Consider the following 57,671-nt stretch of genomic DNA (forward strand, 5'->3'; position numbering starts at 1 on the left):
TTCTTCTATACTCCAAAATTTGATATTAGGCTTCCTAATTGGTAATTTTCTCAGATTCTCAACAGGATTTTTATCAATAAGGGATTTTCTTATACCAGTGTCAAAAATTTTTTTAAGTAGAATTAGAACTTTATTAATTGTATTATAACTTAAAGTTTCATTTTCATTTTGTTTTTTAGGTTTTGTTTTTAGGTATTCACGAAATTCGAATATATGGTCATACGTTAATTTATTTAAATTTGTATTTTTAAAATATGGTTTAATATGACGCTCATAATTGTTTCTTTGTGTACTTGTATAGCTTATTTTTCTGCCATTTTTCAAATCGTCTTCTTCAAGCAACTGGAATAACATATCTGTTGTTACTACAAAGTCAAATTGTTTTTCTTTTAATTCTACAACTCGAATATGTTGTTCTAGTTCTAGTGCTTCCTTTTTAGATTTTAATCCTTTTCGAATGATACGTATTCTTTTTTGTGTGACTGGGTGGAAACCATTAGAAACATCAACGGTCCATTTACCACTTTTAGTTTTACGAATAGTCATTCATTATGCTTCTTTCTGGAGTTCAATTCCTAGTAGTTCTTCAGCGACACTGGCTGGAATTGTACCAATCCGTTTGTTATCGTAGATATTAAAACCACGATTCACTAATAGTAATTTGCCAGTATGGATAATCTTTCTTGCAGTTCCTGGAGCAAATCCAAGTTCGATAAGGTCATCTTTTGTTACAGTTTTAATCATGTGATCTCCTTTTCTGATTAGATTAAGTAAGGGGAGGATTAACTCCCCTTGTCTAATACTTATTTTTGTTTTACATCTACTAAATGGATAGCATCCGCCTTGTAATACATTGTCGAACTAATCATAGTAGCTTGTAAATTGTCAAATGTTACTGGTACTTCATCCATTGCTTGGATATAGTCATTATCAACTAATGCTTCTGGATTGTCTACAGAGACTTGGGTTGATTTCTTTTTGAATTGTCCATCCTTGATTGTTACATTGTATTTCCAACCAATGATTTTATCGGTATTAAAACGTCTTTCGCTACCATCTCGGTTTTTGATAATTTCTCCGTTTGCATCTGCTCGGACTTCTGTTTCAAATTTTGGAATAACTTCATCCAATTCAAATTTTGTTCCAATGTTATTAAAATTCCAGTCATTTTGTGAAAGCATTTTAGCCATAGTTAATTTCTCCTTTTGATATTTTCTTTGATTGTAGGGATTAAATCCTCTCTTTTAAAGAGAATTGCCCTTTCTATTAATCCACTTGCTAAATCTGGTGGATATTCCATATTGTTGAGTGCGAGATAGTTAGATTTCTCATACTCATGCAGTAAATTATTGTCGTATAGAAATTTATACGCTTTTAGAATAGCCCCTGAACCTTTATAGGTAAACCATTCTAATTTTTGTTCTAGTTCTGTTTTTGATTTTGAAATAATGATAGAGACAGGTTTTGAGTGACCTAAAAACTTTTCCCAAGATCTCAAAGGTTTTGAGAAATGGCTATCACTATAGAATCTCACTTTTTCTTTGAGATATCCCTTGGTAAAGTTGAGAAGGTCTATTTCTGAATGCAACCATTCTTGAATGAAGTAGTGAGCTTTTTCTTTCCTAAGTTCTAACTCAGTTCTTATCCAATTTTCTATAAAATGCTTGCTGATACCGAGCTTCTCAGCTCGTTCTAAACGTTTATCGTAAATTCTAAGTCTTTCATCATCATTGGGTTTTCTCAAATATAAGGTCTGGCCGATTGTTTCATCTCCGTAGGTATTGTAGTAGGTGCTTTTTCCATATAGAAAGCGTTTCTTCTGACAAATCTTTAGAAGCTGATTAGGAGTGAAATAGGGTGTTTCATTAAAATCATCTATTGCAATATCAATTCGTCTTACTGAAAATTGATTGTAATTGTAGTAGAGGTTATTCAGAAACTGTCTTTCGGACAGACTATTTGGATCTAATACCATATCTCTATAGAACTCGAGTGCCTGTCCTGACATGACAAGCATGTAGGACGACTCTTTCGCTCCATAGTAAATACGGATATTCCCATAATGAAGCTGGCTATCATAGTTATAGTATTTAAGGCTCCCTTTATTCTCAATAAATAGGTCAGAGTCAAGAAATAGGATGTCTTCGATTATTTCTCTTGGCGAAAATTCAGTCTTATCAAACTGAATTTGAATCCAGTCAAATACAGAACGTAAATGTTCATTTTTTGCCATAGATTTTGATTCAACTTTTTGCCTAATTTTGCCACCCATAAAATCTCTAAAACCCTTGATAATACTGAATTCTTTCGATGATACACCTAACTTGCAGAGGGTGGTGTTACTACACACCCTATCGGTCAAAAATGGTCCGTCCGCATCTACGCTCATTTTCGGCTTTCTGCCTCATGGCTCAGCCGAAAACTCGCTATTAGCCGAACCTATTTTTTGACCTCTTGTTAACAAACCCTAGTAAGCCGGTTTGCATCGACTCTTCAATATCTTGGATTTTCTTTTTTAGGTTGGAATTCTCAATTTTTATCAGTCGCATTTCTCGCTTAAATTCCTGTTTTAAGGCGCTCAGTTCATCGTAGAGCTCATCTATTACTTGGTTTAGGGATTCATGCTCATTGTCTGCTAGACTCCCAAATACGGCTTGTATAGCCTCTTTTAGACCTATTTCAAGTTTTAGTTTAGCTAACTTTTGAAATTGTCTAAGGTCTTCGTCTGTAAAATCATAGGCAACTGTATAACTTAATTGATGAGTTCTGGGATTTCTACTGATAGGAACTTTAATTTTCTTAAATTCCTTGCCACTTATCTCTTTAATCAGTTGAATCCAATTTTTAAGAGTAGAGGTAGAGTTTAGGCCAGAAATTTGATTGACTAACTCTTTATTGGTCATCTTTTTGTGAAACCTCCGAAATTTTCTTGTGCAACTGAAGAGTTTTCTGTGGTATAATTGTTACATAATATGTTTTGATCTTGGAACGAACGGCACATTTGTTTCAAGATTTTTTATTTTGTCGAATCTTACCTCCTTTATTAAAATTTTTTAAATCGACTACTAGTTACATACGCTTTTACCTCCTTTTATGCTATAATATTCTCAATGGAATATTCAATCTCAAAATAAATATTCCTTATGGAATAATTCCATTTTATACCGTTTAGAATATTTTGTCAAGACAAAATATACAGAATCGAATATTAAAGAGGAAACAATGTTTAATAATAATTCTTTTGGAGATCGTCTTAAGGAACTGAGAAAGGGTAAGAAATTAACTCAGGTACAAGTTTCCGAGATGATTGATGTACAACAAGGTACTTATTCTCGTTGGGAAAACGGAACTTTAGAGCCTAGTTTAGAAGCCGTTGTCAAATTAGCAAAATTATTTGATACCACGACAGATTATTTATTAGGAAAAACGATTTACATTACTCTAGATGTTGTCCCACATCCAATCACTAGAATTGATTTGAAGAAGCTAAAAGAGTTTAATAAAACTGAACTAGATGATCTGAAATTTGCAATTGTCATGAATGGAATTAAAAACCATTCTACTCTACCTAAGTATTTGGATGAGCTAGTCTCTGAAAATAATTTAGATGAAGAAGAGCAAGAAATATTGCAGACTCTTTTTAAAGAGGTTTCTGATTATTTTAATGCAGATTGATGGTTTGTTATATTTTTAGTTTCACTTATGGAACTATGTTAGTCTAAGTTGCTAGTATTTTAAAAAGACAAGGTGCTTCATCCTTGTCTTTTTCATTTTAGTATTGCTTTTGTTTCAATGTCAATAAGTGTGTTCTTTTTGAATCAGTAACTATTTCAATTTATCTATCTCGAAATATATAAAATCCCTTTGTAATACTATAAAAAATAACTAACAAAGAAATAACTATAAGACTCGGTTGCCAAAAACCCGATATATCTACTACATTTTGGCCTAAAAGTTGGCCAATAAAGCTAACTAAAATTAAAATAATTAAATTGAAAATTACTGATACTAATAAAATTAACACCGAATGTATTATTGCCTCGCCTATACGTATTTTAAAAAGTTGTGATCTTGACACTCCCAGTGTCTTTAACTGTTTAATGTCTTCAATATCTTTATTAGAAGATAAAATTGTAAGAGAAATAGAACTAGTAATAATCAGAATAATTGGAGCAGACAGATAAGCAATAAAGGAAGCTCTTGCTTCGAGTACACCGTTTGCTTTATTCATGAATGAATACATATTTTGGGTGTAAAGAATAAACCCAGAAATGAGAGTTACTCCCATGCTCATTGAAGTTTGTATACTTTTCAAATAACTAGGATTGGATAGTAGATTCCAAAAGCCTGTATTGATTACATAATTTTCAGTTGGAAATATCCTCATTAAAAATTTTATTAGAAACACTTGAATTGATGGAGATAGTGATTGAATAATAAGGATGTGAATAATTAATAAAAATAATATTATGCTTGACTGTGTTGAAATTATTTCTTTATTTCTGCTAAAACTTGCTGAAACAATCAAACCTATACATAGTAACCATAGGATTAAACGAACAGAGATGTTAACAAAACCAGTTACTGTAACTTTTCTTTTTTTCTTTTTTGGTTTTAATATTGATGATATTTTAAGTATACGACTTGAATAAAAGTAAGCCCCTATCCCGACAATTGTTGGGACTATGAAAACACTCAATAAAATTGATTGAATGTTGGCTGTAATAACTAAATCAGGTAACTCATCTCTTCCTAATAAATTTTGTAAAAATTTGTAGTAACTATCCGCCATGATAAATGAAAGTATTGTACCAATACTACTAACAATCACTGCCATTAAATAAAACTGTCCAGATACTAATAAAGATAGCTGAGTTCTGCTTGCGCCTAGGGTAGCCCATAATTGGTAATCCTTTTTAAAGATATCTATTAGCAGTCTTATATTATTTGAAATAAGGAAAAATAGAGTAGTCCCGCCAAAAACTATTAGCATTTGAAAAAGTTGTGAAGCGTTAATATTAGCAGTCTTTATTGCACTAGCAATACCAAATAAAGATGTTCCAACAATCAGGCTAGATACAAATAGTAATGGTATTGTTCCTAACCATTGTCTTTTTGAGTACTGAAATTGGTAAATGATTAATTTTAGCATAATAAATCCTCCTCAAATTAATCTTTACTAGTTTCAAGTGCTTGGTAGAGCTCATCAGCTGAAGGTTTAATAATTTGTCGAGATATTTTTCCGTCTTTTAAAATGAGTGCTCTGTCAGTTTTTGAAGCCAACTCAATATCATGAGTGACCATAAGAACACATTTTCCTTGACTCGCTAAATTACGAAGTGTTTCAAAAATAAGTTTTCTTGAGACGCTGTCCAGAGCTCCTGTTGGCTCATCAGCAAAAATAATTTTACTATCAGCTATTATTGCACGAGTAATAGCCACTTTTTGCTGTTCTCCACCTGATAAGGTAGCAACTAATGATGATAGTTCTGCTTTAAAATTCAAACTATCCAACATTTTTTTAACTTTATTGCTATCAACACTCTTTCCTGAAAGTCTCAGAGGAAGTGTAACATTTTCTAGAACAGGTAGAGCGGGTACCAGATTATAATTTTGAAAAATAATTGCAATATCTTGCCTTCTAAATTTAGCAAGTTTCCCTTCTTTTAAAGTGTATGGATTCACACCATTGATAACAACTTCGCCACTTGTTGGTTCAGATAAACTTGATAAACAACTTAATAAAGTAGACTTTCCAGAACCACTGACACCAAGGATTGATACAAATTCCCCATAATTGACAGATAAAGAAACATCTTTCAAAATAGAGACAGTTTTATCTTGTCCTAGTAAAAATTCTTTTGAAAGATTTGAGACTTTAACAGCTACATTATTAACCATAATAAATCCTCCTGATTCCAGTGTCATCTTTGATTTAATTATATAAATTGGAATTCTATTAATATCAAGTAAGTAACTTATGAAACGTATTTTTAATGGATAAAATTTCTTTTTTATCTGGATCTCGAATAAAGGCCTTTAGCGAACTAAGGATTTTTTCTATTACTATAATAGTATCATAAACGAGGCTCAGTTGAAAGCGTAATCACAACTCTATTAAGAGGTACAGCTATTCTATACAAAATTTAAACATAAAACTTAGGTATACTTAATAAATGAGAATTAAAGTTAGCTATAACGAAGATAGTAGCATATGTAAAAACTTTTTGATACAATAGAGTTACCAAAAAGTTACAAAAATTTGAAAAATGAGTCTATTTTGCAAGATTCAAAAGTCCTAAAACGCTATTAAATCAAGGTTGTAAGATTTAAATAATGTAGTGATGTAACTCAAAATCCAGTGTCCGCAAGGACGTGCCGGTTCGACCCCGGCCGCCGGTATAAGTTACACTCCTTAAGGAGTGTTTTTTTGTCTATAGGAGTTTATTTTTTATGTCTGATAAATTTCAGCTTCTCTTAAAACAAATTCGTTTTCCTGAGGATCACGATGCTTTTAAAGAAATTAAAGATGGTTCTATCGAAACAGTAAAGCTATTTAAATCAAAACGCCAATGGTTCTTTGTTTTTTCTTTTCCTAGTGTTCTGTCTTATGAGTCTTTTGCTCTTTTTGATAGTTTACTTCACTCTTCTTTTAATTCTTTAGGTGCTAAAGCTTCTTTTGAGATTCGTTTAGTTTCTACTGCTTGCGATGATTCTTTACTTGGAGATTATTTTTCATATGCTTTAGATAGTTTAAAAGTGTCACACTTTTCTACTTATTCTTTATTCTCAAATCTAAAGGTTGAGATTTCGAATAATAGTATTTTTGTTAAAGCTCCAGAGCATATTATAAAGGAAAATGTACAGGATAGATTTATTTCTTTGATATCTAAATCTCTTTCTCAAGTTGGTTTATCTGATGTATCCATTTCTGTTGTCGAAGATAAGGAAGCTTCATCTTCTTTAGAAGAGGCTTACCAAACAAATAAGGTTTCTTTACAAGAACAAGCCGAGTCTCAAGCAAGACAAGCGCTTCAATCTATTCTTGAAAGTGCCCCAGCACCGAAACCTGTGACCGAACCATCACAAAATTTTGCTGAGAAACAAAGTCAACGTCAAGCTAGTTTTGATAAGGCTGAAATAACGCCAATGGTTGATATTAATTCTGAAGAAAATCGTGTTGTTTTTGAAGGATATATTTTTGATGTAGAGCAACGTGAAACAAAGACGGGTAGAATTATTATTAATTTTAAGGTAACTGATTATACCTCTAGTTTTGCTATGCAACGATGGGTCAAAGATAGTGATGAGCTCGCTAAGTTCGATATGATAAAAAAGGGGAACTGGGTTAGGGTTCGTGGCCGTATCGAGAATAATCCTTTCACTCATAGTCTGACTATGAATGTGCAAGATATTAAAGAGATTTCTCATACTCCTCGTAAGGATTTGATGCCTGAGGGACAAAAGCGTGTGGAATTTCATGCGCATACCAACATGTCGACTATGGATGCAATGCCAACTGTTGAAAATCTTATTGATACAGCGGCTTCTTGGGGACATCCAGCAGTTGCCATTACTGACCATGCTAATGTTCAGAGTTTTCCTCATGGCTACCATAGGGCTAAGAAAGCTGGGATTAAGGCTATTTTTGGTCTTGAAGCCAATCTTGTTGAGGATAAAGTTCCTATTGTTTATAATTCCCAGAATTTGGAATTAAAAGAAGCAACTTATGTTGTATTTGACGTTGAGACAACGGGCTTGTCTGCTGTTCATAATGATTTGATTCAGATTGCGGCATCAAAAATGCATAAAGGTAATATTATTGAGCAATTTGATGAATTCATAGATCCAGGACATCCTCTTTCTGCATTTACTACTGAGTTGACCGGTATTACTGATAATCATGTTAAAGGTGCTAAACCTTTAGTGCAAGTTTTACAGGAATTTCAAGAATTCTGTCAAGGAACTGTGCTAGTGGCCCATAATGCGACCTTTGACGTTGGTTTTATGAATGCCAATTACGAAAGACATCAGTTACCAACAATTTCACAACCGGTTATTGATACTTTAGAATTTGCACGAAATCTTTATCCTGAGTATAAGCGTCATGGTTTGGGGCCTTTGACGAAGCGGTTTGGTGTGGCTTTGGATCATCACCATATGGCCAATTATGATGCGGAAGCTACTGGTCGTTTGTTGTTTATCTTCATAAAAGATGTGTTTGATAAGCACGGTTTGACTAATCTGGAACAGTTGAATACGGATTTGGTTTCCGAAGATTCGTATAAAAAGTCTCGTGTCAAACATGCGACGCTGTATGTTCAGAATCAAACTGGCTTGAAGAATATCTTTAAGTTGGTAAGTTTATCAAATGTCTCATACTTTGAGGGAGTAGCACGTATTCCTCGTACGGTCTTAGATGAGTATCGTGAGGGAATCATTGTAGGTTCTGCTTGTGCTGATGGTGAGGTTTTTGATACGCTTCTGTCTCACGGTATTGACAAGGCGGTTGAAGTTGCTAAATATTATGACTTTATTGAAGTTATGCCACCGGCAATTTATGCGCCCTTGATTGCAAAGGATTTAATCAAGGATGAGGCGGCTATAGAACAACTGATTCGGGATTTAATTGAAGTCGCTAATCGTCTGGACAAACCTGTGCTGGCTACAGGAAATGTACACTATATCAACCCTGAGGATGCCATTTATCGTGAAATCATTGTTCGTGCTTTGGGACAAGGAGCCATGATTAATAGGCCAATTGGTAAGGGAGAAAATGCGAAACCTGCTCCTTTACCTGAAGCTCATTTTAGGACAACTAACGAGATGCTAGACGACTTTGCCTTTTTAGGAAAAGACTTAGCCTATGAAATTGTTGTAACTAATACGCAGGCTATGGCAGATCAAATTGAAGAGGTTGAGGTTGTCAAAAAAGACTTGTACACACCTTTCATTGATCGTGCGGAAGAACAGGTTGCGGAGATGACATATGCTAGAGCGTTTGAGCTCTATGGTAATCCTTTGCCTGATATTATTGACCTGCGAATTGAGAAAGAGTTGTCTTCAATTCTTGGTAATGGTTTTGCCGTAATCTACCTGGCTTCGCAGATGCTAGTTAACCGTTCAAATGAACGTGGCTACCTAGTTGGTTCGCGTGGATCTGTCGGTTCTAGTTTTGTTGCGACGATGATTGGAATTACTGAGGTCAATCCGATGCCGCCACATTATCTCTGTCCTAATTGTCAACACTCAGAGTTCATTACAGATGGATCTTATGGATCTGGCTTCGATTTGCCTGATAAGGAATGTTCAGAATGTGGAACGGAATATAAAAAAGATGGTCAGGATATTCCTTTCGAGACCTTCCTAGGTTTTGATGGGGATAAGGTTCCTGATATCGATTTGAACTTCTCCGGTGATGATCAACCATCAGCCCACTTGGACGTTCGTGATATTTTTGGAGAGCAATATGCTTTTCGTGCCGGAACAGTAGGAACTGTTGCAGATCGGACGGCTTATGGTTTTGTTAAAGGTTACGAACGTGATTACAATAAGTTTTACCGTGATGCCGAGGTCGATCGTTTAGCCATGGGGGCTGCGGGTGTTAAGCGAAACACAGGTCAGCACCCGGGTGGTATTGTTGTTATTCCAAATTATATGGATGTCTATGATTTCACACCTGTTCAATATCCGGCAGATGATGTAACGGCTGCCTGGCAGACGACTCACTTTAACTTCCACGATATTGATGAGAACGTGTTGAAGCTTGATATTCTGGGACATGATGATCCGACTATGATTCGTAAGTTGCAGGATTTATCAGGAATCGATCCAAAAGATATTCGAGCAGATGATCCAGATGTAATGAAACTTTTTTCAGGGACTGATATTTTAGGGGTAACACCTGAACAGATTGGGACACCAACGGGAATGTTGGGAATCCCTGAGTTTGGGACTAACTTTGTTCGTGGTATGGTCGACGAGACGCATCCGACGACCTTTGCGGAACTCTTACAGTTATCTGGTTTGTCCCACGGAACAGACGTTTGGTTAGGTAATGCACAAGATTTGATTAAGGAAGGTATCGCCACTCTGAAAACAGTTATCGGTTGTCGTGATGATATCATGGTATACCTAATGCATGCGGGATTAGATCCTAAGATGGCCTTCACAATCATGGAACGTGTGCGTAAGGGGATGTGGTTGAAGATTTCCGAAGAAGAGCGTAATTGCTATATTCAAGCTATGCGTGAAAATAATGTTCCAGACTGGTACATTGAATCTTGTGGTAAAATCAAGTACATGTTCCCTAAAGCCCATGCGGCAGCCTACGTTATGATGGCCCTACGTGTAGCTTATTTCAAAGTGCACCATCCTATTTATTACTATTGTGCCTACTTCTCGATTCGAGCTAAAGCATTTGAGCTTAAGACGATGTCTGCGGGTCTTGATGCTGTTAAAGCTCGAATGGAAGATATTAAGGAGAAGCGCCAACGAAATGAAGCGACTAATGTTGAAAATGACTTATTTACGACGCTTGAAATTGTCAATGAAATGTTAGAACGTGGCTTTACCTTTGGTCAGTTGGATCTTTATAAGAGTCAGGCAACTGAATTTTTGATTGAAGGAGATACCTTGATTCCACCGTTTATTGCACTTGAAGGTTTGGGTGAGAATGTTGCTAAGCAAGTGGTTGCTGCGCGTGAAGAAGGGGAGTTCCTTTCCAAGACAGAATTGCGTAAACGAGGAGGCCTATCATCAACCTTGGTTGAAAAATTGGATGAAATGGGAATCCTAGGAAATATGCCAGAAGATAATCAATTAAGTCTTTTTGATGATTTCTTTTAATGGCTGAAGAGAATTGTCATCAACTTTGAGAGAATGGAGTCAGTCTCCGTTCTCTTTTTGTTTAGGGGGCTGCATGTGATGCTAAAAAGCCAAAGCTGAGAGGAAACCTTTTTCTTCGTCTTATGGTATACTGATAGAAAATTATAGTTTCAAGGAGTTAATCATGGTTTTACCAAATTTTAAAGAAAATCTTGAGAAATATGCTAAATTACTGGTTGCTAATGGGATTAATGTGCAACCTGGTCATACAGTGGCCTTGAGCATTGATGTAGAACAAGCAGAGCTAGCACACCTCTTAGTTAAAGAAGCCTATGCTTTAGGAGCAGCTGAGGTAATCGTTCAATGGTCAGATGATATTATTAATCGCGAGCGCTTCTTGCATGCTGATATGGACCGCATCGAAGAGGTTCCTGCCTATAAAAAAGCTGAGATGGAATATTTGTTGGCCAAGAAGGCAAGTCGCTTAGGTGTTCGTTCATCAGATCCAGGTGCCCTTAATGGTGTAGCTCCTGAACGTTTATCTGCTCATGCTAAAGCTACTGGAGTGGCTTTTAAACCTATGCAGGTGGTAACTCAGTCTAATAAGGTTAGTTGGACTGTAGCTGCTGCAGCTGGTAAGGAATGGGCTAAGAAGGTCTTTCCCGATGCTTCGAGTGATGAGGAAGCTGTAGATTTACTTTGGGACCAAATTTTCAAGACTTGTCGTGTCTATGAAGAGGACCCTGTACGTGCTTGGAAGGAACATGCTGACCGCTTGGATGCTAAAGCACGCCTACTCAATGAAGCACAATTCTCAGCCTTACACTACCAAGCACCTGGAACAGATTTGACTCTAGGATTGCCTAAAAACCATGTTTGGGAGTCTGCAGGTGCCATTAATGCGCAAGGTGAAGGTTTCCTTCCTAATATGCCAACAGAAGAGGTCTTTACGGCACCAGATTTTCGTCGTGCAGATGGTTATGTCTCAAGCACAAAGCCTCTAAGCTACAATGGTAATATTATTGAGGGAATCAAGGTAACCTTCAAAGATGGTGAAATTGTAGATATCACAGCGGACCAAGGTGATGAAGTGATGAAGAATCTCGTCTTCAACAATAATGGGGCGCGTGCTCTAGGTGAATGTGCTTTGGTACCAGATCCAAGTCCTATTTCACAGTCAGGTATCACTTTCTTTAACACTCTTTTTGATGAGAATGCATCCAACCACCTAGCTATTGGAGCAGCCTATGCTACCAGTGTTAAGGGAGGGGCAGACATGACAGAAGAGGAGCTTAAGGAAGCTGGTCTTAATCGTTCTGATGTACACGTAGACTTTATGATTGGTTCAAATCAAATGGATATTGATGGTATCCGCCAAGATGGTAGTCGTGTACCGATCTTCCGAAATGGGGATTGGGTAATCTAAGTATGATGGAGAATTTATCATGATTGGAAGTATGATAGTTGGTTTTCTAATTGGCCTTATTGCCTCTGCTATATCAAATAGGGGTGAACATATGGGCTGTATTGGTAAGACCTTTGTTGGATGGCTAGGTGCTTTTGTTGGTCAGCTTCTTTTTGGAAATTGGGGACCGATGCTAGCAGATACTGCTATCGTTCCTTCAGTACTAGGTGCTGTTATCTTATTAGCCCTTTTTTGGAATCGTAATAGTTAGAAATGAAAGAGTTCTGAGGTATTGGTTAGATATCTAAGGACTCTTTTTTCTTATTTTTTCATTTTCATATACCACTTTTAGAAAAACTGTGGTAGAGTAATAAAAACAGCATCTATTTGGAAAGGACTAGAAATGAGTGACTTAGATAAAAACATGGCTGTAAAAAGTATGGTAGTTATGCGTAAGGCTTTTCGTACCATCGATGCCAAGGTTTCTGAGACCTTTAAAGAATTTAATTTGACACCAACTCAATTTGGAGTCATGGACGTGCTTAATGCCAAAGGACGTATGAAGATTGGCGAATTAATTGACCGCATGCTTGCCACCTCCGGGAATATGACTGTTGTCATTAAAAATATGGAGAAAAAAGGTTGGTTGACGCGAGAAGCCTGCCAAACAGATAAGCGTGCTTTCGAGGTTGATTTGACGGATGAGGGCCGTCGTATTATTCAAGCAGCAATCCCGCCACATCAGCGAGCTATTGAGGAGACTTTTTCCGTTCTGACACCTGAAGAGCAGGCACAGTTGGTAGAGCTCCTGAAAAAATTTAAGAATGTCTGAGCATATTTCTTTATATTTCTAATGGAATTATATATATTACTATGTAGTAGTAAATATTAATTATTAGAAATACAAAGGAAACGTATTATGAAAAACATTCTATTTATCGTTGGGTCTCTTCGTAAGGGATCATTTAACCACCAACTAGCAGAAGAAGCTGAGAAAATGCTAGCTGGTAAAGCTAATATTTCTTATCTTGACTATAGTCAAGTACCTGTTTTTAATCAGGATTTAGAAAGTCCAGTTCTTCCTGTTTTGGCAGAAGTTCGAGAGCAGGTCTTGGCAGCAGACGCAATTTGGATTTTCTCACCGGTTTATAATTTCTCAATTCCTGGGCCAGTGAAAAATTTGCTTGACTGGTTGAGCCGTGCCCTTGACCTATCAGATCCTTCAGGGCCATCAGCTCTTCAAGATAAGATTGTAACCGTGTCATCAGTTGCTAATGGTGGTCACAATCAACTTTTTGATGCCTACAAAGACTTGTTACCATTTATCCGTACCCAAGTGGTTGGTGATTTTACAGCGACACGTGTAAATGATACAGCCTGGGCAGATGGGAAATTCCTAGCAACTGAAGAAGTTCTTGAAAGCCTTCAGAATCAAGCGGAAGCTTTGATTGAAGCGATTAAATAAGAATAATGAATACCCGAGGTTTCTAGCTTCGGGTATTTTTATATGCAATAATGAAAAAAAGACACCCTAAGGTGTCTTCGTATTATGAAGGCGGTAGACGGATTTGAACCGACGATCAAGCTTTTGCAGAGCCGTGCCTTACCACTTGGCTATACCGCCATAACAGATACCATTCTATCGAAAAAAAAAAGATTCGTCAAGTCTCTTTCATCAAATTGACTGGTTGATTATTCAAACTGCCTATTTACAAGAAACATAAAGAGGTTGAAAGACATTCAACCTCTTCATATTAATTATAACTGTTGAAGATAGATTACTAACACGCAAGTGTTGATTATTGTCTAATCAAGTAATCAAAGGCTCCAATAGCAGCTGTAGCACCAGAACCCATGGAGATAATGATTTGCTTGTAGGCGCTATCTGTACAGTCACCTGCAGCAAAAATACCAGGGATATTTGTTGAACCAAATTTATCAACGATAATTTCTTGGCGCTCATTGAGTTCAATACCACTATCTTTGAGCCAAGCAGTACTTGGTACAAGACCAATTTGAACAAAGACACCTTCAAGATCAAGATGTTTTTCTTCGTTTGTATCACGCTCAACGTAATTCAAACCAGTTACATGATCTTGACCAACAATTTCTTTGGTTGCAACGTTCTTAAGAATGGTGAGATTATCAGTTTTAGCAGCTCGTTCTTGTAAGACTTGATCTGCCTTTAATTCAGGTAAGAACTCTAAGACCGTAACATGTTTAGTAATGCCTGCTAAATCTAAAGCCGCTTCCAAACCTGAGTTACCACCACCGATAACTGCAACATTCTTTCCTTCAAATAGTGGTCCATCACAGTGTGGGCAGTAAGTAACCCCTTTATTGCGGAATTCTTCCTCGCCAGGAACGTTGATATTACGCCATTTGGCTCCGAGAGCTAGGATAGCAGTTTTGGATTTTAAAACGGCACCGTTAGCCAATGTCACTTCAATAAGTTCTTTCTTTTCGATGCCAGTAGCTAATTGACTTTTGATGATATCAACATCATAAGATTTCGTATGCTCTTCAACTTGGGCCATTAACTTAGGACCTTCTGTATATAGCGTACCAATCATATTCTCAATGCCGACTGTCTCGATAACTTGTCCACCAAAGGTTTCTGCTAAAAGACCAGTTTTTAAACCTTTACGGGCAGCATAGATGGCAGCACTGTTTCCAGCAGGACCACCACCAATAACCAAAACATCATAGACACCTTTATCAGCGAAAGCATCAGCATCAAGTGGTCCGTCCAATTTTTCTACAAGCTGTTCAATGGTTGCACGACCAGATGTAAATTCTTCTTGGTCTTTGTAAACCGTAGGAACAGACATGATACCTTTGGCTTTGACCTCATCCTGATACATACCACCTTCAATCATGGTGTGAGTGATATTTGGGTTCAAAACAGCCATTATATTAAAAGCTTGAACAACGTCCGGACAATTGTGACAAGTTAATGAAACATAAGTCTCTAAATCGATGGGTTTATCAATCTTCTTGATACGTTCGATAGTGTCCTCATCAACTTTAGGTGGACGACCAGAAACTTGCAAGAGAGCTAAAATGAAAGATGTGAATTCGTGGCCCATTGGTAAGCCTGAGAAAATAACACGACTTTTTTGCCCTTTTTGTGCAATACCAAAACTAGGTTGACGTTTTAAATGTGTTGATTCAAGACTAATGCGGTCAGACATAGCGGCAATCTCGTCTAGAAATTCTTTTACTTTTCGAGAATTATCGTCATCCCCTAAGTCTGTTTGTAATACAATATCAGATTCTAGTAAATTTAAATATTGTGCTAATTGCGTCTTGATTTCTTTATCTAAGACCATGGATACCCCCTGGTTGTTAAATTTTACCTACAAGATCTAAGCTAGGAGTAAGTGTTTCAGCTCCTTCTTTCCATTTGGCTGGACAAACTTCACCTGGATGTTGACGAATATATTGAGCAGCACGAACTTTATCAATAAGAGTGCTTGCATCACGTCCGATACCATCAGCGTTAATTTCCATCATTTGGATAACGCCATCTGGATCAATGATGAATGTACCACGTTGTGCGAGACCATCTTGCCCAAGAACATCAAAGCCTTGTGAGATGTGGTGTGAAGGATCTCCAATCATAGGATAAGTAATAGTTCCAACAACATCTGAGTCATCATGCCAAGCTTTGTGAACAAAGTGAGTGTCAGTAGAGACAGAGTAAACCTCTACACCAAGAGATTTAAGAGCTTCATATTGTTCTTGAAGGTCACCGAGTTCAGTTGGGCAGACAAATGAAAAATCTGCAGGGTAGAAGCAGAAAACAGCCCATTTTCCCTTAATATCTTCATCTGTAACAGTAATGAATTCCCCGTTGTGGTAAGCTTGTGCTGAAAATTCAATAATTTCTTTTCCGACTAATGACAAAATAATGTCCTCCTCTATTTTTGATAGCCTAATTATAAACAAAATACTTATCAACCTCAAAGAAAACGATTGCAATTTTAATACGGGTGAATTTTTTCTAATGGTCAGACTGATTTTAGAGCTTGTCAAATGTCACTTTTTTTGATAAACTACTATAGTTGCGTAAAGTGACAAATACTCATTCTAAGCCGATTGTGGTCTTGTTGCCGCAGGGTGGGACTGCAAGTCTAAAGCTTAGAAGAGGAAAAAACAATTTTTAAGGAGAAATACTCATGGCAGTAATTTCAATGAAACAACTTCTTGAGGCTGGTGTTCACTTCGGTCACCAAACTCGTCGCTGGAATCCTAAGATGGCTAAGTACATCTTCACAGAACGTAACGGGATCCACGTTATCGACTTGCAACAAACTGTAAAAATGGCTGATACAGCTTACGAATTCGTTCGTGAAGCAGCAGCTAACGATGCAGTAATCTTGTTCGTTGGTACTAAAAAACAAGCAGCTGAAGCAGTAGCTGAAGAAGCAACTCGTGCTGGTCAATACTACATCAACCACCGTTGGTTGGGTGGTACTCTTACAAACTGGGATACTATCCAAAAACGTATCGCTCGTTTGAAAGAAATCAAACAAATGGAAGCTGATGGAACTTTCGAAGTTCTTCCTAAGAAAGAAGTTGCACTTCTTAACAAACAACGTGCACGTCTTGAAAAATTCTTGGGTGGTATCGAAGATATGCCTCGCATTCCAGATGTAATCTACATCGTTGACCCACACAAAGAACAAATCGCTGTTAAAGAAGCTAAAAAACTTGGTATCCCAGTTGTAGCGATGGTTGATACAAACGCTGATCCAGATGAGATTGATGTAATCATCCCAGCTAACGATGACGCTATCCGTGCCGTTAAATTGATCACTTCAAAAATGGCTGATGCTATCATCGAAGGTAACCAAGGTGAAGATGCTTCTGCAGATTTCCAAGAAGCAGCTGCAGCTGATTCAATCGAAGAAATCGTTGAAGTTGTCGAAGGTGACAACAACTAATCTTTAAGATTGGTTTGGGCTCAATGCCCACTAAAGATACGACAAACACCTAAGGGGCGGGGCTCAGCCCTGCCCCTTAGTTTGATAAAATAAATTTGGAGAAAAACAAAATGGCAGAAATTACAGCTAAACTTGTTAAAGAATTGCGTGAAAAATCTGGTGCTGGTGTCATGGACGCTAAAAAAGCATTGGTTGAAGTTGAAGGTGATATCGAAAAAGCAATTGAATTGCTTCGCGAAAAAGGTATGGCTAAAGCAGCTAAGAAAGCTGACCGTGTTGCAGCTGAAGGTTTGACTGGTGTTTACGTTAACGGTAACGTTGCAGCAGTTGTTGAAGTTAACGCTGAAACTGACTTCGTTGCGAAGAACGCTCAATTCGTTGAGTTGGTAAACGAAACAGCTAAAGTAATTGCTGAAGGTAAACCAGCTAACAACGAAGAAGCACTTGCATTGACTATGCCTTCAGGTGAAACTCTTGAAGCTGCATACGTAACTGCTACAGCTACTATCGGTGAAAAGATTTCATTCCGTCGTTTTGCAGTTGTTGAGAAAACTGATGCACAACACTTCGGAGCTTACCAACACAACGGTGGACGTATCGGTGTTGTTTCAGTTATCGAAGGTGGAGATGATGCTCTTGCAAAACAAATCTCAATGCACATCGCAGCGATGAAACCAACTGTTCTTTCATACACTGAATTGGACGAACAATTTGTTAAAGATGAATTGGCACAACTTAACCACGCTATCGATCAAGATAACGAAAGCCGTGCTATGGTTAACAAACCAGCTCTTCCACACCTTAAATATGGTTCTAAAGCTCAATTGACTGATGCTGTTCTTGCTCAAGCTGAAGAAGATATCAAAGCTGAGTTGGCTGCTGAAGGTAAACCAGAAAAAATCTGGGATAAAATCATCCCAGGTAAAATGGACCGCTTCTTGCTTGACAACACTAAAGTTGACCAAGCATACACACTTCTTGCTCAAGTTTACATCATGGACGACAGCAAAACAGTTGAAGCTTACCTTGAATCAGTAAACGCTTCAGTAGTAGAATTCGTTCGCTTTGAAGTTGGTGAAGGTATCGAAAAAGCATCTAACGACTTTGAATCAGAAGTTGCAGCTACAATGGCAGCAGCTCTTAACAACTAATTCTAGTTGCTAGATAAAAAGAAAAGAAGTTACGTGAATGAATCGTAACTTCTTTTTTGTTGCTATTAAAAAAACGTCTGAGCATGCCCCAGACGTTGAAAAAAGTAATTAATGAGCGAAGGTATTTACACCAAGTAGAAGAGAGAGTGTTCCCATGATGATACCTGCAAGGATAACCCCAAGCATAACAGCAATAACACTACGTTTAAAGTCCCAATCTAGGATAGATGCTGCTAGGGTACCAGTCCAAGCTCCTGTTCCTGGAAGCGGAATTCCCACAAAAAGTAGAAGGGCCCAGAAGACACCCTTATCTCCAGCAGCTTTTTCAAGTTTTTGGCCACCACTGTGACCTTTTTTAAGACACCAGGTAAAGAAGCCACCAATTAGAGGTTTATCTGCCCCCCATTCGAGGACACGGCGGGCGAAGAAGAAGATAATTGGAACTGGAATCATGTTCCCAATGACACAAAGAATTAGGGCTTGCCACCAAGGGATACCTGAGGCGATAGCAACAGGAACGGCTCCACGGAGCTCAACCAAAGGAATCATAGAGATTAAGAGTGCAATGATGTATTTCATGAGTAACCTTTCATAGGGGAATAAAATAAGAGATAAGACTCAAAATGACATGAGCTTTATCGAGAGTGATAAGACTAATACTACTGCGAAAGTGCTAAAAAGTACTTGTTGGATTAGGTGGGTCTCAGCCTATCAAAGTAGATAGAAAATTTGAATCAAACACCTTAAGTTACCTAATATTTCAGTCTTATTTATTGTATCTTATATGGTCTCTAATGACAACTTTAAAAAGCTTTTTGAGGGTATAGTTTCCCATGAGCTGACATTTTTGGTATAATAATAGTCAGTTATAGTCAAATTAGACTGGAGGAATTAAGATGGCAAGAAATACATCAGATAGTATAGAAGAATATATTAAAGAATTGCTGGGCCAGTCTGGAATTGCTGAGATTCAACGCTCGAACTTAGCAGATACTTTTCAAGTTGTACCGAGTCAGATTAACTATGTTATTAAGACTCGTTTTACAGAAAGTCGTGGTTATATTGTTGAGAGTAAACGTGGAGGTGGCGGTTATATTCGTATCGTCAAGGTCAGATTCTCCGACAAGCACCACATGATTAATGATTTGCTTCAGAACTTGGCGGATCAGCTCAGCGAGCAGGTATTTACAGACTTGATTCAGTTGCTTTTTGATGAAAAAATCATCACTGAACGTGAGGGAAATTTGATTTTAGCAACTGCTAGTGATGATGTTTTAGGCGAAGATGCGGCTGCTATTCGTTCGCGTATTCTACGCTCGCTATTACTTAGATTGGATAGAAAAGGAAATTAGATGACGACATATTCAAGAAAAATGCAGGCCATTTTCCATCGTGCTCAGCTTGAGGCAGAGCGTTTTGGAAGTCCTTTCTTGGAGACTTGGCATGTGCTTCTGGCTATGGTTGAGGTTCCAGGATCTGTAGCCTACCTAACATTTACTGATTTTGAGGACCGTATTCGTGCGGAAGAGATTGAGACCGCTGCTGTACTAGCGATGGAGAAAAGTCCAAAAGACTTGTCTGAATCAGATATTATCGATTTACGTGCACAGTCACATGCTTTAGGGGCTATGTTGCAAGAGGCAGAGGGAATTGCTAGTGTAACTGGTGCTGTAGAGGTAGGGTCTGAACATGTATTGATGGCCTTTCTCCTTCATAAGGATTTGATGGTTTGTCGTCTCCTTGAAGTTGCTGGTTTTCAATATAAGGATGACAGCGATAAGCCTCGCATTATCGATTTACGACGTTCTTTGGAGCGTTACGCAGGTCTTAGTAAGCAAGATTTGAAGGCCATTCACGACCTTCGTAAGCCTAAAAAGTCAAAGGCATCAGGTAATTTTGCTAATATGATGCAGCCTCCTCAATCTTCTACTGGGGAACTGTCAGATTACACAAAAGACTTAACGGCAGTAGCCGAGTCAGGTGCTCTTGATCCTGTTATTGGACGTGAGAAAGAAATTTCACGCATGATTCAGGTTTTGAGTCGTAAAACGAAGAATAACCCAGTTCTTGTGGGTGAAGCAGGTGTTGGTAAGACGGCACTTGCGCTTGGCTTAGCACAGCGTATTGCTTCAGGCGAAGTACCTTTTGAGTTGGCTGATATGCGTATCTTAGAGCTTGATATGATGAGTGTGGTTGCAGGAACACGTTTCCGTGGCGATTTCGAAGAACGTATGAATCAGATCATTGATGAGATTGAAGCTGATGGAAAAATCATTCTCTTTATTGACGAATTGCATACGATTATCGGTTCTGGTTCAGGTATTGATAGTACCTTAGATGCGGCGAATATTTTGAAACCCGCTCTAGCACGTGGAACCCTTCATATGGTTGGAGCAACTACTCAAGCTGAGTACCAGAAGCATATTGAGAAAGATGCAGCTCTTTCTCGCCGTTTTGCTAAGATTACAATCGAGGAGCCAAGTGTAGCTGAGGCGATTGATATTCTAAAAGGCCTACGGTCGTCTTATGAAGACTATCATCGTGTAACGATTACTGATGAGGCGGTTGAGACAGCAGTCAAGGCAGCCCACCGTTATTTGACGAGTAAAAACTTACCTGACTCTGCCATTGACCTTTTAGATGAAGCGAGTGCAACTGTTCAAGGTCGTATCAAAAAAGAAGCCAAACTTGAAATAACGCCTTTGGACGAAGCGCTTCTATCTGGTGATATGAAGGCTGCTGTTAAACAATATAAGGCTAGCCAAAAAGCAAAATTACCAAAACCTGCCTTGGTAGATGCAGATCAGATTATGCAAACCCTTAGTCGTCTATCAGGTATTCCTGTTGAGAAGATGACTCAGGCAGATAGCAAGCGTTACTTGAATCTGGAAGCAGAGCTTCACAAACGTGTTATTGGTCAAGACGAAGCAGTTTCAGCGATTAGTCGTGCTATTCGTCGTAACCAGTCAGGTATTCGTACTGGCAAACGTCCGATTGGTTCCTTCATGTTCCTTGGACCTACTGGTGTTGGTAAGACAGAATTGGCCAAGGCTTTGGCGGAGGTTCTCTTTGATGATGAGTCAGCTTTGCTTCGCTTTGACATGTCAGAATACATGGAAAAATTTGCGGCTAGCCGCCTTAACGGTGCTCCTCCAGGTTATGTTGGATATGATGAGGGTGGTGAGTTAACAGAAAAAGTTCGTAACAAGCCTTACTCAGTTCTTCTTTTTGACGAGGTAGAAAAGGCTCACCCAGACATTTTCAACATTCTCTTACAGGTTTTGGATGATGGTGTCTTGACGGATAGTCGAGGTCGTAAAGTCGACTTCTCAAATACCATTATCATAATGACTTCGAACTTGGGGGCGACTGCTCTTCGCGATGATAAGACTGTTGGTTTTGGTGCTCGAGACATTTCTCATAATCATCAAGCTATGCAGTCACGTATCATGGAAGAGCTTAAGAAGGCCTACCGTCCAGAGTTTATCAACCGTATTGATGAGAAGGTTGTCTTCCATAGCTTAGAGGAAGAACAGCTTCGTGAGATTGTCAAAATTATGGTAAAACCGTTGGTTTCAGCTTTGGCTGAAAAAGGGATTGACTTGAAATTCCAACCAGCTGCCCTCAAGCATTTGGCTAAAGATGGCTATGATGTTGAGATGGGTGCTCGTCCATTACGTCGCACGATTCAAACTCAGGTTGAGGATAAGTTATCTGAGCTCTTACTAGGCGGCCAAGTAGTGAGTGGACAAACCCTTAAGATTGGTTGTTCGAAAGATAAATTAACCTTTACAGTAGTGTAAAGATTAAACAAAAAGACAGATTACAGGTGTAGTTTGTCTTTTTGTTTGTGTCAACAGGAGTCAAGGTAGAGTCAATCTTTCTGTAAAGTTGGGTAAAAGAAAAAGCCGAGCAAGGCTCGACTATAAGGTTTAGAGTTTTTCGTTGACAAAGGTGACAAAGTGATTCCACCAGACCTTGAGGAAGAAGCTTTTCTTAACTTCTTTACCAGCAACCAGTTCCATGCTAGGCATACCTTGGTTAGGTAGGTAACCTTCTCCGACAAGTGACTTATCTTCAAAGGTAGCAGTTCCAACCTTGTCTCCTGGTTTGACAGGAGCTTGGACTTGATTTGTAGTAACTTTAATATGTTTACTATTGTTAGCATCTATTTTTTGGATGATATTAAAGTCAGACTTAGCGACGGCAGTGACTTGCTTAGATTTACCATCAATAACATGGGCTTGACTTTTACCGATAGCTTGTCCTTTTTTGGCAATGGTCTTGCTTTCCCAATGATAGACTACGTAGTTAAGTAGGTCATTGGTTGCAGTGAAACGGGCGTAGTCATCAGTATCGGTATTATCAGCATTCATAATGACTGTGATAATGCTCATGCCACTTTCATTTGAGTGGGCCACGAAGGAAGCACCGGCCAAATCGGTGGTACCTGTTTTTAGACCATCAACTCCCTTGCGGTAACTAGGTTGTCCCTTAAGCATGTAGTTGAAGGTTTTAAGTTTGTTGACACCATCAAAATCAGCCTCGGTTTTTTTAGTGATATCGAGAATTTCAGGATATTCTTTCACCACGTGTTGCGCAATGATAGCAACGTCCTTAGCACTCATGGTGTTTTCTTCGTCAGATTTAGAGCCTGGATAGATATTGTCACCTAAGTAGGAATTATTAAGACCAGAGGCATTGACAATCTTGGCATCAGTGATACCCCAATCTTTAAGTTGGGCTTTCATCATATCGACAAACTTGCTTTCGGTTCCACCGATTTCCTCAGCTAGAGCAATGGATGCACTATTGGCACTGGAAATAAGGGTTGCGTCAAGGAGCTGTTTAACAGTGTACTTACGGGCATCTAGTGGAATATTGGATACTCCGGCACTGACAGTTAGTTCAAAGGGATAGTCAGAAATCTCAACTTTGCTATTCCATTTGAGGTCTCCCTGATCTACCGCTTTATACACCATGTAGGCCGTTAGGAGCTTGGTAATAGAGCCAATCCCTGTAGAGGTAGTGGCATCTTTTTCGTATAAAATTTTGCCAGTAGTCGCTTCGACAGCGATGGCATGTTTGGCTGCGGCATCATATCCTTTTTTCTTATCTGCTGCAAAAGCAGGGGCTACGCTTCCCAGACAGAGTAAGAAGGTCATCATAAGCGTAATCAGTTTTTTCATGGTTTGTTCCTTCATGTGTTTTGGATATTTATTATACCACATTTTGAGAGGAACTTAAGGTGTTGAGAAGGGGCTTTTACTTACAAGACCAATTTTGAAGGCAAGATAAAACTACCTTTTGATAGCTAAAAGGTAGTTTTGTGTTTACTTGTTTCCTGTAAAGAAATTAACGATATGATTCCACCAAACTTTTAAGAAGAAACTTTTCTTGATAGATTGGTTGGCTGTTACAGAAACTTGAGGTGGCTCAGAGATGTAACCTGTCCCTACGAGATCCTTATCATCAAAAGTTGCAGTTCCGATAGTATCCCCTTTTTTGATAGGTGCCGTTATGGTTTTTGCTTTGATTTTAACAGCATCATTTTTACTATTTATTTTTTGAACGACCGTAAGGTCTGACTCGAGTTTAGCAGAGATGGTTTGGCTATCTCCGTCAGCCACCTTGATATCATTTTTCTTGACGATTTGTCCTTTGGTGTTGAGGGTTTTGATTTCCCAGTTTTGTGTCACATAATCTAGCAACTCATTTGTGGCTGTGAATCTGGCAGCTTCATCTTCTCCGCCATTATCCGCATTCATAACAACGGTAATCAAGCTCATGCCATTTTCATTGGAGTGGGCTACGAAGGAAGCCCCTGCAAGTTCAGTTGTTCCAGTCTTGAGTCCATCAACGCCTTCACGGTAGTTGTCTTGACCTTCTAACATGTAGTTGTGCGTCGTTAATTTGTTGTCACCTTCGAAATCAGTTTCGGTTTGCTTGGTGATTTCAAGTACCTGAGGATAGTCTTTGATGAGGTGGTCTGCAATAATGGCAACATCTAGAGCACTCATAGTATTTTCGTCATCTGCTTTAGAGCCAGGATAGCGGTTATCGCCTAGGTATTTATTATTTAGTCCTGAAGCGTTGTATAATTTAGCATCTGTAATGCCCCACTCTTTAAGTTGGGCTGTCATAGTGTCAACAAATGCACTCTCTGATCCTGAGATTTTTTCAGCTAGAGCAATAGCAGTACTGTTAGCGCTGGAAATGAGGGTGGCATCTAGGAGCTGTTTAACAGTGTATTTTCGGGAATCTAGTGGGACATTTGAAACTTCTGAATCAACGGTTAAGTTGAAAGGATAGTCTGAGATATCGACGTCAGTGTCCCAGGTAATTTTTCCTTGGTCAACTGCTTTATAGACCATGTAGGCTGTTAGGATTTTAGTCATTGAAGCCACACCGTCAGGAGTAGTGGCGTCCTTTTCATAGAGGACTTTCCCTGTAGTTGCTTCGACAGCAATCGCATGTTTAGCGGAAACATTGAAGTCATCTGTCTGTTCTTGTGCTAGAGCAGGTGTTACTAGGCCTAGTAAGATTAAGGCAATCATAATGATGTGTTGTAATTTTTTCATAGTCATTCCTTTGTCTCTCATAAGTGTTTATTATATCACAAAACGACTTAAATATCTGAGAGAAAGGGAGACTTGGGTGCTAACTTATGCCGGAGCTCTGCCATTTTTGACTATATTATGGTAAAATGAAAGTTATATCAAATGAATGACATAAAGTTGACCGGTTCGTTTTTGTAAGGGCTGGTCATGGATAAAAAGAGGGATCAAACATGGCTAAACAAACTTTTGAGATGACCTTTGCAGGACGCCCGCTTGTCGTTGAAGTTGGGCAGGTAGCCAAGCAGGCTAATGGTGCTGTCGTCGTGCGTTATGGAGATACAACGGTATTATCAACAGCTGTTATGTCTAAAAAGATGGCAACGGCAGATTTCTTTCCTTTACAGGTTAATTATGAGGAAAAAATGTATGCAGCTGGCAAGTTCCCGGGGGGCTTTAACAAGCGTGAGGGTCGCCCTTCAACAGATGCCACGTTGACTGCTCGCCTCATTGATCGTCCTATTCGTCCTATGTTTGCGGAGGGCTTTCGTAACGAAGTTCAGGTCATTAACACGGTTCTCTCTTATGATGAGAATGCTAGTGCTCCGATGGCGGCTATGTTTGGGAGTTCTTTAGCTCTTTCTATCTCTGATATTCCTTTCAATGGTCCAATTGCTGGGGTTCAAGTAGCCTATGCTGCAGAAGATTTCATCATCAATCCAAGTGCAGCGGATAAGGAAGTTTCACTTTTAGATTTGACAGTGGCAGGTACCAAGGAAGCTATCAATATGGTAGAGTCAGGTGCCCAGGAATTGTCTGAGGATATTATGTTGCAAGCACTCTTGAAGGGGCATGAGGCCATTCAAGAGTTGGTTGATTTCCAAAATTATATCGTTGCAGCTGTTGGTAAGGAAAAGGCTGAGGTTGAACTTCTACAAGTTGATGCTGATTTGAAAGTCGAAATCGAAACAGCTTATTATGATCAGTTAGCGAAGGCTGTTCAGGTGGAAGAAAAACTGGCGCGTGAAGCAGCAACTCAGGCTGTAAAAGAAGAAGTCCTCGCTTCTTATCAAGAACGCTTTGCAGAAGATGAAGATAAGGAAACCATTCTGCGTGATGTGGCAGAAATTCTTGAGCAGATGGAACATGCTGAGGTGCGCCGTCTCATTACCGAGGATAAGGTTCGTCCAGATGGCCGTCGTGTGGATGAAATCCGTCCTTTGGACGCAGAGATTGACTTTCTTCCTAAGGTTCATGGTTCAGGTCTCTTTACACGTGGTCAAACTCAAGCCTTGTCAGTTTTGACTTTGGCACCTATGAGTGATACACAGCTTGTTGATGGTTTGGATCCAGAGTATAAGAAACGTTTCCTTCACCACTATAATTTCCCTCAGTATTCAGTGGGTGAGACAGGGCGTTACGGTGCACCAGGTCGACGTGAGATTGGTCACGGAGCCTTGGGTGAACGTGCCCTTGCTCAGGTTCTCCCAAGTGTTGAAGAGTTCCCTTATGCTATCCGTTTGGTAGCAGAAGTCTTGGAGTCAAATGGTTCTTCCTCACAAGCTTCTATTTGTGCAGGAACCTTGGCTCTTATGGCTGGTGGTGTACCGATTAAGGCACCTGTTGCAGGTATTGCCATGGGACTTATCTCAGATGGTACTAACTACACTGTCCTAACTGATATTCAAGGTTTGGAAGATCATTTTGGAGATATGGACTTTAAGGTGGCTGGGACACGTCAAGGAATTACAGCTCTTCAGATGGATATTAAGATTTCGGGTATTACACCGGCCATTCTCGAAGAGGCTTTGGCTCAGGCAAAGGTAGCTCGTTTTGAAATTCTTGATGTTATTGAGTCAGCAATCGCTGAGCCACGTCCAGAATTGGCACCAACAGCACCTAAGATTGATAGCATTCAGATTCCTGTTGACAAGATCAAGGTTGTCATCGGTAAAGGTGGCGAAACTATTGATAAGATTATCGCTGAAACTGGTGTCACTATTGATATCGATGAAGAAGGTCTTGTTCAGATTTTCTCTAGCGATCAGGATGCTATTAACCGTGCTAAAACTATCATCTCCGATCTTGTACGTGAAGCTAAGGTTGGAGAGGTTTACACTGTACCCGTTGTCCGTATTGAAAAGTTCGGTGCCTTCGTCCACCTTTTCAATAAGACAGATGCTCTCATCCACATCTCAGAACTAGCTTGGGAACGTACTGAGCATGTCGAAGATGTGGTTAAAGTTGGGGGTACGGTAACTGTTAAAATTATCAAAATCGATGAAAAAGGACGTATCGATGCCTCAATCAAGGCCTTGCTTCCTAAGCCTGAAAAACTTGATGATGGGGAAAATGGAGGAGAGCATCGTCACCGCCGTCGTTCTCATCATAAACCACGCCACCATAATGAAAGTGGTGAAGCACCGAAAAATCCTGATAAATCAGAAACGAAAGAACAGACAGAAGAATGACAGAAAATCAAGAATTGCAAGCTTTTGATGAAACTCTAAAAGAATTTTTAAAGGAACCAGACCACTTTTTAACCAGTCTGGCTTTGGTTAATCACCTACAACGTACTCCCGTCTTGGCTGCTCAAGACCTCTACGCAGTTGAAGTGGAAGGAAAGAAGGTTGTTCCTGTCTTCACCAATGAACAGGACCTACAATCTTTCAAAGCTACTCAGGAGAGTGCTCGAGAACAAATTTGGATAGAACGTTCGAGCTTAGATGTTTTAACACAACTTGTTCAGGCAGAGCTTTTTGGTCTTGCTTTCAATTTAAAAGAGGATGGTGATTTCTCGAATACCACTCTTTTTGCAAGCAGTGAACTCATCCAGTTTATCAACTATTTCACTCAGACCCTTAATAATCTTTTGGGTGAGGAAAATCAAAAGGCAGCTCCTAAAGATAAGATTTATCTTGTGCCAGCCTTCATTCACAAACGCGAGGAAGATGGCCAGGATGACCGTTTCTTTGCGACCATGTCGAATGCAGAGGGACAGAGTTATGTGCCTGTGTTTACGAACTTAACGAGCTTTACAAAATGGTACGGTAACGAGACTTTTGGCCTACCTTTCCGTAAGGCTAAAGGGACGATTTTGCAATGGCCACTGTCAGAAATTTACCAGCCTTCAACAGGTGAAAATGAGTTGGATAAGGTTCAAGGTATTGTCATCAATCCGTTTGATGAGCAGCCTGAGTTAGTCGACTGGTCTTATTTTGAAGGGGATAGCGAGTAGACCTAGTGTTGGTAGCTTTCCACTTTAAAATAATAATAGGGCCACAGCAAACAATAATAACAATAATGATGTAAGGAGTGACCTAAATGGGTTGGTGGAAAGAAAGTATTGATATAGTAAAGAAAAATGACCCGGCAGCTCGGACGAGTCTAGAGGTTCTTTTAACCTACCCTGGATTAAAAGCCTTGGCTGCCCATCGTATCTCACATTTTCTCTGGCGCCACCATTGTCGACTCTTAGCGCGTATGCATAGTCAGTTTTGGCGCTTTTGGACTCAGATTGAGATTCACCCAGGGGCTCAGATTGCTGAAGGTGTCTTTATTGACCATGGCTCTGGCCTTGTCATTGGTGAGACAGCTGTTGTGGAGAAGGGCGCTATGCTTTACCACGGTGTCACTTTAGGTGGTACTGGTAAAGATGTCGGAAAACGTCACCCAACCGTTCGTGAGGGTGCCCTGGTTTCAGCCCATGCTCAGGTCATAGGCCCTATTGAGATTGGAAAGAATGCTAAGGTGGGGGCGGCAGCCGTGGTTGTTGCAGATGTCCCAGAAGATGTTACAGTCGTTGGTGTTCCTGCTAAGGTTGTGCGTGTTCATGGTCAAAAGGATGAAGAAGTTATCCACGATATTGAAGAAGGACGTGAATACTATAGCGAAAAGCTAGAAGATCTTCTAAAAGCAGCTAGCTTCCACTCATCACGTCTATAAGGAAAGGAAACGATGAAACTCTTTAGTTCAAAGGTGACTCGATTGACGGTCGTGGGTCCTCTTGCTCTTGTTTACATTGCTTTACATAGAGCAGACTATAGCATGGCCGCCTTATGGTTTTGCATTGCTCTGTTATGGGCCGGTCTTGTTTTTAAGCAACGACACAAGTGAGATTTGAGTAATGAAAAAATTCTTCAAGGACAATCCTTTTTTGGTCTTCTATATAGTTGGGAGTTTTCTTTCAGCTATGTCTCTCTTGGCTCAAGGTCAGCTAGTTGCGGCTATTTGGATTATCATTCTCGTTATACTCTTGTGTTTGTACCTAAACCATATCAAGGATAAAAAATAGTTTCCAGTTAATTGAAAGGAATCTCAAGTGATTAAAATTTATGATACGATGACACGTTCGCTCCGTGATTTTGTACCTTTGACAGAAAATGTTGTCAATATGTATGTCTGCGGACCAACAGTTTACAATTATATTCATATCGGAAATGCCCGTTCAGCGGTAGCTTTTGATACTATTCGTCGTTATTTTGAGTATTGTGGCTATACAGTCAACTATATTTCCAACTTTACGGATGTAGATGATAAGATTATCAAGGCAGCTAATGAAGCTGGTATTTCAACTAAGGAATTGTCGGACAAGTTTATCGCGGCCTTTATGGAAGATACCGGACAACTTGGCATCAAACCAGCGACACAAAATCCACGTGTTATTAACTACATGGATGAAATCATTACATTCGTGTCAACCTTGGTTGACAAAGGATTTGCCTATGTCTCTGAAGGAGATGTTTACTTCCGAGTAGCTAAGTCAAACAACTATGCTAAATTGGCTAACAAGACCTTGGAAGATCTTGAAATTGGTGCAAGCGGACGTACGGATGCTGAAACAGAACGTAAGGAAAATCCTCTGGATTTTGCCCTTTGGAAAGCTGCCAAAGAGGGAGAAGTTTCTTGGGACAGCCCATGGGGACCTGGTCGTCCTGGTTGGCACATCGAATGTTCTGTAATGGCGACTGAAATCCTTGGAGATACTATCGATATTCATGGTGGAGGGGCAGACCTTGAGTTTCCACATCATACCAATGAAATTGCCCAATCAGAAGCCAAAACTGGCAAGACCTTCGCTAACTACTGGATGCATAATGGTTTTGTCAATGTGGATAATGAAAAAATGTCAAAATCCTTGGGTAACTTCGTGACCGTTCACGATATGCTTCAAACGGTTGATGGTCAAGTGCTTCGCTTCTTCCTAGCGACACAACAGTACCGTAAGCCAATTAACTTTACAGAAAAAGCTATCCATGATGCTGAAGTTAATCTTAAGTATTTGAAAAATACCCACAGTCTTCCGTTGACAGAACAGGTGAATCAAGCTGAGTTGCAAACTTATCTTGACGCCTTCCAAGAAGCTATGGATGATGACTTTAATACGGCAAATGGAGTGACTGTTTTGTTTGACATGGCCAAATGGATTAATTCAGGCAATTATGATCAAACCGTTAAGGATGCTTTTGAAAAAATGCTCCAAGTCTTCGGTATTGTTTTCGAAGAAGAAGTCCTTGATGAAGACATCGAAAAACTCATTGAAGAGCGTCAAGCGGCGCGTGCTAACAAGGACTTTGCGACAGCAGACCGTATTCGCGATGAGTTGGCTGCTCAAGGTATCAAACTTCTTGATACCAAGGAGGGCGTGAGGTGGACACGTGACTAAACATCTTGATGTCAACCTTATTAACGGCATTGCTCTTGCCTTTGAGGGAGATGCTGTTTATTCCTTGTACATTCGTCGTCACCTGATTTTTCAAGGTCAGACCAAGCCAAACCAACTGCACCGTCTAGCTACACGTTATGTTTCAGCTAAGGCTCAGGCTAGTCTCATTGAAAAAATGCTAGAGCAAGAGCTTTTGACTGAAAAAGAGCTAGACATCTATAAAAGAGGTCGTAATGCGAATAGCCATACCAAGGCTAAAAATACCGATGTTATTACCTATAAGATGTCAACAGGCTTCGAAGCAGTCATGGGCTATCTTCATATGACCGAGGATATCGCTCGCTTAGAGGAACTGATTGCTTGGTGTATTGACGAAGTTGAAAAAGAAATCTAAAAATTCTGCCGAGAGCAGGATTTTTTGTTATTTAAAGGCTATAAAAATTGTAACAGTTAGCCAGAGTTTCAAAATTTAGATTATTTGAAAATCAAAGTAATTCAGCTTCTTGACAATGAAAAATAAGATGAAACTAATATTTAGCACCTTAAAAATGAGAAAGTTAAGGGGTGTCTGACACGTGTAAAACCCCGATATAATAGCGTTTTTTAATAAAACTAATTTGACAGAAAGTAAAAAAAAAAGTCTATAATATTAGTAAATGAGGCCGTCTAAAAAATGAGGAGGTGAATGGAAATAGCTAAGAAAAAAGTTTTCTATACAACTTTTGCTGCTTTGATTTTATCTAGCTTTACGCTTCAAACAGGTAAAGCAGATGAGGTTCAGGTAAAACCTGATGAAGCTAAAATAGATTATGTTAATAGTGAGGCACCGGCTCCAGTTGCTCCTCAGGCTGATTTTTCTTCAGTAGGAGCTAAGGCAGAGCCAGCGAGTCAAGTAAGTTCAGTAGTGACCTCAACGTCACTGATGGTTGTCTCTTCAAGTGAGACAGATGAGGGGCTTCTTGAGGTACATTCTCAAGTTGATATCGTGGAGACTAGCGTTTCTACGACGACACCTCATTCAGAAGAGGCTCGTGCCCAGGCTTTTGGTGAGGATCGATCAGTAGCGGCATCTGAACGAGGAGATGCAAACCCAACATCTGATTCTGAACAAGCTAAACCAAATATTGTGCTTACTTATGATAAGTCTCGTGAGGCTACAGCGACTGCAGAGTCTCAAGCTGTAACTTCAATGTATAAGAGTGAAAGCACACTATATACATCTGAACTTGCTGGAAATACACATGCAGTTATTGAAAAATCAGAGTATTCTTCACTGAATTCTCATACGACATCTGTAAGTGCGACTCCTACTAGTCAAGCTATTGCAACTTCTGAAGTCGCTTCTGAGTCTGCAAGCACTGCTAGCTCTCTTGCATCTACGGCTCCAGAAACGAGTCAGTTAAATAATAATTCAGAAGATAGCTTAACTGTCCTTACGGTTGGCTGGAAAGATTCATCATCAACTTCTGAGGTCTTTAAAACTTCTGAAGTGGTTTCTATGTTGCAAAGTGAGAGTTTGACCTATTCGTCAGAGGTAACCTTTACGGATGGACTCATCTCAGAAATCTTAGCAACTCCAATCACTTCTGAAGTATACACCGTTGTTCCAAAACGAGATAGTACTGGAGCGCTTCTTGAAGATCAACCTGCTGTTACAGGGAATACAGACATTCTTTATTTAGCACGTGGTGAAATCTTTAACGTCAACTTTGATGTTAACAAGATGGAAGGTAAGAAGATTAAGGGCCTTAATCTAGTCCTTGATGGCAAACAAATTCATCATAGCTACTTTGTTGAAGGAACTTTGGATGAGGTCAATGCTGGTTTGAGTGCCTACCATTTGGCAGAGCAAACGACTGGTATTCATAAAATGACCTTTGAGTTGATTGATACGAATAACAATATTCATTATCTGACACAGACTTTTAGCGTCTTCAATGAAGGCGAGCGTCCAGTGACACCGGATAGTTACCGTAGGAATCAGTATTCATCAACAACGACAACAACGACTGTACCGGTTACTTATAATACCAGTGCAAATAGCTACACTGAAACCGCCAATCATATACAAGCTACGGCTGTTAATGAGTTGGCTGAGACAACTAGAGCGCTAACACAGCAATTGGCAGAACAAATTGCTGAGGTTTTGAGTGGTTGGTCTTCAGCAATTTCTGGAAATAGTTCAACAAGCACAGGTTCAATTGATATCTTCCAAGCAGCAGGTAAAACCATTACTCAAGCTGCGAGAAAGATTGCAGAATCAATCTCAGATCCAGATACAATTGGTAAGCAAGCTTTGGCTGCTGCAACTGTTGTTCTCGTTCTTCTAGTGCTTTACCTAGCAGCAATTACATTTATTTAACATGCTTTGCCCTCGTAAGAGGGCTTTTTTTATGATAGAATATCCACACCTTCCCCAGCAGTCCAATCCGTTAAATTGTGGAGCGAACTTTTTGGGTTCGCTCCGTTTATATTTCGCCGATAAAACGGTAGTGCAGCTCAATCCGAACTTGTCGAGATTTTCCGCGACCAGTCGGCTGGTGGACGACAATTTTATCGATTAGCTCGTTCAAGATTTGCGGTGTGAGTTTTTCGAGTTTAGTGTAGTTTCGAATGGTTCGCAAGAACTTTTCGATATTGCCAGCCGACTCAATCTCGCTATCCAGCACCTCTCGACTTTCTTGGATTTGCTGGGTCAATTGTGCCTGTTCATCTTCATAGCCATCCGCTAACTTTCGAAATCGTTCATCTCTAATATCTCCCAGAAGTTGCTTTTCATAAAGCCTTTGGATAATGGTGTCCAATTCTTCAGCTCGCTTTTCAGCCTTGAGAAGTGTCTTTCGAAGGCTGTTTTGTTTCTTACTTTCCTGAATATTGAACTTAGCCTTCAGTTTTTCGAGCAAACTTTCTTCGCTTAACTCAAGCGTCGAAATTATCTGGTTGAAGTCGTCGAGAATCAATTCCTCCAAAATTTCTTTGCGAAGATAGTGCGAACCCGAACAGGTCTTGCCCACACGCTCGTAGTAAGAACACTTGTAATGGTCGAGATTAACATCGACTTTTTGTTGTGGGCAAAATGTCAATTTGTGTCCATTCTCGCAAAAAACCAATCCTGCGAAAATATTTTCATGTCCAGGCTTGTCCTTCCAATTGTTTCGCCTGACAACTCGCTTATGTCCAAGCATTTTTCGAGCCAAGGCAAAATCTTCTTTCGAAATAATCGCCTCGTGCGTGTCGGGGAAAATCAGCCAATCTTCTCGAGGTCGCAGGCGACAATTTCGCTGTTTGTAAGAAACCTTGGCAGTCTTGAGATTGATAGTTGCGCCTGTATATTCCTCCTTTTCGAGCATCTGGCAAATCATTTGGCTTTTCCAGTGATAAGGGTCGCTTTCTAAAACTCGATAATTCGAAACACCCAACTTTTTCTTATAATTAGCTGGCGTTAGAATTTTATCTCTTCGAAGTCCGTTCGCAATCGAGGCGATTGGCTTTCCTGAAAGATACTCCTTAAAAACTCGCTTCACAATTTGGCTGGCGTAGTCGTCAACCAGCCATTCCTTGGGATTTTCTGGATTTTTGAGATAACCGTATGGCGCAACCCAGCCAATTTTCTCGCCCGTTTTTGCCTTAGTATGCTTGGATAGTTTAATCTTCTCGCTACACTGCAAGCTATACCAGTTGTTGAAAAGTGAAACTAGTGGCGCAAGATAAGCGTCCTGACTGCTGCGTTTGGAGCTATCCAGATTTTCATTCAAGGAAATAAAGCGGATATTTTTCGAAGGGAAAGTAATCTCAGTCAGCTGTCCAGACAAGAGGTAATCTCGGCTAAGACGGCTCAAATCTTTCACTACAAAATTCGAAACTCTGCCAGCTTGAACTAAGTTCATCGCCTGTTGGAAAGCTGGACGCTGGGCGTTTGAACCCGAAAATCCGTCGTCGACAAAGAACACAGGATTTGTCAAACCCTCACGCTGGGAAACTTGGGTGAGAATCTGCTTTTGGTTCGAAATCGAATTGCTTTCGCCTTCCTTGGCGTCTTCGGCGGACAAACGGCAATAGAGGACTGTGATGTTAGTTAAGTTTTCGAAATTTAGGCTTGTCCATTCTTCAATTGTCAAAGTACTTTTATTCATAAGTGTCTCCTTTCGATTACACCTATAACCCACTGACATGATAGCTTTCTTGGCGCGAAAAGTCCAGTCATTCCTCCCTCAAAATCAACCTCTCCAAAATCTGCCTCAGAGTCTTATTTCCGCTGAACTTTCGGTGGATAATAAAGGTGGCGCGCCCGATTTTCTTGTGTTGTTCTTTGAGTTCTTGCTCGTTTTTATTCATCGCTGTCTCCTATCACAAAATCTGGAAATTCTTCTAAAGTTATCACTTCAAAAAGCGTCCAATAACTGTTTAATTCCTCTTGAATACGGTTTTCAATGGCGGTCTGTCGCTTGTGGTCTGGTACTACCCACACGACTTGCGGAAAAATTCCAGTTTCGCGTTGTTCGATTCCCGTGTTGAAATATTGAATGTATTTCTTGCATTGGTTAACAATCCGATTCAAACTTTCCGTGTCTTTATCTAACTCCAAAAAGAAGCTGAATTCTTCTTCATTGCCGACAACCAGCTTAGCGTAAGCGTCGGGCTTGAGCGCCACATTCTGCGTGAATTTGGCAAAACTTCGATGCGAGACAGGTTCGAAAGAGAATGTTTCGAGTTCGATTTTTCCAAGACGCTCCAACTTTTTGAGCTCGACATAGACTTGCGTAATTCCCAAGGTGTGTTCCAAATGGTGGGCGGTTGGTTCATATCGGTTGCGAAATCTCACTTGAATTTGCGGATCGTTCAAGCGCAAGTGTTTCAAACCTGTTTTGGTAATAGACCAAACATAGGAACCGCTCCCAGCTCGCCTGCCACCAATTCGACGCTTGAGATGTGCGATAAATCCTGCTTCGAATAGGGTTTTGGTCGCAAGATTGGCTCGCCGTGTGGCAGTTCGAGGCGAGAAACTATCCGCAAAATAGTCTGCCAGCTGGCGAGTGGAGACATAGCGACAGTCTTTTAACAATTTGAGAATGGACAATTGAACATCGCTGAACTTCATTATTCTACCTCCTTTTTGCGTTTTTGCCTGCCGACTTTGTCTGGTGGCGGTGTAGAATTGGTGGTCTTTTCACTGAAAAGTTGCACGAATCCTTCCTCAATATCGCTAGTGTTGGCTCCATATTTCGCTAGGCTTTTGGCATACAGAGCGGTCAAATCTCTAAACTTTGCAGGTGGTGGAAGCGTCGAGCCTGACACCCAGCGAAATTCCTTGCCGATAAGTGGCAATTTGGTATAAACCTGAAAAGTCGGCAAGGAGTGAAAATCTTCTGGCCTTAATTCAATCGTTTCGCTGGCTATATCTTTGGCTTCACTCATACTCAAACCAAATACAAGTCGATTTTTGCAGTTGGTTTTAATACTTTGTCTGAGATCAAGAGGTAGTTGCTTCAAAAACTGGTTGGCTAAAATCCAGCCTACACCAAGACTTCTCGACATCGAAAGAGCGTCGTCGATAGAGGTCGGGAGTTTGATAAATTCCGCCAGCTCATCTAAAAAAAAGTACATGAAGTGGCGTTTTTCGGGCGGAATACTGGCCCTTCGAAGCGTCAGTTGCCAGAGACAGCCAATCACAAGCGCCGTGATAAACTTGGCATTTTCTGCTCCAATCAGTCCACGGTTTAAGGGAATGAGCAGAACTTTTCGATTTGTGAAGAGCTCCATTAGTGAAAAGCTGGTCTGGCTTTGTCCAAAAATCGCTCGAAGTTCTGGTCGAAGGAGAATTTGACGCATTTTATTCAAGACGGGCGAGATAAGCAAGTTTCGCTCGCTTTGACTCATTGTTTCGAAACTTTGCCAAAAACTCTGCAAGAACGGGTCAGAAATTCTACCGACCATTTTCTGTCGAAAGGCTTTGTTGGTCAAAAGCGGAACTAGCATCACGAGGTTGGCTTCTTCGGATTTTGCCAAAGTCAGAAAGCTGTGGCTCAGTACATCAAGCGTTCGAATCCCAAAATGGTCTGGGAATAACTCCTTGAAAACAGTCAGAAGCATATCTGCCACCAATTCTTCGCTGACACCGAATTTGGTCAGCTCAAATGGATTAATGCCAATAACTCGCTCATTCATACTTGGGTCAAGCAGAACCAAATCTTCGTCGCATCCTTCTGGAAACCTCTCCAAGACATCTCGAATCAAGTCGCCTTTTGGGTCGATGACCACCGCCGAATATCCATTTTTGATGACCTGTAAAATCAGATTGAGCATCACGGTCGACTTGCCAGCGCCAGTTCCACCGAGTAGATGAAGATGGCTAAGCAAGTCCAGTGGGCGGATATTTAATGGCGTTTTCTTTACACCCAAACTCTCCGCCAAGCAAAAGCCGTTCTGGCGTTTCATTCCGATTGGTGGTAAAATAGTTTTAGGTGCTAATGACGGCACACCTGCAAGTTCGTTCTCGCCAGCTGGAAGTAGAAGGAGGCTGGCGAGCTCACTTGCGGAAAGTATGGTCGGAAAGTGCCAAGGGACTTTGCGGCGATGAAAATCATAGGCAGAAGAATGATGCAGTTCGACACTTGCGCCGTTCGAATCTAACATTCGAAGACTGCTTAACAATGTTTTGCGAATGAGATTTTCTCGAACACTATCTTTTGCGCTAATTCCAACACGCACAATGGTTTGAAACTGGGCTTGCCTCAGTTTTTCTTTTACCAATTTTTCAGAATCGGAAGAGAGCTTTGGGATATTGCCCGAAATACACTGCCACCAAGTTGGGTTAATAGTGAGCTCTTTTGGGATTGGCTTTGGTGAGCGAGACTTGCCGACAATGATTTGAATTGTTAAGTTTTCTTCTGGCTTGAGAATTTTGCAAAGCGCCAAGGTCGAGCGGGTCATATTTTCGGTCGCACTTAGTTTGAGTGAAAAGCAGGAATGCTTCACGCCAAGATTAAAGGCGGAACTTGGCTTTTTGTGCTTGAAGCGTTTGGCATCTTCGAATTGAACTTGGTGATGTTGGCTCATCATCTTTTTGAGGTATTTGTTGTCTCCGACTTCTGTTCCCAAATAATATTTGATACTATTCGGCTTGATATGAATTTCCCATATAAACGGCTGACGGCGTGTAAAGCCTGAAAGCTGATTCATAAAGTTCTCCACAACACCAAAGTCGAAAGGACGAAACCACTCCACTTCTTGCCAGTGAAATTGTTTGGGTCGTTTCATGTTATCTCCAATCTTTTTTATATCTGATAATCCTAACCATCAGCCAACCACCAACTATTGCGCCGAAGATAAGGACTAAATATCCCCAAACTTCAAGTAAGAGATGAACAGATAGATTGATAAGGTAGGCTAGCAGAAAGAATATCAGAATGTATTTAATTAGTTTCATCATTTGACGGTTCTTGTTCGGAAATTTGCGTAAAATCTCGAGGATTTTGGGAATACTCTGGCACAGGATAACCTGGAATCACCACATTGCTCTCGATTTCATTTCCCCAGACGCTCCAGTTTTTGTCTGACGGAACTGGACGGCGGGCAAACAATTCCAAGTAGTCGCCATCTGAGCATCGTTCGATGATGGCATATTGTTCTTCGGGTTTGTGGCTATGGTCTTGAAGTGGAAAGAATCCCCAGTTCATTTGTCCTTTAAACTTTATCGGTGCTTTGCCTCTGGTGCAAAAGAAGACTTGTTCGGTGCAATTTCGAAGATAATTACCCAAACCAAGGCGTGGTTTAACCCAAGTAAAGAGAGATTTTGGCTCGAAACCCCAAGCTCGGATAACTTCATAAGTTTGTTCGAGAACGGCTGGATATGTCCAAATCCAGAGGTGGGCGTTTTCTTCGACTAAGTCCTGGATGGGCATCTTTTTGATGTCTTCGACACTCATCAGGTCGTAGTGTGCGACTGCACCGTATTTGCCTTTTTGTGCGACTTCCCAAGGTGGATCTGCCAGCACAGTTTTGAACTTCTTTAACTGGTGCTTCGCCCGATAACTTGAAATAATATCTTTTAGCTTTTCTTCTTGTTGGTTTGTCATAAAGCATTTTCCTTTCTGTCTTGAAAGACGCTCTCAGAATAACGCAAAGTGGCGAAAAGGCGAACCATAAGCGTCATCTATTTTTGGAGCGATGCGAATGGATGAAACAGAGGTCAATTGGGTGATTTTTGCCTCATTTGTTGGCTGTTGTAGAAAAGGCAACACCCCCTTCCTTTCGATGGGATTTTAGGACTTTCGAAGCTGTTTCAAAAGTTGGGTTTGGGCGGACAAATAGGCTTCGTTGACGGCTTGCTTGTCTTGGAGGAAGTTTGCTAGAGCAATGTCTTCTTCTGAATAAATAGGTTCTGCTTCAACTTCTTCAGTCTTTTGGTCTTTATCCGTAAATTCCAGATAAATCCCCAAAAGGCAGAGAGCGAGGATACTCGCTCCAACGCCGAGAAGAAAATAGAACAATGGTTGTGTCATGGTAGCCCCTCCTTATCTCAATCTCTGAACAGCCTTGTAGGCGAACGATTGAAGAACTGCGTGGCAGAACGGCTTGGCGTCTGGCGTTTGGCTCAATATTTGGTCTTCTAGCTTTGCCAGCTCGCCGATTTTGTTCAGAATATCTGCGGTAAGGAGTTGGTTCGCTTGAACTACTGCCATATCCTTCGACAAGTCCTGCGCCAGCTTGAGCTGATATGGACTTACCAAAGTTTGGAGTGGCTGGGTGTTGTTGGTTTGAGGTGTTAGGGTCATAATATCTTTCCTTTCATTCGCAGGAACATAAGCATGTTCCTATTCCAAGTTTACAACGATTTATTTGTTTTGTGAATACGATAAAGCTGATAGAATGCGTACGCACAGACTAGGAAATATGGCGTGAAGAGCAATACCTTGAGCATCTTACTGTTCTCCTTTCTTTTTAGTTGGTTTTTCTGAAATTTCCTCCTTCCCATCACACCGTACTCGAGTTGGGGGTGATATAATGGTATTAGCTACGTTGCCTATCTTAGATGTGTGCTATATTACTAATATCTATCTGAAATCCCCAAAGAACTCTATCGGATTTGTTCTTCGGTAATTTAAGTATAGAGTAGGAATAGATTTCCCGCTAGGTATCAAAAAAATCTCCAAATTTCATTAGATAGATTAAGGATTTCAATAGATTTCAATCAGACTTAGGTTTGGAATTTATTGATTATTTACGCAATAAACGTTAAAAGGGAGGTCACAATACATGAGAGTTATTACTTTTGGATGGTTCTGTAAGTTATTTAAAGCTAAGGAGTTGAGTGGTTATCCATGTAATCAACTTAATTTTCTAAACGACATAATTGAAGAAATAATTATTTTTGGAGATAACTCCACATATATAAAAAGAGTAAGAAGTGAAGCTACGGCCAATAGAATTTTTAACAGTAAAAAGGATATTTCTGATAACTATTCTAATGCTATTACTATTTCCAATGTAGAGGAAGAAATTGCCAGGCTGGCAGGTGGTTTTATAGAAGTTATTACTTCAAACAGTAATTATGATATTGATTTGAGAGGTTTTTACGATGAGGCTAAAGAGCAAATAAAGGGCGTAAACTCTTTCCGAAAGGCTCTTGGGGTAGAAAGATATGAATCTCTTATAGATAAAGAGAGTGAATATTTTTTAGCGGAGTTATTGATTTATTTAATAAAACTTATTCCAAACAATAAAGAGTATATTCAAGAAGTTCAGAAATTGCCAGACTCCGTTTATGATAAAAACGGAATGTATGAGGTTCAGCATAGAGCATTAAATATGCTAAAAGATTACATAATACTATCCGACTATCAACAGATTATTGAACTAGGAATACACAGAGAACTTTCAAACCCTGTAAATGTAAATAGACAATTAGTCTTTACTGTAGACAACCTGTTTCCTTATTTGAATGGTTTTGTAGGGTTATATCTAGTGAGTCCTGATAAATTAACTTTTAATGAAACTTTTAGCTCATTAGAGGCTGATTTTGCCACCAATTGGTCAATTCCTCTGGTAGGGTTATTAAATTTTAATGAAAATATTTTCGATCTTAAATTTATTTATGAATCTTTTGTAGTGAACGGCGATACGATAATGGAACAAAATGTAGAGCCATTAGAAAGATTCTTTATAAATGAAAGACAAGGAGAGATAATGTATGCTTTTGGTTGGTTTGATGATTTTCGAAAAACATATAAATTTCTAGACAGAATAATGGAGATGGGTGCTCATATGGTGTATATGACAGTTGAGATGCCTAACGGAATTATTAACTATGAGAAATTCGTATTTACAAAATTAGCAGTGGAATTTTGGGAAAGATATAATTCGTTCAATAGAGAGAGTGGAGAGTGTAAACAAAAGATAATTCTAGATGGGCGAGGAAATAGATTTATTAGAAGTGGTTTTATGGTTCATTTGCTAATAGATTATACTCCAGTTTTGGATATTGCTGGCTCAGATAATTATAAAAAAGTCTTAACCAAATATATGTCGCACGCAAGCTATATTGACAAATATGAATAAATATGCTAAAATAGTAATGTTTCTCTATATATTATAGAGTCTGCTTACTTGTCGGGTAAAATGCAAATTTTAGCCCACTAGACAAGGAGTGGGCTATAGAATATGAGGAGATGTAATTTATGACTCTAGACAGATTCAAGAAAGTAGTTTGGCTTGATACTGCTACTGAGCCTTTTGCGACTCGAAGCATAGCAAGGCGTATGTTGTGCTATGACTTCGACTACTCATTTATAAATAGGGTTACAGGGTTGTCAACAGATGAAATTGCCGACTTGGATGATAAAAATAAAAAATTGTTTTTATCAATAGAAGAAATGTACTGCAATCTATCACTTCTAGTAGAAGCCGAAGAAGATCCTGCTTATATTTGTTCTGGCGAACATCCTATTGAAGCATTTTCAACTATAATAGGAATAACATCAGAGCAATGGAGGTTATTCTATGGTGATTATCTTAAAAATAAAAGGTAATACACTTAGTCCACCTTGAGTGGGCTTTTTCTTGTCTCAAAAAATCGCTTTCAATATGCTATAATATAGTTAAAACATAAATCCGAAGAGAGCTCTCTTCCTTAGTTATATTCATAACTAAGGAATCTTAATAGCTCCTTTGATGAAAAAAATGAGAGGAAACCTAAGGTTATGAAGCAAGAACTAGAGCGACTACTATTGCAGAAGGAAGAATTTTTAGTAGAGGGCGCGCTAAACAAGAATAAACTGGCAGAACTGGCAAGACAATATGATTCTATGTTACTCAATCTTTTGATGAGTGAGCCTACTATTTCAAACCACTTTTTCAGCACACTTGAAGAAGGCATCTTGGTTTTCAAAAAGGATACTTTTCTGCAGTTCCTCAATAATAAGGAGTTCTTGCCTGATAGCTTTACGGCATACAAGACCAAGATTGGGCTTGCGACTAGCGATAATCGCTACTTGTCAGAAAATAACGAAGTTGTCCTCAATTTCCCTTATAAAGACTGTGTATTAGAAGGCGGGCAGACCAAGGACGACGCCAAACGTCAGGAGATTTTCTTTAACGAAACCCTTGCGCCAACGGAAATCAACCGCCTTTTGGATGATAAAGTACTGACTAATTTCAAACGATTTGACTCTGATGGCGAGCATGAGGTGACAGAACTGAGCGATACGGATAACCTTATCATCAAGGGGAATAACCTCGTTGCTTTACATAGTTTGAAAAAACGCTTTGCAGGGAAAGTGAAGTTGATTTATCTTGACCCACCTTACAATACAGGCGCAGAAGACACATTTGATTATAATGATAGCTTTACTCGCTCTACTTGGTTGACTTTTATGAAAAATCGTTTAGAAGTAGCAAAAGAACTCTTGTCAGAAGACGGTTTGATTTTTGTCCACATTGATGTGAGTCGTGCTAATTCAAGTAGAGTTGTAGGGACTGGTATGCAACCGTATTTGCATATACTGTTAGATGAGATTTTCGGAGAAAAGAATTATATAGGTACTCTACACTGGAAAAAGAAAAAGCAACCATCGTTTTTGAGCAGAATTGCTGGAGTTATGGAGACTATTTTAGTTTTTGCTAAAAATGAAAATCGAATTAAAAAATTGTCAATTTCAGGGTCTACTGATACTACAAAGCGTGTTGATAATGTAAGTAATCCAGAAAGCGAAAGGGTAATTTTGGCTGGAATTGCATATAAAGGAAAAGAACAGAATACTATAATAAAAGCTGGAATCTATAAAAATAAGACCATGTCAGTTACTTTTATGCAAGATGTTGTCGTAAAAGATGGAATAACTCAAAATGAATTTTCTGCGAGAGCTCAATGGAGAACTTCTCAAGAAAATATTACAAAATTTGCAGAAGATGGGTTGTTATACATAACATCAGCTAATACATTTAGGAGATATGCTTCAGAGGAGGAGTTAGGAAAAGAGAAGTCGATAACAGACTTGTTGTTAGATTGGGGGCAAAATCAAGATGCTACCGATGAGATGAAGGCTTTGTTTGAGGATAAAGTTTTTAGCACTCCAAAACCTGAAACACTTTTGATGAATATTATTAAGTCTCATACAAACGAAGGTGACTTAATCCTCGACTTCTTCATGGGTTCGGCAACTACTCAAGCCGTCGCCCACAAGATGAACCGCCAGTATATTGGCATTGAGCAGATGGATTATATTGAGACCGTTTCTGTGGAACGCTTGAAAAAGGTTATTAATGGAGAACAGGGCGGTATTTCCAAAGATGTCAACTGGCAAGGTGGTGGTTCATTTGTCTATTGTGAGTTGAAAAATGATGCTCAAGATTTTAAAGAGTCGATTTTGAAAGCAACCACGACCGAGGAATTGCTTGAATTATTCAACACAGCAAAAACGTCATCCTTCTTGTCTTACCGCATTGACCCTAAAAAATTGAAAGCAAGCGAATTTGAAAAACTATCTTTGGCGGAACAGAAACAAATTTTGTCGGAGATTATCGACCACAATAATCTCTATGTCAATTATAGCGATATAGATGATCAAACATATAATATCTCTGAACAAGATAAACGTTTGAATCGTGCCTTTTATGGGGAGGAGTAAGTATGGAGTTTCTATATGAAATCTATAACATGGCAAGTGCCAATGGTTTTATTGACTTCAAGGAAAATGTTCCAACCAAACTTGAGAAAAACCTCAAATACCCTCTTCGTGCCTACCAGAAGGAAGCCTTGGGGCGGTATTTATATTACAAGGAAGATACCAAAAATCGATTAACCCCAGAGCATGTCCTCTTTAATATGGCGACGGGCTCGGGTAAAACGCTACTTATGGCAAGCCTTATCCTTGAAAAATACCAACAAGGGGAGCGTAACTTCATCTTCTTTGTCAATAATGACAATATCTTGACTAAAACCCGTGATAATTTTTTGACGGTAGGAGCTGGCAAATATCTCTTTGCGGAAAAAATCGAGCTCAACAATCAAGTTGTGCCTGTGCGAGAAGTCACGGATTTTTCAGACAGTAATCCGAATGCGATTAACATTGTCTTTACAACGATTCAAAAGCTCCATCAAGATTTGAATACACCAAGAGAAAATCGACTTTCTTACGAACAGTTCGAAGATATTTCGGTGGTGCTTTTAGCCGACGAAGCTCACCATCTCAATGCAGGGCTGAATGCTGGCGAGAAGAAAGATAACACCAGCTGGACGTCAACCATCGAAAATATTCAAAAGACTGCTAAAAAGTCTAGCCTCTTAGAATTTACAGCGACCATTGACTTAAACAACAAGGATATTGCCCAGAAGTACGAAAAGCACTTGATTTACAAGTACGACCTGAAAGAGTTTCGTTTGGATAAATATTCCAAGGATGTTCTCTTTCATCTGGTGGATAGCGACGTGTCGGCACGTATGCTTCAAGCCATTCTCATCAGCCAGTTCCGCAAGAAAATAGCACTCAAAAACGGTATCAACTTGAAACCTCTAGTCATGTTCAAATCACAGAAAATTGCAGAGAGCAAGGGCAATCTGGATAGTTTTTTGGATTTGTTGACAAATCTAAGTGTGCAACAAATTGTCGCTCAGCGTGAGTTAGCCCAAGATGGCATTTTGAAACAAGCTTTTGACTTTTTTGATCAATCAGGGTTATCAGACCAAGATTTGATAGCAGAGCTACAAGAAGATTTTCGTCTCGAACGCCTGCTCTTGATTGATGGGAAAAATAAAACTAGCAATAGCTTGGTGGAATTGAATACACTTGAAAATCCTGAAAATGAGATTCGAGCGATTTTTGCTGTAGATATGCTCAACGAGGGCTGGGACGTACTGAATCTCTTCGATATTGTCCGTCTCTATGACACTCGTGATGGAAAAGTAACCAAGAATGGCTTTGTGGCGGGTTCAACGACTAACGCCGAAAAGCAGTTGATAGGACGTGGTGCTCGTTATTATCCATTCGTCTTTGATGGATATCCGGACGAGAAATTCACTCGAAAATTCGATGAAAATGAACTCCATGAATTGCGTGTTATTGAGCAACTTCATTATCACTCTGCTAACAATCCACGCTACATTTCCGAACTCAAGCAAGTCCTGCGTGAGTCTGGTATTTATGATGACCAAAATTTGGTAGAGCGTGAACTGCGACTGAAAGACAGTTTTAAGAAAACTCGCACTTATACGGACGGGCTTGTTTGGATGAATAAGCGTTTAAGTAGAAAAGAGCTGGTTGAAAAGCAGCAGCTATCTCTCTTGGATGATTCCATCATTCCGACTCGTTTTAAGTTAAGCCTGCCAACGCAGTCCAGCCGTGATATTGGTGCTTTTGAGGGAGATGATTTTGCTTTAGTGTCAGAAAATATCGTTAGCTTGCCGTACAAGTTTGGCAAGAAGATTGAACCACATATTGTTCGAGCTGCCATCAATCGAAATAAAGCCTATACCTTCGAAAACCTCATAAAGGCATTTCCTGGTTTGGTAAGCCTTGATGGTTTTATCACGATGTTACAAAACATTGACTTGACTATCGAGGGAGACAAAAAGGCGGTTGATAAACTTAGCCAAGAACACAAACTTTTTATCGTTGAAAAACTCTTACACTATATCGAAAAAGACTTGGTGGCACTTGAAGAACGATTTTATGGCTCAAATGAGTTTACGGCTTATAAGATTCAAGATTTGTTTGAAGCCAATATCAAGCGGAAATTCACAGTTAATCAGCAAAGCGATGCAGAGTTCGGATTATCTCAGAAAAACCGCACAGAAACCCAGTATTTCGAGGATTTGGACGCTTTTGATTGGTATGCTTATGACGACAACTTTGGAACTGACGAAGAAAAAATGCTGGTTCGAGTAATTAAAGAATTGATGGCAGACCTAGAAGAAAAGTGGACGGATATTTATTTGCTTCGCAATGAAAAAGCCGTTAAGATTTATAGCTTCGAAGACGGACGTGCTTTCGAACCTGATTTTCTGATGTTTGCGAACGATAAGAAAACGGGGAATGTCTCGTGGCAGATTTTCATCGAACCAAAGGGTGGCCAGTTCTTAGATAGCGACAATACTTTTGAAAATAGCAAGGAAGGTTGGAAACAGAAATTCCTTCTACAAATATCTGAACGAGATGAAGCTAGAACGCTGGTGGATGATGATCGCTATCGCATTATTGGCTTGCCGTTTTATAACCATACTGTGAGTGAAGAGTTAGTGAAGGAAGAGTTGAGAGGATTGTAAATAATGGGTGAGATAGTTATATGATTTCAAGGATTGTTCTACAAAATTTCAAACGATTTCCTTCTACGGAAATTTTATGCAATGGCGGTAAAAATATTTTTATCGGCGAAAATGGCGCAGGAAAATCAACGCTTCTCCAAGCCATAGGACTAGTGTTAAGCGGTAGTCATTCTCAAATTGAAAAAGTTAGCCTTGCTAGTCTAATGAACTCAACATCTGTTTCGAAATTTTTAGCCGAAAAAGGGAATTTTAGACAACTTCCAGAGACCTTTATTGAGTTATATTTTGATGAGAATAATCCAGAAATAGCAGCAAATTACAAAATTGAAGGCGTTCATAATTCAAAAAAGATAAAGGCGTATGGAATTTGTCTGAAAATCACTCCCAATTCTGATTACCGTCAAGAAATTCAGGAAATTCTAACGGGCAACGCTTGGAACGTCTTTCCGTATGAATTTTACAAAGTTGAGTTTTTGACGTTTGCTGGGGAATCGTACTTTTCTCACTCTAAGCCGTTCAAATTTTTGTATAATACCGTTAACACAAGCTTGATAGATACAAATCAAGAAACTCGGAAAAGAATTGATGAGGTCTATTTGAGCTCTATTAATGAAATGAATCGAGCTAAGGTTAATAATAAATATAGAGAATCCTCACTTTCATTTATAAACGCTCTACGAGATGATAATTTAATAGAGTCAGTGGATTCGGAATTTATGCTACACTTCGAAGAATCTGAGAGAACTTTCAGAGACACTATTTCTGCTGCAAAAAACGGAGTGGATATTAAAAATCTCGGTCAAGGCGAAAAGGTGCTATTGGGTGTAGAAAACTCTTATAAATCTTTAAAAGATAGGGTTAAAATATTATTGATTGAAGAACCTGAAAATCATTTGAGCTACCTAAATTTACAAAAACTAGTAAATACACTAAGCGAGGATACGAATGTTCAGGTATTTATCGGTACACACTCAAATATGATAACCTCAAGACTTGGCGTTGACAATTTAATATTTGTTAACGAGGGTCAGACTTCGAAAGTTACTGATTTAAGCCCTGATACAGTTAAATTTTTCAAAAAATCAACAAACCAAAATCTTTTGAATTTTATTCTGTCTAAAAAAGTTATCTTAGTAGAAGGAAACGCTGAGTATATTTTGATGGAAAAGTTTTTCGAAATTATTCACTCTGAGGATGCGTCGAATTGCGGTGTAGCTATTATCTCTGTCGACGGCCTAAGCTTTAAGAGATATTTAGAAATCGCAAAAGGTTTTAGTGATAAAAAAGTTGCAGTAATTACAGATAATGATGGTGACTATAAATCGAAAGTGCTGGATAGGTATTCGGAGTATGATAGTTATGACAACATTAAGGTGTTCTCTGACAGCATCGACACCAATCGTACGTTTGAGGTGTGTCTATATAATAAAAATTCAGATTTAATAGATTCTTTAAGCATCGCCCTTACTGATAACATTCAAGAATTTATGCTTCGAGAAAAAGCAGAGTTTGCGCTCAGACTATTAACAAAATTTAATGATAATGATTCATTACAGGAATCATTCAATATTCCAGATTATATTAAAGAGGCTATAGAATGGGTGAAAAACGATTAATTCATGCAGTTGCTGGAAGCGGAAAAACAAGAACGATAATTGAAAAAGTACAACCTGAAAAACGGAATCTGATTATAACATATACAGAAAATAATCAGGAAGTTCTAAAAGATAGGCTTTGTGAGAAGTATGGGAACATTCCAGAAAATACTCATATTTTTGGAGTATTCGAATTTCTCTATAATTTTTGTCTAGTTCCTTACTTAGGTAGACGACCAAAGGGGATCATTTTTGATTACCAAAAAACGGACCAATATGATAATAGTTCTGTAAGCAAAGATGGACGAATTATTCACAATCAACTCTCAAACTCTCTACTAAAGGGAGAGTTGACTATAAACAGAAAGAATATTGCATTCGATAATAGTTATCTGGATAGAATTGATAAATTTTTTGATTATGTATTTATCGATGAATGTCAAGATTTTGAGTCTGACGACTTCAAATGGATGCTTAGTTTGTCGGATCTAAAAGCCGATGTATTTCTTTTAGGGGATTTTTATCAAAAAACATTCAGTACATCAAAAAGAGGTAACACAGGAAAAGGAATTCATTCAGATATAGACAGGTGGCTAGGAGAGATTTCTAAGGCTGGATTCGAAATTGATACAGATACTTTATCTCACAGCCATAGATGTCCAATTGTTGTCTGTGACTTTATCTCGTCAAGATTAAGGGTATCTATCCACTCTTGTTCGGAAGAGGTGGGTAGCATTGTGGAGTGTTTTGATGATAATGCTGCTATCAAAGAAATTATGGAGAATGACGGCATTTTAAAGTTATTTTACCAAAATTCCTCCACTTATAAATGCTTCAGTCAGAATTGGGGAGAGAGTAAAGGAGGAGAATTTTTAGATGTGTGCGTTGTTTTAAATAAAAAAACACTTGACTCTTTTCAAAAGCAACCCCTTTTAGAGCTAGCACCTTCTACTAAATCAAAATTCTATGTTGCGTGTACTCGAGCTAAAAGAACCCTATATTTCATACCTGAAGCTAGTGTCTCAGATTACAAAAAATAACTTTCGCACCGCCATTCGCTCCGAGTGATTTGAGAATGAGCGACTACGCCCGACACAACGCCATCTTTCAAGCAAACCATCAGGTGACTTACTGCGTATTCTCCTTTTTTTTCGTCAGCTTTGGACTGATTCAATAATCGAAGTCGGCCGAGAGGACTCTCATAAATTTAAGCAGGAACCACATTAAGGTTTCTGCTTTTTCTTCATGCCGAACATTCGTCGACTTTTGACACCCTTTGACAAGCTAACAGATTTCTATTGTAGAGCTTGTTGAGCTAAACAAAATCTATTCTAAAATTCCTGAAACTGATGTAAATTTTACTCAAAAATCTCTTCAAAAATACTAGACTTTTTTACCCAAACAGAATTATGATGTGACTGTCAAAATAAGAGAAAGGATTTTACGGAAATTTACAAGATCCAAAAACAACTGGAAAAACTCGCCGAAGCTATTCATAGGAACTTATACTGGGAAAGCCTCAGCTTTATCAACCAATACGAAAATGAAAATCTTTCAGAGGGCAAAATTATCGAATGGAGTGAAGTCGCCAAGTTGATGGAATTGCCACGCCTTCTAAAAGAAAACACTTTTACAGAAAACTGCAGAATTGGTTTTCGCAAAAGCTACCGAGTTAAAATTTGGAATACGCGGGAACTGTTTTTCGAATTCAAAACACCTCTACCCAATATGTTAAACCTTTTCGAAGCCATAGCAAGTGCCAAAAGCGAGGACGCAATGGAAATGTTGGCGGACGAATTGATGGTTCAAAAGTTGAAAATTGCCAGTGAGATTTTGGAATAAGATAACTGTTGTAAATAAATTAAAGGAGACAATGTTATGGAAAAGTTCAACCAAAACAAGAATTTCGAAAATGAAATCCGGCCAAACCTCCCCGAACTCGAACAGCGAACGGTGACGCCGTTTCGAGGGATGGCGGATTATGTTCAAGATATGGCGGAATTATTCAATCAAGAGCGTTTCGAAATTTTGGTGCCACTCGCGCCAGAAGACAACATATTTTATGAATGTTCCTTTGCGGATGCAAAACAGGCAGAGCTGTATTTCGAAAATTCCTGCCGTGCGGAAAAGCCAGATGATTTTTATTTCTGGGTCAATCTGTTAAACTGTGAAATGTTGTATGTTTGGAATATGGGATTGCGGTCTGCGGAAAAATAATCGAAACAACTGCACAGCACGCAAAAACACGCTTTTTGGCGTGTTCTTGGTTGGGCTATAAATTGATGTGCTGGCTAGTTGATAGTTCTGCCTACAATTTCAACTTCTTGTTCATTGAGATGGTTTAGCAAAATCCTAAAGTTGAAATCATCTGCATCGTCAAGTTGGTGTGGTGGTAAAGATTCTGTGCGGTTTCGAAATTTTTGAACTGGCAAGTATATTCGAGGGTTTGCTCGCCACTTAATTTGTGCCGAACTTTGAAGTTTTTATCTTTGAAAATATCTTCGTAATTACAGTCAAAATTCGAAAATCTGCCAAACTCTACAGTGTTGCCAATTTCGAGTTCTAGGTAGGTTCAGCGGTAAACTTCCTGCGCCTTTTCAAAGGCTGGCGTAATGGCTTTGTTTTGAGCATGAGATTTTCCAAGTTCATAGCTGACCCTCAATAACTCACGCAGTCTCCAAACCGACACATCGTGGAAATCTTGGCTGTCCGAATACTGCCGCTCCAAGGTGGGTATTCCACCGACCTGTCGGGCAATTTGTGTGAGAATATTATCTATTTCAGGGTTTTCATTTTCTGAGTTGTATATTTCTTGAATTTGTTCTTCAAGGCTTGGTTGGCTTGGGACTTGCATCTCAGGCTCATGAATTTCACAGTTGTTTTTGAATGTTTCCATCTAATTCTCCTTTACGTTTAATTTTGTGCTCTGATGGTAACTCGTTTAGGCTAAAGAGTCAAGGGCAAAAATAAAAGCCCTAACGGGCTTTTGGTGGGTTATGGTGGTGATTAGGTTATTTGTTGTTTTGGACTGCTGGCTGGAGTATGGTATAATTAGCTTATGAAAACAACTAAAGAATTAAGTCTAGACATTGTTTATGGTGTGCATGCCGTAACAGAGAGTCTGGAAGCAAATACTGGTAATAAACTCTATATTCAAGATGATCTTCGAGGGAAAAATGTTGATGCCATTAAGGCTTTGGCAGCTGAAAAGAAGGTTTCCATCTCTTGGACACCTAAGAAAACCTTGTCTGATATGACAGGTGGAGCTGTGCATCAAGGTTTTGTTCTTCGTGTGTCAGAGTTCGCTTATTCTGAGCTCTCAGTTATTATGGATAAGGCTGAACAAGAGGAGAATCCTCTAGTCCTCATTTTAGATGGACTCAACGATCCTCATAACTTTGGTTCTATCCTACGTACAGCTGATGCTACTCAGGTGACAGGAGTTATTATTCCTAAGCATCGTGCTGTGGGGGTAACACCTGTCGTTGCCAAGACATCAACAGGGGCTGTGGAGCATATTCCCATTGCCCGAGTGACCAATCTTAGCCAAACTCTTGATAAACTTAAAGAAGCAGGCTTCTGGGTATTTGGAACAGATATGGATGGCACCCCATCTCATAAATGGAACACAGCTGGAAAGGTTGCCCTTATCATTGGTAATGAAGGTAAGGGAATCTCTGCTAACATCAAGAAGCAAGTGGATGAGATGATTACTATTCCTATGAGTGGTCATGTGCAGAGCCTTAATGCCAGTGTGGCAGCTGCAGTTCTCATGTATGAAGTTTATCGAAACCGATTGTAACTATGAAAAAAAGAATACTTCTGGTTGATGGTTATAATATGATTGCCTTTTGGCAAGAAACCCGTCAACTCTTTAAGACCAATCAGCTTGATGAAGCTCGTGAAACCTTGCTTCGTAAGCTCAATCATTATGCTAACTTTGAACATATTGATATTATCTGTGTGTTTGATGCCCAGTTTGTTCCAGGGAGTCGTCAACGTTATGATCAATATCGTATCAGTGTTATTTTTACTGAGGAAGATGAGACAGCAGATAGCTATATTGAGCGCGCAGCGGCTGAGATGAATACTGTTCAAAATCTAGTTGAAGTAGCAACTAGTGACTTAAATGAACAGTGGGCTATCTTTTCACAAGGGGCTTTACGTGTTTCGGCGCGTGAGTTGGAAGAGCGTGTCAATACTGTTAAGTCTGACTTAGACAAGATGTCGGCACATATTGACTTAAAGACACCAAAACTACGTCCATGGGACGATGCGCAATTAGGGAAATTACAGGACCTTTTAAATGAAATAGAATAGAGGGATATATGACATTTAACATTTTGACAGATTCCACAGCAGATCTAGATGAAAAATGGGCTCAGGAGAATAAGGTAGAGCTCGTTGGTTTGACCATTACGCTTGATGATATTGCCTATGAGACCGTTGGCCCTAACCGTTTAACGAGTGACCGTCTCTTAGAACGTATGCAAGAAGGCAGTCAGCCAACCACAAGCCAGGTGAATGTTGGTCAATTTGAAGAGGTTTTTCGTCGTCATGCCAAAAATGGTGATGCTCTTCTCTATATTGCCTTCTCATCAGTGCTTTCAGGTACTTATCAAAGTGCTGTTATAGCGCGTGACATGATTTTGGATGAATACCCAGAAGCTGTCATTGAGATTGTAGATACCCTGGCGGCAGCAGGTGGGGAAGGTTATCTCTCTATCTTGGCGGCAGAAGCTCGTGATCAAGGTAAGAGCTTGTCTGAAACGAAAGCCATGATTGAGGACATTCTGCCACGTTTACGGACCTATTTCTTAGTTGATGATCTCTACCATCTCATGCGTGGGGGTCGCCTTTCTAAGAGCTCAGCCATTATTGGTAGTTTGATTAATATCAAGCCTCTTCTTTGGCTGGACGCTTCAGGTAAGTTGGTTCCTCTGGCCAAAATCCGTGGACGTAAAAAAGCCATTAAAGAAATGGTCCTACAAGCTACCCAGGATATTGGACATAGCACAGCAATTGTCGCTTATGCCAATGATATTGAAGCAGCGAAGAATCTAAAAGAACAATTATTAGCAGTTGACGGCATTGAGCAAGTGCTTATTATGCCACTTGGACCAGTCATCTCTACCCACGTCGGACCAGATACCTTAGCTGTCTTTACGATTGGTAAAGAAGCTAGATAGAAATAGTGTCAGATAGGATTTCCTATCTGATTTTTTGTTTTCTGAAATGATAGATTAATAGAATATAAAAAGATAATCCATACAAAATGAATGATATATTTGACATAGTGTAAAATAATGCTATAATGAATCTAGAAAATGGAGGAAACAAAATGAAAAAGTCAAAGAAAAAAGTAGCTAGCACGATGGATGAACGTGCTCAGTTGATCAGCGGAGAATCTTCTGCTAGAGGTTATTGGGTAGCCATGCTTGGTATATTTGTAACGATTATGGTTGCTAGCAAGACACACTCCGTCGAATTAGTGCAGTCACTATTAATCATCACTTTCTTTGGTTCTATGTGCCTAGTATTAGTTCACAGCGTATCACGTAATGGGCATCCATGGTTGCTAGACAAAAAACTTGAAAAGAAGATGCTCATATTATCCTGGGTAATGTGTTTTTTGGGAATTTTTATATCGCTAATGGGCCTCTTAAGTCTATTTCAGTCGTTTAAGATAGGGAAGAATCTTATGAGTAGTGTGGCATTTTTGACATTGGGTTTGACCCTTATTTGCGATTGCTGGGTTATTATTAACAGAATCAAGAAGAACCGTTTGGAAGAACTAGAAGACGAAGAATAGGATTTTTGAATGAAAAATTTAAAAATGAAGTCAGCTCGTGTAGCAAAGGATCTCACTCAACAAGGTTTGGCAGATGCTATAGGAGTTTCTCGTCAGACCATCTCAGCTATTGAAAAAGGTGATTATAACCCTACTATAAATCTGTGTATTGCTATCTGCAAAACTCTGGACAAAACTTTAGACCAGCTTTTTTGGGAATCTGAGGATTAGTTTGTATCGCTTTAGAGGTTATTTAGGCATGATTTCTAGTCTTACGCTTTATAAAATTAGAGACTAAAAAAATACAAAAAATAAAAGAAAAACACCTCCAAATGACTTGCCTTGGACGTGTTTTTTTGATATTATGTTAAACGGTATTGTTTACCCCATTTGAAAGGCCCCGGAACCTTCCAAATACTTTTCGATGGGAAGGAACACCCATCACTCGTAAACAAAAATCGAACTATATATAGGAGAAATCATGAACAAAACAACATTTATGGCTAAACCAGGCCAAGTTGAACGTAAATGGTATGTCGTTGACGCAACTGATGTGCCACTTGGACGTCTTTCTGCAGTAGTTGCTAGCGTACTTCGCGGAAAAAACAAACCAACTTTCACACCACACACTGATACAGGTGACTTCGTAATCGTTATCAATGCTGAAAAAGTTAAATTGACTGGTAAAAAAGCAACTGATAAGATCTACTACACTCACTCAATGTACCCAGGTGGATTGAAACAAATCTCAGCAGGTGAACTTCGTTCTAAAAATGCTGTTCGTTTGATCGAAAAATCAGTTAAAGGTATGCTTCCACACAACACTCTTGGACGCGCACAAGGTATGAAATTGAAAGTCTTCGTTGGCGGTGAGCACACTCACGCTGCACAACAACCAGAAGTACTTGATATCTCAGGACTTATCTAATTCTAAGAGGAAAGGAGCACTAATATAATGGCACAAGCACAATATGCAGGTACAGGACGCCGTAAAAACGCCGTTGCACGCGTACGTTTGGTTCCAGGTACTGGTAAAATCACAGTTAACAAAAAAGATGTAGAAGAATACATCCCACACGCAGACCTTCGTCTCGTTATCAACCAACCTTTTGCAGTTACTTCAACTGAAGGTTCATACGACGTACACGTTAACGTTGTAGGTGGTGGATACGCTGGTCAATCAGGTGCGATCCGTCACGGTATCGCTCGTGCACTTCTTCAAGTAGATCCAGACTTCCGCGATTCATTGAAACGCGCTGGACTTCTTACTCGTGATACACGTATGGTTGAACGTAAGAAACCAGGTCTTAAGAAAGCTCGTAAAGCTTCACAATTCTCAAAACGTTAATTATCCGCGATATATCAACGTTTCAAGACATTCAAGATTTTTATCTTGGGTGTCTTTTTTTGTCCAAAAATCAAAAGTTTCCACCAAAATTTCCACCATATTCCCACCATTACTTTTTGAGGTGCCTGTAAGCAGTCTCTCCAGCTGTCTGTGAAACAGTGCTAGTGGTATTGATATAAGTTTTTGTGATTGACTGGTCACTATGAGTTAATGCCTCAGATATTTCTTCTAGTGAACGTCCTGCTTTTTTGGCTAGTGTTGCCCCAGTATGTCTAAGTTTATGTGGTGTAGCAGGTGCTAGTTCTGGATGCCGTCTTTTAATAGAGTTCATCCGATAATTGAGGTAGTCAATATGCAAGACAATGTTTATATTATTTTGTCTATCATTATAGGTAAATACAAACTGATTATTTGTTTGCTTGATACCAAACTGTTTTAGTTCTTCCCGCTGTAAGACTTTCCATTTTTGCAATAGTTCCATCAATTCAGTAGGAGCATTGAATAATGTTCGTTTGCCTCCCTTTGTCGCTTTTACATTTCCGAAACGGTCTAATGCATTTTCGATTAGTATTTCGTTGTTTTTGAAATTGATATGTTTCCATTGAAGTGCATAAGATTCAGACTTTCTATCGGAGAGAAAGAATGTTGTATAGAATAGGACATAATCTTTAAATTCTAGTAATCCTTTTTCTAAATCATCGTCAAAGGCTTGCAGCCAAAAACGTAATTCGTCTTCATCTAACGCTAAATCTTCTTCACGCTTATTCTCTTTTAGGATTTGCTTTTTAGTTGCTTTAATACGACTAATCGTTTTGTGTAGTCGATTGACTGGGATGTATTCCAGTTCTTCCGCCCAGTCAAAAACTGAGTTAATGTAACCACGGAGAGCCTTGAAATTTGCATAACTATTTGCTTTTGGTGTCAGTAATGACAATACTAATTGTTTGTTTTCGTTAAGATAACTCAAGGAGTATTTACCTAGAATGGGTAAAATATGTAGTCTAAAGAGATTTTCGGTTTGGAAGATTGTTGCAGCTGTAGGAGGTTTATTCGTATTAGTTGTTTGCCCAGCTTTATAGGGTTCGAGCCAAACCTCTTTATAGAAATCAGAAAAAAAGTATGTCCTCTTTCTTGAGAGGCTGTCGAAAGTGTTTGTTGTGCCTTGCTTTTTCAATATCAACTGATAGCTTTAATTCTGCTTCTTTCGCCTCACGTCTAGTCTTAAATCGTTTCTCATATAGCTTACCTAGTCCCAGTTTTGATTGGGTATCTTCTGGAATATAAACTCTAAGCTGATAGGTGCCATTTTTAGTTTTCTTTATTGACATCGGTGTTCCTTTCTAGGCAGAGATTTCAAGTCTTGCCATCCAATGATTGACGCTTTCCTTATTGAATCGTATGGATTTACCGATTTTGATATATGGCAGTCCCATTGAAATCCACAGGTCAAGAGTGTTATTGGAAATTCCTAGATAACCACAGGTTTGTTTTTTGTTCAGAAATGGAGTGTCTAATCCCATATCTTCTTTGAAATGATGAATCTCATCTTTGATAAGAGTTGCAATCATTTTTTGAATTTCTTGTGTCTGTTCTTCTGGTAGTTGTACTAACATTATTATCTCCTTCCTAATGTCCTAAAACATATGTAAATTGTTTGGCAGTTTCTGCATCAAAAGTGCGGTAGCTAACGACTCCTAGTCCTTTGACGTTTGATTCAGAGATAAGAATGGAGCCATCTGATTTGACTTGTTCCACAAAGGCAATGTGACCATAGGTTGGATCTGCTCCAGCTTGTCCTGGGCTAAAAGATAGTGCGGAGTGTTCAGTAGGGGTATGAGTTGTTTGATAACCTGGGGCATTCATCCATTGACCACCATTTCCCATATACTCTCCAAAGCTAACACCGACCTCTTTTCCTCGGTTATAGACAAACCAGGTACATTGTCCCCAAGGATAAGACAGTCCTATATAGCTTGAGGTATTGATTTCTTTGGTGAGGCTATAGCCTTGTGGGACATCCCCAGTTGTGACACCGCCTCCGTCTCTCGTTTTTCCTGTCGTTTGTTCAGGGGCTTTTGGTGTACCTCCATGCTCATCGATATAAGTATCGAGTTTTTGCATGGTTTCAGCACGCCTTTTTCCTGAGCCAGAGGTATCGGTGAAGTAGACCCCACCATCTGTTGACGTGTTGAGGGAACCACTCGCAAATTTTTGCGCTTTGTCATCTTGGACTTTGAAGGTTTCATTTTTATTGCCAATGATGGTCTGATTGGTGAGTCCAACAACGGCCACTTCATCGTTAAAATTATTGGCGTTTTCTGGATTAGAGTCAAATGCTCCAAAACCAAACATGTTGGAACCAGGATTTGTCGCAACTCCAGCTGTTCCAAGTGAGCTTTCATTTAAGGCAATCGCTACAATGGCACGAACATCTAGATTAGACTTAGCCTCCCAATCTAGGAGCTTTTTCCCATTGATGCGTTTCTTGTCATAGGAGATGCCTAAAGTATCTAAAAAGCCGTCTAATTGCTCTGCTTTAATACCATAGCGATGGACGAGTAAATTATGGGTATAGGGGTCTCCATTTGACCAGTGGTCTGTGTAGGTTGCGCCATTTAGTGATTGA

Annotated in this window: 53 protein-coding genes, 1 tRNA gene and 1 pseudogene (2 of these 55 running past the window's edge); 31 read left to right on the plus strand and 24 right to left on the minus strand. The window is 39.4% G+C overall.

Going from position 1 to position 57,671, the window contains the following annotated elements; all coding sequences use genetic code 11:
- The 5 genes in view from SSAL8618_RS00445 to SSAL8618_RS00465 are tightly spaced (at most 59 nt apart) and all read right to left on the minus strand, a layout consistent with a single transcriptional unit that may run on beyond the window.
- A protein-coding gene (locus tag SSAL8618_RS00445) for a tyrosine-type recombinase/integrase (RefSeq protein ID WP_014621017.1) crosses the window boundary here: on the minus strand, positions 1–546 show its 5' end (the start). The gene continues 588 nt to the left of window position 1, outside the view; the window shows 546 of its 1,134 coding nt (coding positions 1–546); the start codon lies at positions 544–546; its stop codon lies off the left edge, out of view.
- A gap of 3 nt (positions 547–549) precedes the next feature.
- Positions 550–744, minus strand: a complete 195-nt coding sequence (locus SSAL8618_RS00450; protein WP_000598356.1) for a DUF3173 domain-containing protein — start codon at positions 742–744, stop codon at positions 550–552.
- 59 nt (positions 745–803) lie between these two features.
- Complete coding sequence (locus SSAL8618_RS00455; RefSeq protein ID WP_006595173.1) at positions 804–1,190, minus strand: hypothetical protein; 387 nt, start codon at positions 1,188–1,190, stop codon at positions 804–806.
- Between the two features lie 2 nt (positions 1,191–1,192).
- Positions 1,193–2,389 (minus strand): replication initiation factor domain-containing protein, encoded by a 1,197-nt coding sequence (locus tag SSAL8618_RS00460; RefSeq protein WP_038675027.1) that lies wholly within the window; start codon positions 2,387–2,389, stop codon positions 1,193–1,195.
- Between the two features lie 40 nt (positions 2,390–2,429).
- A complete protein-coding gene (locus SSAL8618_RS00465) occupies positions 2,430–2,903 on the minus strand; it encodes a hypothetical protein (RefSeq protein WP_000182279.1) in 474 nt (157 codons plus the stop codon).
- Positions 2,904–3,222: 319 nt separating this feature from the next.
- Between SSAL8618_RS00465 and SSAL8618_RS00470 the strand changes: the two genes are divergently transcribed.
- Positions 3,223–3,675 (plus strand): helix-turn-helix domain-containing protein, encoded by a 453-nt coding sequence (locus SSAL8618_RS00470; protein ID WP_038675030.1) that lies wholly within the window; start codon positions 3,223–3,225, stop codon positions 3,673–3,675.
- 160 nt (positions 3,676–3,835) lie between these two features.
- Here SSAL8618_RS00470 and SSAL8618_RS00475 read toward each other — a convergent pair whose 3' ends face one another.
- Positions 3,836–5,152 (minus strand): FtsX-like permease family protein, encoded by a 1,317-nt coding sequence (locus SSAL8618_RS00475; protein ID WP_037599772.1) that lies wholly within the window; start codon positions 5,150–5,152, stop codon positions 3,836–3,838.
- A gap of 17 nt (positions 5,153–5,169) precedes the next feature.
- On the minus strand, positions 5,170–5,901 hold the full coding sequence (locus SSAL8618_RS00480) for an ABC transporter ATP-binding protein (protein ID WP_038675033.1): 732 nt from the start codon (positions 5,899–5,901) through the stop codon (positions 5,170–5,172).
- A 552-nt stretch (positions 5,902–6,453) separates the two neighbouring features.
- Here SSAL8618_RS00480 and SSAL8618_RS00485 point away from each other — a divergent pair.
- The 5 genes from SSAL8618_RS00485 (at position 6,454) to SSAL8618_RS00505 (ending at position 13,697) form a co-directional block, all read left to right on the plus strand.
- The gene (locus SSAL8618_RS00485) at positions 6,454–10,848 is read left to right on the plus strand and encodes a PolC-type DNA polymerase III (RefSeq protein ID WP_038675035.1); all 4,395 of its coding nucleotides are present in this window, start codon (positions 6,454–6,456) and stop codon (positions 10,846–10,848) included.
- 163 nt (positions 10,849–11,011) lie between these two features.
- Complete coding sequence (locus SSAL8618_RS00490; RefSeq protein ID WP_038675037.1) at positions 11,012–12,253, plus strand: aminopeptidase; 1,242 nt, start codon at positions 11,012–11,014, stop codon at positions 12,251–12,253.
- Positions 12,254–12,272: 19 nt separating this feature from the next.
- Entirely contained in the window at positions 12,273–12,503 is a 231-nt protein-coding gene (locus tag SSAL8618_RS00495; protein ID WP_002886331.1) for a GlsB/YeaQ/YmgE family stress response membrane protein, read from the plus strand.
- Between the two features lie 132 nt (positions 12,504–12,635).
- Positions 12,636–13,064, plus strand: coding sequence for a MarR family winged helix-turn-helix transcriptional regulator (locus SSAL8618_RS00500; protein ID WP_002886332.1), 429 nt, complete (start codon positions 12,636–12,638; stop codon positions 13,062–13,064).
- 87 nt (positions 13,065–13,151) lie between these two features.
- Positions 13,152–13,697 carry an NAD(P)H-dependent oxidoreductase gene (locus SSAL8618_RS00505; RefSeq protein WP_021143435.1) on the plus strand — a complete coding sequence of 182 codons (546 nt, stop codon included), beginning with the start codon at positions 13,152–13,154 and terminating at the stop codon, positions 13,695–13,697.
- A gap of 88 nt (positions 13,698–13,785) precedes the next feature.
- Here SSAL8618_RS00505 and SSAL8618_RS00510 read toward each other — a convergent pair.
- The 3 genes from SSAL8618_RS00510 to ahpC form a co-directional block, all read right to left on the minus strand.
- Positions 13,786–13,856 (minus strand) — tRNA-Cys (locus SSAL8618_RS00510).
- 175 nt (positions 13,857–14,031) lie between these two features.
- Positions 14,032–15,564 (minus strand): alkyl hydroperoxide reductase subunit F, encoded by a 1,533-nt coding sequence (ahpF, locus tag SSAL8618_RS00515; protein WP_038675041.1) that lies wholly within the window; start codon positions 15,562–15,564, stop codon positions 14,032–14,034.
- Positions 15,565–15,580: 16 nt separating this feature from the next.
- The gene (gene ahpC / locus SSAL8618_RS00520) at positions 15,581–16,141 is read right to left on the minus strand and encodes an alkyl hydroperoxide reductase subunit C (RefSeq protein WP_022496765.1); all 561 of its coding nucleotides are present in this window, start codon (positions 16,139–16,141) and stop codon (positions 15,581–15,583) included.
- A gap of 272 nt (positions 16,142–16,413) precedes the next feature.
- Between ahpC and rpsB the strand changes: the two genes are divergently transcribed.
- Both rpsB and tsf read left to right on the plus strand, forming a co-directional pair.
- Positions 16,414–17,181, plus strand: a complete 768-nt coding sequence (gene rpsB, locus SSAL8618_RS00525; protein ID WP_002886342.1) for a 30S ribosomal protein S2 — start codon at positions 16,414–16,416, stop codon at positions 17,179–17,181.
- Positions 17,182–17,291: 110 nt separating this feature from the next.
- Positions 17,292–18,332, plus strand: a complete 1,041-nt coding sequence (tsf, locus tag SSAL8618_RS00530; RefSeq protein WP_002886343.1) for a translation elongation factor Ts — start codon at positions 17,292–17,294, stop codon at positions 18,330–18,332.
- Between the two features lie 108 nt (positions 18,333–18,440).
- On the opposite strand, the gene SSAL8618_RS00535 is transcribed toward tsf, so the two are convergent.
- Complete coding sequence (locus tag SSAL8618_RS00535) at positions 18,441–18,911, minus strand: COG2426 family protein (protein WP_004182164.1); 471 nt, start codon at positions 18,909–18,911, stop codon at positions 18,441–18,443.
- Positions 18,912–19,228: 317 nt separating this feature from the next.
- On the opposite strand from SSAL8618_RS00535, the gene SSAL8618_RS00540 reads away from it, so the two are divergent.
- A complete protein-coding gene (locus tag SSAL8618_RS00540) occupies positions 19,229–19,684 on the plus strand; it encodes a CtsR family transcriptional regulator (protein ID WP_014633783.1) in 456 nt (151 codons plus the stop codon).
- Positions 19,685–22,135 carry an ATP-dependent Clp protease ATP-binding subunit gene (locus SSAL8618_RS00545; protein WP_022496764.1) on the plus strand — a complete coding sequence of 817 codons (2,451 nt, stop codon included), beginning with the start codon at positions 19,685–19,687 and terminating at the stop codon, positions 22,133–22,135. It abuts the gene before it with no gap.
- Between the two features lie 129 nt (positions 22,136–22,264).
- On the opposite strand, the gene pbp3 (SSAL8618_RS00550) is transcribed toward SSAL8618_RS00545, so the two are convergent.
- Positions 22,265–23,521: a D-alanyl-D-alanine carboxypeptidase PBP3 gene (gene pbp3, locus SSAL8618_RS00550; protein WP_022496763.1), complete on the minus strand. Its 1,257-nt coding sequence runs from the start codon at positions 23,519–23,521 to the stop codon at positions 22,265–22,267.
- 144 nt (positions 23,522–23,665) lie between these two features.
- Positions 23,666–24,913 carry a D-alanyl-D-alanine carboxypeptidase PBP3 gene (pbp3, locus tag SSAL8618_RS00555; RefSeq protein ID WP_022496762.1) on the minus strand — a complete coding sequence of 416 codons (1,248 nt, stop codon included), beginning with the start codon at positions 24,911–24,913 and terminating at the stop codon, positions 23,666–23,668.
- A gap of 209 nt (positions 24,914–25,122) precedes the next feature.
- Here pbp3 (SSAL8618_RS00555) and pnp point away from each other — a divergent pair, with 209 nt between their 5' ends.
- From pnp to SSAL8618_RS00585, 6 genes are all read left to right on the plus strand, one after another.
- Positions 25,123–27,360 (plus strand): polyribonucleotide nucleotidyltransferase, encoded by a 2,238-nt coding sequence (gene pnp / locus SSAL8618_RS00560; protein ID WP_022496761.1) that lies wholly within the window; start codon positions 25,123–25,125, stop codon positions 27,358–27,360.
- Positions 27,357–28,127 (plus strand): SseB family protein, encoded by a 771-nt coding sequence (locus SSAL8618_RS00565; RefSeq protein WP_038675043.1) that lies wholly within the window; start codon positions 27,357–27,359, stop codon positions 28,125–28,127. The genes pnp and SSAL8618_RS00565 overlap by 4 nt, the downstream gene beginning before the upstream one ends.
- An 86-nt stretch (positions 28,128–28,213) precedes the next feature.
- Positions 28,214–28,834: a serine O-acetyltransferase gene (cysE, locus tag SSAL8618_RS00570; RefSeq protein WP_002886354.1), complete on the plus strand. Its 621-nt coding sequence runs from the start codon at positions 28,214–28,216 to the stop codon at positions 28,832–28,834.
- Positions 28,835–29,210: 376 nt separating this feature from the next.
- Positions 29,211–30,554, plus strand: coding sequence for a cysteine--tRNA ligase (cysS, locus tag SSAL8618_RS00575; protein ID WP_004182150.1), 1,344 nt, complete (start codon positions 29,211–29,213; stop codon positions 30,552–30,554).
- Complete coding sequence (locus SSAL8618_RS00580; RefSeq protein WP_002886359.1) at positions 30,547–30,948, plus strand: Mini-ribonuclease 3; 402 nt, start codon at positions 30,547–30,549, stop codon at positions 30,946–30,948. The genes cysS and SSAL8618_RS00580 overlap by 8 nt, the downstream gene beginning before the upstream one ends.
- A 291-nt stretch (positions 30,949–31,239) precedes the next feature.
- Positions 31,240–32,916 (plus strand): hypothetical protein, encoded by a 1,677-nt coding sequence (locus SSAL8618_RS00585; RefSeq protein ID WP_038675046.1) that lies wholly within the window; start codon positions 31,240–31,242, stop codon positions 32,914–32,916.
- A 106-nt stretch (positions 32,917–33,022) separates the two neighbouring features.
- Here the strand turns inward: SSAL8618_RS00585 and SSAL8618_RS00590 are convergent, their stop codons facing one another.
- The 7 genes from SSAL8618_RS00590 to SSAL8618_RS00615 all read right to left on the minus strand — a co-directional run bounded on the left by SSAL8618_RS00590 (position 33,023) and on the right by SSAL8618_RS00615 (position 39,328).
- A complete protein-coding gene (locus SSAL8618_RS00590; RefSeq protein ID WP_038675048.1) occupies positions 33,023–34,687 on the minus strand; it encodes a recombinase family protein in 1,665 nt (554 codons plus the stop codon).
- Positions 34,688–34,754: 67 nt separating this feature from the next.
- Complete coding sequence (locus SSAL8618_RS10735) at positions 34,755–34,889, minus strand: hypothetical protein (protein WP_257001906.1); 135 nt, start codon at positions 34,887–34,889, stop codon at positions 34,755–34,757.
- Positions 34,882–35,652, minus strand: coding sequence for a replication-relaxation family protein (locus SSAL8618_RS00595; RefSeq protein ID WP_038675051.1), 771 nt, complete (start codon positions 35,650–35,652; stop codon positions 34,882–34,884). Before SSAL8618_RS00595 ends, SSAL8618_RS10735 begins: the two co-directional genes overlap by 8 nt.
- Positions 35,652–37,811, minus strand: coding sequence for a type IV secretory system conjugative DNA transfer family protein (locus SSAL8618_RS00600; protein WP_038675054.1), 2,160 nt, complete (start codon positions 37,809–37,811; stop codon positions 35,652–35,654). Before SSAL8618_RS00600 ends, SSAL8618_RS00595 begins: the two co-directional genes overlap by 1 nt.
- Positions 37,812–37,966: 155 nt before the next feature.
- On the minus strand, positions 37,967–38,629 hold the full coding sequence (locus SSAL8618_RS00605; RefSeq protein WP_052124388.1) for an MT-A70 family methyltransferase: 663 nt from the start codon (positions 38,627–38,629) through the stop codon (positions 37,967–37,969).
- 186 nt (positions 38,630–38,815) lie between these two features.
- Positions 38,816–39,055: a hypothetical protein gene (locus SSAL8618_RS00610; RefSeq protein ID WP_038675055.1), complete on the minus strand. Its 240-nt coding sequence runs from the start codon at positions 39,053–39,055 to the stop codon at positions 38,816–38,818.
- Positions 39,056–39,067: 12 nt separating this feature from the next.
- The gene (locus SSAL8618_RS00615) at positions 39,068–39,328 is read right to left on the minus strand and encodes a hypothetical protein (protein ID WP_038675057.1); all 261 of its coding nucleotides are present in this window, start codon (positions 39,326–39,328) and stop codon (positions 39,068–39,070) included.
- Between the two features lie 481 nt (positions 39,329–39,809).
- On the opposite strand from SSAL8618_RS00615, the gene SSAL8618_RS00620 reads away from it, so the two are divergent.
- The 8 genes from SSAL8618_RS00620 (at position 39,810) to SSAL8618_RS00655 (ending at position 50,123) form a co-directional block, all read left to right on the plus strand.
- Positions 39,810–41,111, plus strand: coding sequence for a hypothetical protein (locus SSAL8618_RS00620; protein WP_038675059.1), 1,302 nt, complete (start codon positions 39,810–39,812; stop codon positions 41,109–41,111).
- A gap of 119 nt (positions 41,112–41,230) precedes the next feature.
- On the plus strand, positions 41,231–41,581 hold the full coding sequence (locus SSAL8618_RS00625; protein WP_038675061.1) for a hypothetical protein: 351 nt from the start codon (positions 41,231–41,233) through the stop codon (positions 41,579–41,581).
- Positions 41,582–41,752: 171 nt separating this feature from the next.
- A complete protein-coding gene (locus tag SSAL8618_RS00630) occupies positions 41,753–43,678 on the plus strand; it encodes a DNA methyltransferase (RefSeq protein ID WP_038675063.1) in 1,926 nt (641 codons plus the stop codon).
- A gap of 2 nt (positions 43,679–43,680) precedes the next feature.
- Complete coding sequence (locus tag SSAL8618_RS00635) at positions 43,681–46,311, plus strand: DEAD/DEAH box helicase family protein (RefSeq protein ID WP_038675065.1); 2,631 nt, start codon at positions 43,681–43,683, stop codon at positions 46,309–46,311.
- 20 nt (positions 46,312–46,331) lie between these two features.
- Positions 46,332–47,927, plus strand: coding sequence for an ATP-dependent nuclease (locus SSAL8618_RS00640; protein ID WP_038675067.1), 1,596 nt, complete (start codon positions 46,332–46,334; stop codon positions 47,925–47,927).
- Positions 47,909–48,946, plus strand: coding sequence for a DEAD/DEAH box helicase family protein (locus SSAL8618_RS00645; RefSeq protein WP_038675069.1), 1,038 nt, complete (start codon positions 47,909–47,911; stop codon positions 48,944–48,946). The genes SSAL8618_RS00640 and SSAL8618_RS00645 overlap by 19 nt, the downstream gene beginning before the upstream one ends.
- Positions 48,947–49,502: 556 nt before the next feature.
- On the plus strand, positions 49,503–49,748 hold the full coding sequence (locus tag SSAL8618_RS00650; RefSeq protein ID WP_038675071.1) for a hypothetical protein: 246 nt from the start codon (positions 49,503–49,505) through the stop codon (positions 49,746–49,748).
- A gap of 36 nt (positions 49,749–49,784) precedes the next feature.
- On the plus strand, positions 49,785–50,123 hold the full coding sequence (locus tag SSAL8618_RS00655; RefSeq protein WP_038675073.1) for a hypothetical protein: 339 nt from the start codon (positions 49,785–49,787) through the stop codon (positions 50,121–50,123).
- Between the two features lie 355 nt (positions 50,124–50,478).
- Here the strand turns inward: SSAL8618_RS00655 and SSAL8618_RS10740 are convergent, their stop codons facing one another.
- Positions 50,479–50,802, minus strand: coding sequence for a DUF6900 domain-containing protein (locus SSAL8618_RS10740; protein ID WP_038675075.1), 324 nt, complete (start codon positions 50,800–50,802; stop codon positions 50,479–50,481).
- Between the two features lie 162 nt (positions 50,803–50,964).
- On the opposite strand from SSAL8618_RS10740, the gene rlmB reads away from it, so the two are divergent.
- The 7 genes from rlmB to rpsI all read left to right on the plus strand — a co-directional run bounded on the left by rlmB (position 50,965) and on the right by rpsI (position 55,045).
- On the plus strand, positions 50,965–51,708 hold the full coding sequence (rlmB, locus tag SSAL8618_RS00665; RefSeq protein WP_004182149.1) for a 23S rRNA (guanosine(2251)-2'-O)-methyltransferase RlmB: 744 nt from the start codon (positions 50,965–50,967) through the stop codon (positions 51,706–51,708).
- A gap of 2 nt (positions 51,709–51,710) precedes the next feature.
- Positions 51,711–52,226: an NYN domain-containing protein gene (locus SSAL8618_RS00670; RefSeq protein ID WP_002889631.1), complete on the plus strand. Its 516-nt coding sequence runs from the start codon at positions 51,711–51,713 to the stop codon at positions 52,224–52,226.
- Positions 52,227–52,234: 8 nt separating this feature from the next.
- Positions 52,235–53,095 (plus strand): DegV family protein, encoded by an 861-nt coding sequence (locus SSAL8618_RS00675; protein WP_038675078.1) that lies wholly within the window; start codon positions 52,235–52,237, stop codon positions 53,093–53,095.
- A gap of 152 nt (positions 53,096–53,247) precedes the next feature.
- Positions 53,248–53,718 carry a hypothetical protein gene (locus tag SSAL8618_RS00680; protein WP_004182184.1) on the plus strand — a complete coding sequence of 157 codons (471 nt, stop codon included), beginning with the start codon at positions 53,248–53,250 and terminating at the stop codon, positions 53,716–53,718.
- Between the two features lie 9 nt (positions 53,719–53,727).
- The gene (locus SSAL8618_RS00685; protein ID WP_002886373.1) at positions 53,728–53,928 is read left to right on the plus strand and encodes a helix-turn-helix transcriptional regulator; all 201 of its coding nucleotides are present in this window, start codon (positions 53,728–53,730) and stop codon (positions 53,926–53,928) included.
- 250 nt (positions 53,929–54,178) lie between these two features.
- Positions 54,179–54,625, plus strand: coding sequence for a 50S ribosomal protein L13 (gene rplM, locus SSAL8618_RS00690; RefSeq protein ID WP_002886374.1), 447 nt, complete (start codon positions 54,179–54,181; stop codon positions 54,623–54,625).
- Between the two features lie 27 nt (positions 54,626–54,652).
- A complete protein-coding gene (rpsI, locus tag SSAL8618_RS00695; protein WP_038675080.1) occupies positions 54,653–55,045 on the plus strand; it encodes a 30S ribosomal protein S9 in 393 nt (130 codons plus the stop codon).
- A 109-nt stretch (positions 55,046–55,154) separates the two neighbouring features.
- On the opposite strand, the pseudogene SSAL8618_RS00700 reads toward rpsI, so the two are convergent.
- The 3 genes and pseudogenes from SSAL8618_RS00700 to SSAL8618_RS00710 all read right to left on the minus strand — a co-directional run.
- Positions 55,155–56,373 (minus strand): annotated as a pseudogene (locus SSAL8618_RS00700) (tyrosine-type recombinase/integrase).
- 12 nt (positions 56,374–56,385) lie between these two features.
- Positions 56,386–56,658, minus strand: a complete 273-nt coding sequence (locus SSAL8618_RS00705; protein WP_038675083.1) for a helix-turn-helix transcriptional regulator — start codon at positions 56,656–56,658, stop codon at positions 56,386–56,388.
- A gap of 13 nt (positions 56,659–56,671) precedes the next feature.
- Positions 56,672–57,671, minus strand: the 3' portion of a protein-coding gene (locus tag SSAL8618_RS00710; RefSeq protein WP_038675085.1) for a CHAP domain-containing protein. It continues 113 nt past the right edge of the window; only the last 1,000 of its 1,113 coding nucleotides appear in the window; its start codon lies off the right edge, out of view; the stop codon is at positions 56,672–56,674.

The sequence above is a fragment of the Streptococcus salivarius genome, assembly GCF_000785515.1.
In the GTDB taxonomy this organism is placed as follows: domain Bacteria; phylum Bacillota; class Bacilli; order Lactobacillales; family Streptococcaceae; genus Streptococcus; species Streptococcus salivarius.

What these genes read in the sequence shown, in the direction of transcription:
- SSAL8618_RS00450 (WP_000598356.1), bottom strand. Translation starts at nt 744, where the DNA reads ATGATTAAAACTGTAACAAAAGATGACCTTATCGAACTTGGATTTGCT.
- SSAL8618_RS00455 (WP_006595173.1), bottom strand. Translation starts at nt 1,190, where the DNA reads ATGGCTAAAATGCTTTCACAAAATGACTGGAATTTTAATAACATTGGA.
- SSAL8618_RS00460 (WP_038675027.1), bottom strand. Translation starts at nt 2,389, where the DNA reads ATGAGCGTAGATGCGGACGGACCATTTTTGACCGATAGGGTGTGTAGT.
- SSAL8618_RS00465 (WP_000182279.1), bottom strand. Translation starts at nt 2,903, where the DNA reads ATGACCAATAAAGAGTTAGTCAATCAAATTTCTGGCCTAAACTCTACC.
- SSAL8618_RS00470 (WP_038675030.1), top strand. Translation starts at nt 3,223, where the DNA reads ATGTTTAATAATAATTCTTTTGGAGATCGTCTTAAGGAACTGAGAAAG.
- SSAL8618_RS00475 (WP_037599772.1), bottom strand. Translation starts at nt 5,152, where the DNA reads ATGCTAAAATTAATCATTTACCAATTTCAGTACTCAAAAAGACAATGG.
- SSAL8618_RS00480 (WP_038675033.1), bottom strand. Translation starts at nt 5,901, where the DNA reads ATGGTTAATAATGTAGCTGTTAAAGTCTCAAATCTTTCAAAAGAATTT.
- SSAL8618_RS00485 (WP_038675035.1), top strand. Translation starts at nt 6,454, where the DNA reads ATGTCTGATAAATTTCAGCTTCTCTTAAAACAAATTCGTTTTCCTGAG.
- SSAL8618_RS00490 (WP_038675037.1), top strand. Translation starts at nt 11,012, where the DNA reads ATGGTTTTACCAAATTTTAAAGAAAATCTTGAGAAATATGCTAAATTA.
- SSAL8618_RS00495 (WP_002886331.1), top strand. Translation starts at nt 12,273, where the DNA reads ATGATTGGAAGTATGATAGTTGGTTTTCTAATTGGCCTTATTGCCTCT.
- SSAL8618_RS00500 (WP_002886332.1), top strand. Translation starts at nt 12,636, where the DNA reads ATGAGTGACTTAGATAAAAACATGGCTGTAAAAAGTATGGTAGTTATG.
- SSAL8618_RS00505 (WP_021143435.1), top strand. Translation starts at nt 13,152, where the DNA reads ATGAAAAACATTCTATTTATCGTTGGGTCTCTTCGTAAGGGATCATTT.
- ahpF (WP_038675041.1), bottom strand. Translation starts at nt 15,564, where the DNA reads ATGGTCTTAGATAAAGAAATCAAGACGCAATTAGCACAATATTTAAAT.
- rpsB (WP_002886342.1), top strand. Translation starts at nt 16,414, where the DNA reads ATGGCAGTAATTTCAATGAAACAACTTCTTGAGGCTGGTGTTCACTTC.
- tsf (WP_002886343.1), top strand. Translation starts at nt 17,292, where the DNA reads ATGGCAGAAATTACAGCTAAACTTGTTAAAGAATTGCGTGAAAAATCT.
- SSAL8618_RS00535 (WP_004182164.1), bottom strand. Translation starts at nt 18,911, where the DNA reads ATGAAATACATCATTGCACTCTTAATCTCTATGATTCCTTTGGTTGAG.
- SSAL8618_RS00540 (WP_014633783.1), top strand. Translation starts at nt 19,229, where the DNA reads ATGGCAAGAAATACATCAGATAGTATAGAAGAATATATTAAAGAATTG.
- SSAL8618_RS00545 (WP_022496764.1), top strand. Translation starts at nt 19,685, where the DNA reads ATGACGACATATTCAAGAAAAATGCAGGCCATTTTCCATCGTGCTCAG.
- pbp3 (WP_022496763.1), bottom strand. Translation starts at nt 23,521, where the DNA reads ATGAAAAAACTGATTACGCTTATGATGACCTTCTTACTCTGTCTGGGA.
- pbp3 (WP_022496762.1), bottom strand. Translation starts at nt 24,913, where the DNA reads ATGAAAAAATTACAACACATCATTATGATTGCCTTAATCTTACTAGGC.
- pnp (WP_022496761.1), top strand. Translation starts at nt 25,123, where the DNA reads ATGGCTAAACAAACTTTTGAGATGACCTTTGCAGGACGCCCGCTTGTC.
- SSAL8618_RS00565 (WP_038675043.1), top strand. Translation starts at nt 27,357, where the DNA reads ATGACAGAAAATCAAGAATTGCAAGCTTTTGATGAAACTCTAAAAGAA.
- cysE (WP_002886354.1), top strand. Translation starts at nt 28,214, where the DNA reads ATGGGTTGGTGGAAAGAAAGTATTGATATAGTAAAGAAAAATGACCCG.
- SSAL8618_RS00585 (WP_038675046.1), top strand. Translation starts at nt 31,240, where the DNA reads ATGGAAATAGCTAAGAAAAAAGTTTTCTATACAACTTTTGCTGCTTTG.
- SSAL8618_RS00590 (WP_038675048.1), bottom strand. Translation starts at nt 34,687, where the DNA reads ATGAATAAAAGTACTTTGACAATTGAAGAATGGACAAGCCTAAATTTC.
- SSAL8618_RS10735 (WP_257001906.1), bottom strand. Translation starts at nt 34,889, where the DNA reads ATGAATAAAAACGAGCAAGAACTCAAAGAACAACACAAGAAAATCGGG.
- SSAL8618_RS00595 (WP_038675051.1), bottom strand. Translation starts at nt 35,652, where the DNA reads ATGAAGTTCAGCGATGTTCAATTGTCCATTCTCAAATTGTTAAAAGAC.
- SSAL8618_RS00600 (WP_038675054.1), bottom strand. Translation starts at nt 37,811, where the DNA reads ATGAAACGACCCAAACAATTTCACTGGCAAGAAGTGGAGTGGTTTCGT.
- SSAL8618_RS00605 (WP_052124388.1), bottom strand. Translation starts at nt 38,629, where the DNA reads ATGACAAACCAACAAGAAGAAAAGCTAAAAGATATTATTTCAAGTTAT.
- SSAL8618_RS00610 (WP_038675055.1), bottom strand. Translation starts at nt 39,055, where the DNA reads ATGACACAACCATTGTTCTATTTTCTTCTCGGCGTTGGAGCGAGTATC.
- SSAL8618_RS00615 (WP_038675057.1), bottom strand. Translation starts at nt 39,328, where the DNA reads ATGACCCTAACACCTCAAACCAACAACACCCAGCCACTCCAAACTTTG.
- SSAL8618_RS00620 (WP_038675059.1), top strand. Translation starts at nt 39,810, where the DNA reads ATGAGAGTTATTACTTTTGGATGGTTCTGTAAGTTATTTAAAGCTAAG.
- SSAL8618_RS00625 (WP_038675061.1), top strand. Translation starts at nt 41,231, where the DNA reads ATGACTCTAGACAGATTCAAGAAAGTAGTTTGGCTTGATACTGCTACT.
- SSAL8618_RS00630 (WP_038675063.1), top strand. Translation starts at nt 41,753, where the DNA reads ATGAAGCAAGAACTAGAGCGACTACTATTGCAGAAGGAAGAATTTTTA.
- SSAL8618_RS00635 (WP_038675065.1), top strand. Translation starts at nt 43,681, where the DNA reads ATGGAGTTTCTATATGAAATCTATAACATGGCAAGTGCCAATGGTTTT.
- SSAL8618_RS00640 (WP_038675067.1), top strand. Translation starts at nt 46,332, where the DNA reads ATGATTTCAAGGATTGTTCTACAAAATTTCAAACGATTTCCTTCTACG.
- SSAL8618_RS00645 (WP_038675069.1), top strand. Translation starts at nt 47,909, where the DNA reads ATGGGTGAAAAACGATTAATTCATGCAGTTGCTGGAAGCGGAAAAACA.
- SSAL8618_RS00650 (WP_038675071.1), top strand. Translation starts at nt 49,503, where the DNA reads ATGGAATTGCCACGCCTTCTAAAAGAAAACACTTTTACAGAAAACTGC.
- SSAL8618_RS00655 (WP_038675073.1), top strand. Translation starts at nt 49,785, where the DNA reads ATGGAAAAGTTCAACCAAAACAAGAATTTCGAAAATGAAATCCGGCCA.
- SSAL8618_RS10740 (WP_038675075.1), bottom strand. Translation starts at nt 50,802, where the DNA reads ATGGAAACATTCAAAAACAACTGTGAAATTCATGAGCCTGAGATGCAA.
- rlmB (WP_004182149.1), top strand. Translation starts at nt 50,965, where the DNA reads ATGAAAACAACTAAAGAATTAAGTCTAGACATTGTTTATGGTGTGCAT.
- SSAL8618_RS00670 (WP_002889631.1), top strand. Translation starts at nt 51,711, where the DNA reads ATGAAAAAAAGAATACTTCTGGTTGATGGTTATAATATGATTGCCTTT.
- SSAL8618_RS00675 (WP_038675078.1), top strand. Translation starts at nt 52,235, where the DNA reads ATGACATTTAACATTTTGACAGATTCCACAGCAGATCTAGATGAAAAA.
- SSAL8618_RS00680 (WP_004182184.1), top strand. Translation starts at nt 53,248, where the DNA reads ATGAAAAAGTCAAAGAAAAAAGTAGCTAGCACGATGGATGAACGTGCT.
- SSAL8618_RS00685 (WP_002886373.1), top strand. Translation starts at nt 53,728, where the DNA reads ATGAAAAATTTAAAAATGAAGTCAGCTCGTGTAGCAAAGGATCTCACT.
- rplM (WP_002886374.1), top strand. Translation starts at nt 54,179, where the DNA reads ATGAACAAAACAACATTTATGGCTAAACCAGGCCAAGTTGAACGTAAA.
- rpsI (WP_038675080.1), top strand. Translation starts at nt 54,653, where the DNA reads ATGGCACAAGCACAATATGCAGGTACAGGACGCCGTAAAAACGCCGTT.
- SSAL8618_RS00705 (WP_038675083.1), bottom strand. Translation starts at nt 56,658, where the DNA reads ATGTTAGTACAACTACCAGAAGAACAGACACAAGAAATTCAAAAAATG.